Below are 53,526 nucleotides of genomic sequence, written 5' to 3'. Positions count from 1 at the left end.
AGCCGCGATGCCAGCGCGTTGGCAGCGTCCGCGCAGTCCGGCGTGTCAGGCCATTTGCTCAGGGCGTTGAGCGTGTTGGCCATGTGTTGCGGGGTGAGGGCGTTGCGTAACTCACGATTGTTGGCCAGTTGCGAGGCTAGTGCCTTGGCGGCGTCCGCGCAGTCCGGCGTGTCGGGCCATTTGCTCAGGGCGTTAAGCGCGTTGGCAACGCCTTGCGGGGCGAGGGCGTTACGCAAACCGCGCTCGTCGGCCAGCCGCGAGGCGAGTGCGTTAGCGGCGTCCGCGCAGTCCGGTGTGTCGGGCCATTTGCTCAGGGCGTTGAGCGCGTTGGCCACGCCTTGCGGGTCGAGGGCGTTGCGCAAACCGCGCTCGTCGGCCAGCCGCGAGGCCAGCGCCTTGACGGCGGCAGTGCAGTCCGGCGTGTCAGGCCATTTGCTCAGGGCGTTGAGCGTGTTGGCCATGTGTTGCGGGGTGAGGGCGTTGCGTAACTCGCGATTGTTGGCCAGTCGCGAGGCCAGTGCGCTGGCGGCGGCCGCGCAGTCCGGCGTGTCGGGCCATTTGCTCAGGGCGTTGAGGGCGTTGCCCAGTTCTTGCGGTTTGAGGGCATTACGCAAGCTGCGATCATTGGCCAGTTGCGAGGCCAGCGCCTTGACGGCGGCAGTGCAGTCCGGCGTGTCGGGCCATTTGCTCAGGGCGTTGAGCGTGTTGGCCATGTGTTGCGGGGTGAGGGCGTTGCGTAACTCGCGATTGTTGGCCAGTTGCGAGGCCAGTACCTTGACGGCGGCAGTGCAGTGGGGCGTGTCGGGCCATTTGCTCAGGGCGTTGAGCGTGTTGGCCATGTGTTGCGGGGTGAGGGCGTTGCACAACCTAGGGGCGTCGATCAGCCGCGATGCCAGCGCGTTGGCAGCGTCCGCGCAGTCCGGCGTGTCAGGCCATTTGCTCAGGGCGTTGAGCGTGTTGGCCATGTGTTGCGGGGTGAGGGCGTTGCGTAACTCACGATTGTTGGCCAGTTGCGAGGCTAGTGCCTTGGCGGCGTCCGCGCAGTCCGGTGTGTCGGGCCATTTGCTCAGGGCGTTAAGCGCGTTGGCAACGCCTTGCGGGGCGAGGGCGTTACGCAAACCGCGCTCGTCGGCCAGCCGCGAGGCGAGTGCGTTAGCGGCGTCCGCGCAGTCCGGTGTGTCGGGCCATTTGCTCAGGGCGTTGAGCGCGTTGGCCACGCCTTGCGGGTCGAGGGCGTTGCGCAAACCGCGCTCGTCGGCCAGCCGCGAGGCCAGCGCCTTGACGGCGGCAGTGCAGTCCGGCGTGTCAGGCCATTTGCTCAGGGCGTTGAGCGTGTTGGCCATGTGTTGCGGGGTGAGGGCGTTGCGTAACTCGCGATTGTTGGCCAGTTGCGAGGCCAGTACCTTGACGGCGGCAGTGCAGTCCGGCGTGTCAGGCCATTTGCTCAGGGCGTTGAGCGCGTTCGCGACGCTCTGCCCATCCATCGCATGACGCAAGCGGCTTTTGCTTGCGAGCATATCAGCAAGCAAGTACGCCATGGATTGGCAGTCCGGATTGTCGGGCCACTTGCTGAAGGCATTAAGTGCCAGGCCGATGTTCTGCGCGTCCAGCGACGACCGGGCAGGATGGTTACGTTGCAGGTGACGTGCCAGACGAGCCACCGCGCGTTCACACCTGCCGCTGTTGAAGTTCTTGGCGAAGGCGTTCAGGAGTAGGACTGAGTGGCGGCCATCCAGTCCCGATAAATCATCTGCCTGATTGAGCTGTCCGGCGATCCACGCGATTGCATCCATGCACGCTTGCTGGTTTGGGTGCTTGCTCAGCTTGTTGCCCACATGGGCCAGCTGCGTCAGAGATGCACCGTCAAACCACTTGGTCTTGCAGAGATACTGCGCCGCAACCTCCGTGCAACGATCGAGCTCGCTATGCGTTACGCCTGCCCCTGTGGCCCGCCTTGCATTGGCAATCATCAGAAGGTATTTGTCGAGCCACTGCGCATTGGTTTGCGCGTTGACGTTCTCATCCAGGAAAGGCAGCGCCAGCCCGCAACTGATGTGACGCGCCAGCGCGTTTTTCTTTGCCACCGACACGCACAAGCGAGCGTTGTGGTTCTGAGGTACTCGGCTGGGGGCACTCAGCCATTTCCGATACTGCTCTCGCTGTTCCTGCAGCTGCTCTTTTGCAGCTGGATCGAGCTGATGTTCGGCCTGGTGAAGATCCGCCGCCGTCCACTCCAAGTCATGCATTGGCCGCTTTGGCTGCCGATACGGCTCTCGCTCTTCCCGAGGTCGTTTTCCTGCCGCCCGGTCGAACGTGTGTTCGGCCAAGCGCGCCTCCCAGCCATGCGTTGTTCTTTGTGGCCTACGATGCGATGACGATGCACTGACGTCAGCGGGCGCTCTGTCATGGGGCCGCTCGGACTTGGTACGATGTCGGTCGGTGATATCGTTGCGCAAGTGCGCGTGAATGGCAGGCTGTTGCCGAGCGTCCCTGTCCCGTGCGCGGCCACCGGCTCCAGGTTCATCCTGCTCCACCCGTCGCCGTTTGGCCGGCTGCCGCTCATTGCAACTGGTGCCGGTACTGGCTTCCGGCTGATCCCCGGTCCGCTTGAGCTGGTCCTCTTCACTGAAAGACCGGTTTGTGCTCAATGCGTTTAGATTGACGTTGGGGATTTTCATGCCTGCAATTAGTCCATCCGAACGTAGTCGTTGTCACGGTTGAGTTGCACTGGGCCGTGGTTCTTGGCGGTCAAGGCGTTGTTTACTGACGCAATACGACCTTTAGCTCTTGCACCTGATCTTCGTACCGACGCTGATATTTGAGCGAGGATCCGCTCCTCCAACATGGCCACCTCAGTGGCGCGTCCAGCCAAGGTGCCGTTTGGCCGCTTCACGCCTCGCGTTCGAACTGCAGTGATGTCTCTGCGCGGCTGTGTAATGAGCGAGCCAGCCTCTTGCCGGGCCTGCTGAGCGGTTGGCTATTTTTGCAGCGTTGCCTTAAAGAAAGAGGGTTTTGACCGCTGACGCTGAAGTTATGTAGCCACCGAATTTTCATTAAAAGTGTCGCGTTGTGTGGCCTTTTGGACGGATTCGGTTCCTTGCGAACGTGGGCCAACGCCAAAGCTTTTAAACGTCGGTGGGTGGCATATCAGGGAGCAACGAAACATCAAACGCGCGACGCCCGGGAGACCGTGCGTGAAAACGAGGGTTCTTGCTACATTCGGACCTTAACTTTAGCCTGGTTCTGTGCCCAGACACGCTTTACCTGGCTGACACTGACCCCGGCCAGCCTTGCAGTTTCCGCAATGCTACATCCACCGCTTTTAAGAGCGATGACCCGTTCATGCATTTTGGTATCCGGTTTACGCCCAGCGTATCGACCGGCGCCCTTGGCCAAGTCGATGCCTTGGCGCTGTCGCTCTCGCCGGTCCTCGAAGTCGTCACGCGCTATTTGCAAGGCCACACGCAACAGCATGTCTTGTACGCCTTGCAACACCACCTTGGCGACACCACTGGACGCCTCGGTCAATTGCGATAGATCGACGATTCCAGGCACTGCCAGGCGTGCGCCCTTAGCCCTGATCGCGTCCACAAGTTTTTCTGCTTCGACCAGAGGAAGACGGCTGATTCGGTCGATCTTTTCCGCAATGACGACTTCACCCGGTTGCAGGTCCTCAATCATGCGCAACAGCTCGGGACGGTCGGATCGAGCGCCCGAGGCTTTCTCGCGATAGACCGCAGCTACGTAGTAGCCTGACTCTCGAGCATTGCCAATAATCGCTTCTTGGCGCTGCAAGTCCTGGTCTTCGGAACTGACACGCAGGTACACCCGCGCAACGTTGAGAGTCGTCATACTTTAATCCTTTAGATACGTTCCTGATTCAACACGACGTTTACGTTTCCCAGGGGTTAATGACGTTCAACCCGGCAGCCTCAAAAGGGCCAGTGTCACGGGTGGCGACGGTGAAGCCGTTGGCGAGGGCGATGGCTGCAATGAAGGCATCTGCCGTTTCGACCGCCAACCCGGCTGCGCGGGACTTGGCCAGCAGCTCGGCATAAGCCTTCGTACAAGTCATATCGAACGACAGCACCCTATTGGCGAACATCGGCAGCAGGTGCTTTTCCAGGTTTTCACGCAAGCTATCCTGGCGTTTTCCGACAGGCATCAGCGCGATACCTGCACGCAACTCGGCTACGGTGATGGTGGACAGATAAAGCGTTTCCAGCGCTTGTGCGTCGATCCAGTCAAGGACGTGGGCATTGGGCTCTCGGCGCTGCGGTTCTGAAATTACGTTCGTATCGAGCAGGATCATTCAAAGCTCACCGCACGGGCCGGAGACGTGATGCGCGTGTTCTCAAACAAGGTATGTTCTTTATCGGTCAGACCACCAACCTCACGGGCAATAGAAGCCAGGAACGAGCCAAGTTTCACACGTCCCTCGGGTCTCGCCGCCCGCTCCAAGATGTCGCGTATTTCGGCCTCGGTGCTGCGCCCGTGCAGGGCAGCTTGGATGCGGATGGCCCGATGCACTTCATCGGGTAGATTTCTTACGTTCACGTTTGCCACTTGGTAGTTACCAGTTTTTGCCATCAGTGCTATCACTATATGCTTTTGATACCATAAATCAAGAATGCTAGGAAGGTCCATTTAGGTACACCCAAAGGGACAGAGTCTATCAGGGGTGGCTCATTTCTCCAGAAAGCAATCCTAAAGAGCCATGTAGAAAAGAGCTACCCATTTGAGCCGTATCATTTTGCACCGCTACACCTTTGTGTCCTTTCGGCGCTAAGCACAGGAATAGGTCAGTTCGTGATTGTGCTAATTAGCTAATTAGCACAATCGCGACTCTGAGAAAGGCGTCTACTTGGTCGAGCCGGGCATGGCCTTGCGCCAGTTCCAAGGCCACAACATTAAGAGCCGTAGGAGCGTTACGTAGCGCTGGCGGCCGAGGCTGCAATGGAGCAACCAACCGACCATAAGATGAATGGCCAATTGCTGTTATCGGCATAGCTAGGTGGGTTAATGCCTTTAGCTATTTAGCTATTTAGCTAAATCAATAATCTGCTTGCACTCATCCAGATCATGGCTATACTTTGCTTAATCTTAGCTAATTAGCTAATTAGATAAAAAGGAAGCCCCGCAAATGCTACCCCCTCTTGCTATCGGCTGCATCTCTCAAAAAGGCGGCGCTTGGAAATCTACAATCGCGCGCGCACTTGCTACCACCTACACGGCAGCAGGTTGGGAAACTAAGATTATCGACCTCGACACAAAACAAGCTACAGCTACCAACTGGCAGCAGCGCCGTCTGCTGGCTAACATCGAACCCGCTATTCCGGTACAGCTCTTTGGCAATGTGGCCACCGCAGTCAGTCGCGCCGGAGATGCCGATCTATACATTTTCGACGGCCCGGCGAACGCCACCGAAGAAACTGTGAAGATCGCCAAGGCCAGCAACTTGCTGATACTGCCAACGGGCCTAACTTTAGACGACCTCGACCCACAAATTGCGCTTGCCAACACCTTGGCCGATCTGCACGGCGTGCCGGTAGACCGCATAGTGTTTGCCCTATGCAAGGCTACAAAGCGCGATGCGGCAACTGATGCCGCACGCGAGTACCTGGGAAAAACGCGCTTCGCCACACTCGCTGGTTCAATCCAGCACCAAGATTGCTATGCAGACGCAATGAACAAGGGCCGCTCTGTAACCGAAACCTCATTTCGGAGCCCACGCGCCAAGGCAATGGAAGTCATCCAATCAGCTGTCGATCACTTCAGCCGACTCACTAAATAGCATAAAAGCTAATTAGCTAAAGAGCGAATTAGCTAATAATGTGTTATTATGAGGTCACCGCTAATTTAGGACTCAACGCTATGTCTACCAAGACTTCCAAGCCCGGCGAAGCCCCTGTCGTCAAGGTGCCCAAACCACCACGTCGCGATTTGGGTGAGCCACCAAAATCAGCCGCCGACACGGCAGCAGTTGGCAACAATACTAAGGTAGCGGCAGACGACAAACTGGTGGACTTAGGCTTTAAGCTCGATCAAGCATTCAGGCGTGAGTTCCGCACATTCTGCGCGAGCAATGATATATCGCAGGTAGGTGCGTTCAAGGAGGCAATGAAGGACTACATGAAAAAGAAGGGCTGGCAATCCAGCGAGTAAGAAAGTCGAGTGCCAAGGGCTTCTACCACCTTGGCACTCGTGACAAACCGAAACCCCGCAAAAGGTGTACGAAATGTCAGGTCAAGAATATAACATTATTCGCCGCACGCCCGTAGTCGAGCTATGCAACATTCCAGCCCGGCAGTTGATCGAGTTTCTCAAGCAATGCCGCCCATTGGTTAGCGAAGCGATTTTGATAGCGCGCCTGAGTCGGTGAACTGCATAGACAGTTAGTGAAAATATCCCTGTATCGTCCACGCCCAGCCCAGCCCAGCCCAGCCCGTTCTGGGCTGCGGCATCTTTTTAGTGTCCATGAAAATGAAGACGCAACAGCATCAATTCAATGCTGTGGCTGTGGCTGTGGGCTGCCCAGCTCCGCGCTTGCTGCCGGTGCGCTCTAAGCGAGAATCAACATAATCTCACCCACAGCCATTCGTCGGGAAAAGTGGAATTTGGATCCTGTATTCCTTAGCCTTATTGTCAGACAACAGGACAAAAACATTATGCTCAGCTTCTCACGACCTCAATCCCTTGTTGAAGGTGTCGTGTCAACGATACGCAAAGAAATAGCGAGTGGGGGGCTCCCAGCCGACTCGAAGATGCCAACAGAACATGAGCTGGCTGATCAGTTCGGCGTCAGCCGCTCGGTAGTGCGCGAGGCCATTTCACAGCTGAAAGCCGATGGCGTGCTAGTTATTCGTCGGGGCAACGGCTCTTTTGTTTCTCAAAATCCCTCTGGAACGGTTTTTAGGCTGCCAAGCAGCGAGAGCCATACAGCGGATCTCGCTAAGCTGTTTGAATTGCGCTCGTGCATTGAAATACAAGCCGCGTCACTGGCTGCGCAACGGCACACGACGAAAGATTTGGAGCGGCTGTCTGACGCCATCTCACTGATGGAAGGTAATGCCGGGAATTTTGAAGCATCTTCAAAGGCGGATGTGGAATTTCATAGGGCCATCGTAGCTGCCTGCAAAAACGAATACCTGGTTGCATTCCATGACTTTCTAGAAAGCCAGCTCATCCGGGCTCGTTTCATGGCGTGGGAAAACTCGTCAAAGCTTGCGGTAGGTCCAAGCGGTGCCAATCGCGAGCACCGTGAAATTTACGATGCGATCAAAAGTCGCAACCCGGTTGAAGCCGCTAACTGCGCTCGCTTGCATCTGAATTCTGCCGCTCTACGCCTCATGATGGAGTAGCGGTGTCCGTGAGGGCACCAGTACCTGTCGCCGTTCATATTCGTTGTCAGACAACCAGACATAAAAAGGACTTTCATGATTTACGATTTTTGTGTGATTGGGTGTGGGATTGTGGGGCTGGCCACAGCCATGCAACTACTTAGGGCTCATCCCGGCGCTTCGTTGGTGCTCGTGGAAAAAGAGGCCGCGATAGCAAAGCACCAAACTGGCCACAACAGCGGGGTCATCCATGCAGGGGTCTATTACGAGCCTGGCAGTTTGAAGGCCCGACTGTGCAAGCGCGGGGCAGAACTGACCAAAGCCTTCTGTACCGAACACAAGATCCCGTTTGAAGTTTGCGGGAAAATGCTTGTTGCATCTAATCCTCGGCAGCTTGCCTTGCTCAGCAGTCTTGAAGAGCGAGCCAGACAGAATGGGCTCAACGTTGAACGACTAGACGCTCAGGCGCTAAGACAACGCGAACCCAATATTACAGGTCTGGGTGCACTGTTTGTAGACAGCACCGGTATTGTGGATTACCGAATCGTGTCAGATGTCATGGCTGATTTGATAACTAAAGCCGGTGGGGAAATAGCATTTGGTCAAACGATAGCCGCAATTCAGGAGCATGAGAGCCACGTATCGGTGTCATCAGAAGCGTTATCCTGGAAGTCCAAAAAAATCGTAGTTTGCGCGGGTTTACAGTCTGATCGTCTAGCTGCAATGGCTGGGCTAGATGTCGATTTTCAGATCATACCTTTTCGTGGTGAATACTTTCGTTTACCGTCAGAAAAAAACAATAGCATCAATCACCTGATCTACCCAGTGCCAGAAGCAGGGCTTCCATTTCTCGGGATTCATTTAACTCGCATGATTGATGGAGGGGTTACGGTTGGGCCTAATGCTGTGCTTGGGCTTTCGCGCGAAGGCTACAATAAACTTGCATTTAATGCTCGCGATGTTTTGGAATATAGTTTGTATCCAGGTTTTTGGAAGCTTCTTGGCAAAAACTTACGCTCGGGTGTCAGCGAAATTAGAAACTCGGCCTGCAAGAAAAGCTACCTGGAGCAATGCCGACAGTATTATCCCTCTTTGAACCTTGAAGACTTAAAACCTTCGGACGCAGGCATACGCGCACAGGCCGTCACAAACAAAGGAGGATTTGTACAAGATTTTCTGTTTGTACACACATCCAGAATGCTGCACGTGTGTAATGCGCCATCACCGGCAGCCACATCGGCGATTCCAATTGCAGAAATGATAGTGGCAAAACTAGAAGGCTCTGTAGTTTAAGCAGTGCAGTTAACATAAATTATAATAGTATGGATACAACCATGAGTGATAAAAATAGATTGATGCCAGATGAAACTAAAACCGAGCGCAAAATTCGTTTGCGGAAGGTTGCCGCTGCAACAATCGTTGGATCAATGCTGGAGTGGTATGATTTTTATCTGTATGCATTGATGGCTGCCACGGTTTTTTCTAAAGTTTTCTTTAATCCTGCTGATGCGCAAAATGCTACCTTACTGTCTTTCTCGACCTTCGCAATCGGCTTCATAGCCCGACCGTTTGGAGGGATTCTTTTCGGATACCTTGGAGATAAGTTTGGCCGCAAACGTATGTTGATGGTGACGTTTTGCCTAATGGGAGTTTGCACAACAATTATTGGACTCATCCCTGGTTATGCCACGTTGGGCATTTGGGCACCAGTAACGTTGGTGTTGATTCGAATCCTGCAAGGTCTAGGCGCTGGTGCGGAACTCGCTGCAGCAGCTGTCACAGCGTATGAGCATGCAGACGAGAACAAGCGCGGCAGCCAGGGCGCATGGCCCGCTCTGGGGTTGAACCTGGGTCTGCTTCTATCGTCGCTAACGGTCTATCTTTTGACGATGCAGGGTGAAGCATTCTTGCTTGCTGGAGGGTGGAGAATCCCATTTGTAGCCAGTATCGTTCTTGTGATGGTGGGATTGTGGGTGCGCAGAAGCATTCCAGAAACTATTGCGTTCCAGGAGATTAGTGAAGAAAAAGAGTCTCAGTTAACGTCGAACACAGGGATAGAAAAAGCGCCTTTGCTGACTTTGCTTAAGAAAGACTTAAAAGGTCTTGTTGTAGTGCTTCTTGTTGCAATTGGATACAACGCTCTAAGCTATATATTCAAAACATTTTCACTTGCATACCTCACCTTGTATAAGGGTGTCTCAGCAAACACCACGTCACTTTCTGTAACCATTGCCAGTCTAATAGCAATTTTCATGGTTCCTTGTTTTGGAGCTTTATGTGATCGCTGGAGCAGCAAAAGAGTATTGATGGCTGGAGGGACGCTGTCTGCAATATTTGCGTACACCTTCATGCAGCTTTTGGAGACAGGCCAGAGCTTGTGGATATTCATCGCTATAGGTTTTGCGACCGGCGTACTTGCGCCTATGATGTTCGCTCCTCAAGGCTCTTTCTTGAGTCGCCAGTTTCCTGCTAATACAAGATCATCAGGCGTTGGTACTGGTCGTGAAATTGGAACTGCTATAGCGGGTGGCCTAGCTCCACTTGGAGCGTTATCCTTGGTTTCAAGCTCTCCAACGCACTCAACAAATGGCGTTGTACTGATCTTGATTTTATCAGCAGTTTTGTTGGTCGTGGCTTGCGCATTTGATCAAGGTGCTAAGAGTTCTAGTTTCAAGAACTGATGAATAGGTCTGTCTCTTTTATCATAGATAATGCGTGTACAGTGTATGGAGAAAATAATGGAAATTGAAAAAGATGATGTGAGAGTTGAGTTAAAGAAATTGGTTGATGTGATGCGTTTAGAAGAAAGTTATACATCTTTATTATCTGGCGGTCTATTTTCAATAGATCAAGTTGCAAGTGATGTTTACGCTTTATTAGACGCTACTCAATCCTGTTGGGTTGGTGTGTGCTATTACTTTCAAAGGCGATCTTCTTCAAAAGAAGATCGCCTTGGTATGCAAGAAGAATTTAAGGAGCTTTTAGATCTTTTGGAGTTCGAGAAGCAATTTAGCACCGTTCGGGCTCATACTAGATTGATTCCTTTAGATGCCTGTTCGATATTGACCCACTTTTATAGAGTGCTACGTATTGAAGAAATTTTATGTAAGTATAAAAATATTTTAAATCGGTATCAACATGATTGATTTTACTTCTTTTTATCACGCAGGCTATCTGCAAGTTTTATTAGTTGTTCCAAGTCTTCAATAGTCTCTAGTTGAAGAGCTTTTTCAGTTAGGTTATGTCGGAGCATATGAATACGTTGAGCTGTAGAGTCTTGTGGTGGAAGTATCTCCATCGGAGATACTCCGAACAGGTCTGCCAACCTAAGCAGATCTTCGATGTTAGGCATAGTTTCAGCTCTTTCATACCGGCTAATGGTATTAGGCTCGCAGTCTATGAGTTCTGCCACTTCAGACTGCTTCAGCCCCTTACCTGTGCGTAGCAGCTTCAGGCGAGCGGCGACAAAATCGCGCATGATTTCTGATCCCTTTTTGGAGCCAGAGAGCATCAGCACTGACGCTCCAAAAAAAAACACCAGAAATAGATATTTTTATTCATTTCTGGTTGATTTTTTTTGTGTTTGCTCTATTTTGTTACCTACAAATCCATCACCTGCTGGCCATCCCGACCCAGATACAGATGGAGCTGGTTCTCATCAGCACACCACTCGCCCCTGCGCTCAGCGGTTTGGGAATTCGAAAGAGCGCCTGATCGGAAGGTTCTGAATATGAAAAATTGGCGTGTTTTGATGCACAATTCTGCCGTACATCAGTCACTTATCACGTTGATCGAACAGTTGGACGTAGAGGTGTATTCCCCCGAAAGCACTACCTACCGCAAACGTCCGGATCGCCCTTCATCGGTAGAGACGAAGGTGCGTTTGTTTCCTGGCTATCTGCTGCTGCGCTTCGATCCTGAGGTCACGCACACGACGACTATCACCGCGCTGAATGGCGCTCATGGGTTCGTTCAGTTTGGCGGTAGTGCCTGTGTTGTGCAGGACGCTACGGTCGAGCAATTAAAAGCCGCTACCTTGGTTCGTTCTAACCGTCAGCTTGACTGCATCGAGTTTCGTAATTTGCCGACTGAGCTGGAAAAGACGCTGCGTCTGATCATCGACATGAAATCTGAAGCTGCGCGCAGAGCGGCTTTCTTTGCTCTGCTGGCCCAGGACGCAGCGCTGGAACGCCTTGTCAGACGCTCCGGAACCCTTTGCTATTCGAGGGTACGTGCCGCTTAGGCATTACCACTTCCCACTATTTCCCATTTCACCGCCTGGTCTAGCCAGGCGGTGTTTTTTTGCGTTCTCACAACCTTCAGGAGTTCCCATGGCGTCATCCGAAGATGAAGCAACCACCAAGACATCAAGCGTTTATATCCGAGCGGTCAGGGTGGAGGCGCTGAACAAAGCCGCGATACGGGTGAGCTATGAAACCAAAAGCTCCAGGCAGATTTCGCCCTCGGAGCTCGCTCGCTATCTGATCGATAACTATTTGGAGCATGCCGTTCAGGAGCTCATTGCAGAGGCTGCAAGAAAGTAGTCGTTCCGTAACTCAGGAGTTCTTAACATGCTCACCACCAGTGCCTTTCTGGCCCTGGCTATGCAATGTGCTCCCTCGATACACCCAGCCACGCTTACCCCCATCGTCAAGACAGAATCCTCCTTCAATCCCTATGCCATTGGCGTGGTCGGCAAAGTGTTGCCGCGTCAACCGCAAAGCCTGGATGAAGCCGTATTGGCGGTGAAAAAGCTGGTGGCAGAGGGCGCTGATTTCAGCATCGGCCTGGGCCAGATCAACCGGCAGCATTTCGATGTCAACCGACCCGAACCCGTATTCGAGCCCTGCACCAACCTGCGCATGGCAGAGCGAGAGCTACAGGCCTGCTACGTAAAGGCCAGCAAAGCCGATCCGGATACGCAGGGAGCTTTGCGCAAAACCATTTCCTGCTACTACAGCGGCAACCTTAAACGCGGATTCAAGGCCGAGGCCGCTTTTGGCGGCAGCAGCCACGTGCAGCGTGTGTTGGCCAATGCAGGCGGTACTACCGTTACCGTCCCGGCTCTGGAAGGCGGCTCCGCTGAGCCAAGCCAGCTCCAGCGCGCTCAGGCCCCGGCGTCCTCCGTTGATCCGACCTACGAAAGCTGGGACGTGCTGCGCCAGTACCCGCGTTATCTGCCACCTGCGCCACCGCCTGTTTCTGCTCCATCCGCTGCACCTGCTGTTCCGGCTTCACCCCCAGAACAACCCTCAACTCTCCCTAAAGAGGATCAATGATGATCAAACGTACCCTTGTGCCCAACAAAGGCGAACTCTGCATTCTGCTGGTGGCCGTGGCCTGCCTGCCCGGCATCGCTTCCGCTGACTGGCTCAGCACGCTGAACCAGTGGGGCAGCAATATCCGTCTGGGCCTCTATACCCTGGCGGGCACCCTGGGCCTGGTTTGCCTGATCTGGTCAGGTGCCCAATGGCTGATTGCCCGCTCCACGGGTGACCGCTCGCACACTTTCATGGACTACCTGCAGCAAGTCGGAGTGATCCTGGTTGTCGGTGGGTCTGTGGCCTTGGCCACGGCGGCCTGGCAGGTGTTCGGCACCGGCGTGCCGGGTTGACCAGGAGCGCTTATGGCCGGTAATGAAGTACTCAAGAAACTGACCTTCGAAAGCTACAACGCGATGAGTCGGCCCGCGATGTTCTGGAACATCCCCATCATGCCGATGGTGGGGTTGCTGATGGGCGGCCTGGTCTTCGGTGTGGCCGCAACCTTCCTGCTGTCCTGGGTGTGGGGCCTGGTCGCTGCCGCCCCGTTCCTGATTGCCCTCATCGCCTTGAGGGTTGTGGGCCTGATTGATCCTCAATATTTGCGCCGCATCCGCTTTGGGCGGCGGCGTCTCTGGCTGAGCCTCAAGTACGGCAAACCGTTGTTGCTGACCCCCTTTAACCCGCAATGGAATGAATTCTATGGCGCACGATTTTCACAAAAGCGTTATGCCCCCGGAAAAGAAAGCGCCATTGATGCGCTATCCGGTCCACGAACACATGGTGACCCTGCCCGGCAATCGCCTGGTGAGCCTGATCCAGTTGAAGGGGGTTTCCAGCGAGACCCGCAGTGATGACGAACTGGTCCACCTGTTTCATAACCTCAACCGCTACTTCCTGGCCCTGGGCAAAAAGGAAGGCAAGCACCTGATGCTGCAAACCTACATCACCAAGACGGGCATCGAGCTGGACACGCCGTACACCTTGCCGTTGCCCGCGCTTCAGGACTTCGTGGACGCTTACACCGCACCGTTTCGCAACGGCACCTTCTATCAGGTCGGGTACAGCATTGCCCTGATCCTCAAGTACCGCGAGGTGGATGAAGGGATCGAGCGCATGAGCGACCTGTTGTCACTTTCCTCTACGTTGCTGGCCGAATATGACCCGGTCATCATGGGCCTGGAGGAGAACGAACACGGCGCGCTGTTCTCGCAGATCGGGCGCTACTACAGCCTGCTGATCAACGGGCACGAAAAAGACGTGCTGGTCAGCGACACCCGGCTGGGCGACGCGATCATAGATAGCGTCACCAACTTCGAAAACTACGATTTTGTCGAGAACCGTCCTAACCGAGGTGGCCAGCGTTTCGCGACGACCTTTGACCTGCGCGACTACCCCAGTGGCGGGACCTACCCCGGCATGTGGGACGAGGCCATCGAGCAGCAGTTCGAGTTCACCCTGGTGCAAACGTTTCTGTTCGAAGACCGCAACAAGGCCAAGGACAAATTCAAAAAGCACGTGGCGGACCTGGGCTCGGTCGAGCGCGATTCCAGGCAGACCGAGGAGCTTGAAAATGCCATCGAGGCCATCACCCTGGGCGACAAGGCGTTTGGTCGCTATCACGCCTCCCTGATCGTCTTCGGCAAGACCCCGGACCAGGCCATCGAGAACGGCACGAAAATGGCGTCGGTGTTTACGGTGCGTGACGCGACCTTTGTGCGTTCGACCATGAGCAACATCGACACCTGGTACACGCAGTTCCCCGGTGTGACCGAGGCCATGTACCCCATGATGAAATCGACCGAGAACCTGGCGTGCAGCTTTTCCCTGCACTCCACCCCCACGGGCAAGGTCAAGGGCAACCCCATCGGTGATGGCACGGGTGTGATGCCCGTGCTGACGGCCAACAAGGCGTTGTATGTCCTCAACGTGCATGACAGCCCGCCCGGCCAGAACAACCTCGGTGAAATGCTGCCAGGGCATGCGGTCTTCACGGGCCAGACGGGGGTCGGTAAAACCACCGCGGAGGCCACCCTGCTGACCTTTCTCAGCCGCTTCGATCCGCTGATTTTCGGCATCGACTACAACGAGTCGTTGCGACATTTGCTGTGTGCATTGGGGGCCGAGTATTACACCGTGCAGCTGGGGCACTTCACCGGCGTCAACCCGTTCCAGTTTCACGACAGTCCGGGGTTGCGGCAAATGCTGTTTGACCTGGTGCTGTGCTGCGCCGGTGGACCTGACAAGAGCAATGACGCTGACCAGAAAAGGATCAAGGACTCTATCGAGGCGGTCATGGCGCACACCAACGTGCGCAATCGCAGCATGTCATTGCTGCTGCGAAACATCCCCGAGCAAGGCGAAAACTGCTTGCGGACCCGGCTATCGAAATGGTGTCGCCTGGCCGGTGAAGGCCGTGTAGGGCAATACGCCTGGGTACTGGACTCGCCGGTCAACCAGTTCGATGCGCAGACCTACCGGCGTCTCGCCTTCGATTGCACGCAGTTACTCAAAAACAATTATGCCGAGAAACACCCCGAGGTCATGGAGGCGTTTCTGAACACGCTGTTCTACATGAAGCGCGAAATGCACGAAGCCCGCCCCGGCAACCTCCTGCTGAACGTGGTGGCCGAGTACTGGGCACCGTTGTCGTTCAAAAGCACGGCGGATGCCATCCAGGAGGTCTTGCAGAGCGGTCGTATGCGCGGGGAAATCCTGATCATGGACACCCAGTACCCCGAGCAAGCGCTGGCGACGAAGTATGCTCCGGCGGTCATTCAGCAGGTGACCACCCCCATGTGGTTGCCCAATGAAAGGGCCCTGCCGGAGAACTACGCGAAGTTTGGCGTCACGGGCAAGCTGTTCGACACCGTGCGTGCCATGGGGAAACTCAGCCGGGAAATGGTGGTGCAGCAGGGTCACCAGACGGTGAAGCTGAAGATGGAGCTGGGCGGCCCACTCAAGTACTGGTTGCCGTTGCTGTCGGCCACGGTAATGAACCTGGCAGTGGCCGAGCGTATCCGGCAACACCTGGGCACGACCGATCCCAAGGTGTGGGTCGATGCGTTCCTGGTGGCCGAGGCCGTGCGCCAATGGTTGAACACCGACGATCCCGCTGTATGGCTGCCCGCGTTCGACTACGCCGACAACCTGCGCCAGTCCATGAACACGCGAGATGCACAGCGCTGGCTTCCGGCCTTTCAGAAAGCCTGGAAGGCCCTTCAGGAACACAACGAAATGGAGAATGAGTCATGAAAAAGCAGATGCTGGTTTGCGCGCTGAGCGCGCTCATGTTGACCGCAGCCCTGCCTGCTGCCCACGCCGCAGTGCCAGGCGTTCCGGTCCTGGACCCGTCTACCCTGCTCACGCTGAGGGCGAATGCGTTGGCCCAGGCCAAGCAGGCAATGGATGCACTGACCACGGCCAAGGACGCCATCCGCGAGACCGCGCAGCAGTACAACCATTACAAGAGCATCATCACCGGCAACGACATGCTGGGTGGGTTCCTGAACGACCCGGCCTTGAACAAGGTGATGCCCATGGGGGACTGGGCCGATGTCTACGGCACGGCACGGGACATCGCCAGTTTGCGTGACCGCTACGGCTTAACCTCGGATAATGCCAGCGTGCAGGCGAAATTCGACCAGATGATGTCGGTTGCCGATGCGCTGGAACGCAATTACAACGCCAGCACCGAACGGGTCAAGAACGCCGAGTTCCTACGGGCACGGTTGAACGAGGTGACGACCCCACAGCAGAAGGAGGATTTACAGCTGCGCTACCAGCAGGAGCTGATCGAGCAGCAAAACCAGCAGATGCGGCTGGCCAACATGCAGATGCTTCAGCAGCAGCAAGAGAAAATGGAAAACGAAAAACGGGCCCAGGCGTTCCGTGATTACATGAACGGTAAAACGAGCGTGCGGCCCAGCTACGATTGATTAACCAATAAATTCAAAAGGGAAGATGACCCATGTTTAAAAGAATGACCGCTTTTTCTTGCTTGGTGTTGTTTGCACTGGCGCTGTCAGGTTGCTTTGATGGCAAAGGGCAAGGGTTCGTTGGGCGATGGACTGGCGAAGACAAAACAAGAATGTTCAAGCCAAGCTTTGTCATGGATATCTCAAAAGACGGAGAAGTGTTTCACGTAAACCGTGAAACCACACAAGACCTTATGGGGGATGGGAAAAGAGAAAAAAGCATGAAGCTGTTAGAAGCCAAGGCTGAGTCGGATACGGTACTGAGTATGCGTGGCGGCCTTGTAACCATGCGTTTGGAAGGCGACGTCATCTATTTCGACAACATCACCTACACCCGAGCAAAATAACGGAGGCGGCATGAACATCAAAAACATAGCCCAGACGTTGTTCAATTTCGTTGATGCTGCTCTGCAAAGCGCCCTGGTCACCGGGATGGCCAAGGTGATGCTGGGGCTTGGAGCGCTCTTCGGGACGATGTGGTTGATCCACTTCACGCTTCGCAACATGCAGTGGCTGTACCGGGGAATGAACGTTGCCTTCGAGGATGTGGCCAAAGAAATCATGAAAATGGCTGCCATCACCGCGTGTGCGTTCAGTGTGCAATGGTACGTACAGACGATTGTGCCCTTTATCACCGGCTTGCCCAACTGGATGGGGGGCATTTTGTCCGGCCAGGAGGGCACGCAAACCAACCAGATCGACAGTTTGATCGTTACTTACGGTGCCAACCTGAAAGCCCTGATAGGGGCTATGAAGTTCGATATCTTCGACGCCAGTTTTTCTGATATTTGGTTGGGCATTCAGGGGGTGGTGTTTTATGCGATTGGAGGTATCCCGTTCTTGCTCGCCGCCGTGGCCACGCTGTTTGTACTGAAAGTCTCGACAACCGCTATCGTGGCCGTAGGGCCTTTGTTTATTGCCTTTCTGCTGTTCGATCAGACCCGGCAGTATTTCTGGGGGTGGGTTGCAGCCATCGCAGGCTTTATGTTGGCTCAGGTGTTGATATCGGTCGTGCTGGCTATCGAGATTGGTTTTATCAACACCGTGATGATAAAAAATGGCGTCATAGACACCAGTCTGGAGGGGAATCTCACCATCCTGATTGTCTTCTGCACGTTCACAGCGCTTGTGATCGAACTGCCTCAGCAAGCAGCCTCCATCATGGGCGGTGGCCCCTCCGGAGGCGGAATGATCAGCAAAATTTCAGGATTTGGAGCAGCAAGAAGCATGACCAGCGGTGCCGCCGCCGGCATTTCAAGACTGCGGAGGGGACGCAACAACATCAAATAGCACCTCGCTGTACCGGCTACATCCTCTCCCTACTCGCATCACCCTCGCTTCTCTCAGGTACTCCACTATGAATGTCAAACTTGCTTTGAGCGGGCTGCTTTCGGCTGCCTTGCTGTCAGGGTGTGGCTCTGCGCCCAAACTGTCCGAACCGGAAGGGCAGTGGGAAGACATGCCCTTCACCCATGCCCCAGCACCTCGCGCTGCCCCCGTGACCACGCCCGCTCCCGTGCCTGGCCGGGTAATGCCAGCAGCGAGTCCCGCGCCCCAGGCGCAGTCGCTCAAGACAATCAGCCCAAAGCGCCCGGCAACCGCCTCCACGGCAAAGCCCGCCGAGGCCCCGCCCAACGACTCCAAATGCTCCGCGAACTGATCCGCGCAGCGCGTGTTTGTCCCGTTTAGGTGATCTATGAAAAAGTTTCGAAAATCCAAACAGGACGTGATCGATCAGGAGCGGCAACTGGCCGCCCGTACCAGCATCGACGCGGCCACCGCACAAGACATCAGCCTGGCCGAACAGGCCTTCATCCATGCAGCGCGGTATTTCGAGAAGAACATCGCCGCCGACGAGAAGGCCAAGACCAAAAACGCCCGTCGCCTGGCGGGCTTCTTCGGTGTGCTGACCTTTATGTCCATCGCCGCCGTGATGGGCCTGACCCCGCTCAAGACCGTGCAACTGGGCCTGGTACGGGTAGACAACAACTCCGGCTACACGGACGTGGTGTGGGCCGACGACAAGGGCAAGCCACCGGAGCAGATCGATGACGAGTTTTGGCTCTCGGCCTATGTACGGTTTCGCGAGAGCTACAACTTCTCAAGCCACGACGCAGAGTTCGGCATGGTGGAGCTGATGTCCTACGGTGAAACGTTTACCGAATACCGCAACTTCCAGTTGTCCTCCAAGGGCTATCTGGAAGTGCTGGGGACCAACCGGCAAATCCGCACGGATATCAACAATATCAACTTCCTGGAACGCAAAGACCGGGAAGGCACCGCCCAGGTGCGGATCACCAAAACCGTGCTGGACCGCAACGGCACGCCTGATCCTCAGTTGGCCCCGGTGACCTGGGTGGCGACGGTGACCTACGACTACAAGAACCCTGCCAAAAAAGCCGGTGACCAATGGCTGAACCCCCGTGGTTTCGGGGTCAAGGCCTACACGATGACCCAGGAAGTGGGGGTGTCCAATGGGAAATAAAGCAGTTTCCAGTTTCGCCACCTTGTTACTCCTGACGTCCGGCCTGCCGGTCTTTGCCGAGAGCCTGGGCACCGGCTCGACGCTGGACCGTCGCGTGCAGACCGCTGTTTACAGCCCGGACAACGTGTACCGCATCCAGGCCTCGGTGGGTCGTACCTCGCTGGTTCAGCTTCCGGCCAACGAGACGATCAATGAGGCGTCAGGCCTGATGGTGTCCGGCGATCCGAAAGCCTGGTCCATCGGCCCGAACAAGGCCGGTAACCTGGTGGCCATCAAGCCCATCACCGACCGGGAGCCCAATACTAACCTGGTGATCAACACCAACCGGCACACCTACCTGCTGGAACTGAAACTGGTGACTCGGGCTGCGGACATGACCTACGCGCTGCGCTTCACCTACCCGGAACCGCCGAAAAAGTCCGGCGCGGTACGCCGTGACCCCGGCAACCCGTGCGACGGCCCGGTGCAAAACGGCCCCTATCAGAAGCGCTCCAGTGCAGAGAGCCGGTCCATAGCGCCGTATGAGGGCTGGGACAACGGCATGCTGACCTGCTTCCGCTTCACCGGCAACGGGCCTCGCCCGGTGCTGTACCAGGTACTCCCCGATGGCACCGAAACCCTGGCCGACGCGCACAACGAACAGAACGTGGTCGTGGTGCATGGGGTCAGCCGGCTGTTTCGGTTCCGCCTAAACGGCTTGGTTGTAGAGGCCCGGCCTACCGTTCAGGTGAACACGGGGTACAACTTCAACGGGACCACCACCGGCGAGATTCGGGAGCTCAAGCATGCAGAACAATGACAATGACCAGGCTCCTGAGAACACTCAAGGGACCACCGCCCAGCCAGATAGCATCGGGCCGCCCGAATCCGCAGCGGCTCCAGCAGCGGCCACGGAGCAAGGAGCGGCACCGAAACACGCCCCGGCCTCGGAGCCCGCCAGCACCCAGGCCCGTGGGGCCTTTGACGTGCGGACCAAACGCACAGGCGATGCCCAAAACAAGAAGTCGCTTTACCTGAGCCTGGCCGCGCTGGGGTTGGTGGGGCTGCTGGGTATTGTCGTGCTTTGCTACGCCACCATTTCCCGGATGAAAACCACCGGCTCCGAGGTTGACGAAACCCACGTCAAGAAGGACGCAACCCTGGACGTGAATCTGGGCAGCGACGACAGCATGAAAAAGGCGCGAGAGGCCAAGCTGGCCGCTGACAAAGCCGAAGAGGACAGGAGAGCCCGCGCTGAACGAGACCGATTGGCGAAGGAGGAAAAGGATAAAAGGGACGCCAATCGTGGATCGACCGATCAGGGACATGCCGCCAGTGTGCCGCCACCGCCCGGCCAGAACACACCGGTCGTGGAGACCCCCCGGCAACGCAAACTGGGGGCTGCAATGTTCGTCACTTCGGAAGATGCGATGGGCACCGGCGCTGCGGATACTCAGCCGCAACCGCCGACCAACGATCAGCCTTCACTGCCGCCTTCATTACTGGCTGACGTTCAGGGTGGATCGAGCAGCGGTTTGGGGGGTGAATCGCCCTCCAGAAAACGCAGCAGTCTGAGTGACCTGGGCGGCACCACCTTTGCGCCGGCCAAAGCGTACCTGGCACCGAACCGCAAGTATCTGGTCAGCCACAACACCTACACGCGCTGCGCGCTGTACACCGAAATCATCAGCACCCACCCAGGGCTGGTGGATTGTCGTCTGACCGATCCGCTGTATTCAGCCGATGGCTCCACGGTGATTGCGGCGGCCGGGGACAAGCTGACCGGCGAGCAGACCGTTCAGGTAGGGCCAGGTGAAACCAGCGTGTTCACCACCTGGACCGAAATCGAAACCCAATCGGGTGTGCGGGCCAAGATTGACAGCTTGGGTGCAGGCCCCATGGGAGCCAGCGGGACCGAAGCCTGGATCAATCGCCACTACATGCAGCGCTTTGGCGGTGCGGTGATGTTGTCGTTCATCCAGGACGCGCTTCAGGCCGCGTCCAACACGACGCAGAAAAGCTCGGGATCTGGAGGCTACACGGTGAACAACAGCGAGCAGAACGTGGAGAGCATGGCCAACAAGGCGCTGGACAGCACCATCAACATTCCGGACACCGCGCATCTGCTGCCGGGCACCGTGATCACCGTGATCGTGGCCCGCGACATCGACTTTTCATCGGTTTTCGAGAACCGCTAAGGAGTATTCATGACGCAAGAACCAGATCACTCGCAAGACCCAGAGGAACAAGGACTGACCGAAGACACGCTGGTCCTGGACTTTCTCGACCAGGCAGGCGTCACCGAACGCCTGAATCGCCCCGGCACCCAGGACGTGGCCATTAACCGGCCCTTTGAAATCTGGGTAGACGGTCCAGACGGCTGGGTGCGCGAGGACGCGCCCTGGCTCACCTACAGCCTGTGTTGGCGGCTGGCCAACGCGCTCTGTGCGCTGAACTACCGCGTGCTGGCTCCTCATTCACCGATTCACACCGTGAAATTGCCTGGCGGGGAGCGGGGGCAGATCGTCATGGCTCCGGCATGCGAGGAAGGCACCCTGTCGATGACGTTTCGCAAACCCTCCTTGCTGCGCTTCACCCACAAGGATTACGTCAACAGTGGCCGCTATGACCGGGCCCAGGCCATCGCTTCACCGGTGCTGACCCTCAAGCCCTGGCAGTGCGACATGAAGGACGCTCACGCTGCCGGGGACTTTGACCCGTTCATGGAAATGGCCGTTGCCCATCGTCAGAACATCATCGTGTTTGGCGGGCCCGGGTCGGGCAAAACCACTTACGGCAAGTCACTGATCGACCTGTTTCCGGCTCACCGGCGCATGGTCACGATCCAGGAAATGCTGGAAGACCCCCTGCCGTTTCATCCCAACCATGTGCATCTGTTCTACGGGCATGTGGTGGGACCCAAAGCCCTGGTGGCCAGCTCGCTGCGGATGAAGCCCGACCACCTGTTCCTGACCGAGCTGACGGGTGACGAGGTGTGGCACTTCATCGAGATTCTGAACACCGGCACCAAGGGCACCGTGACCACGGCGCACGCCAACGACAGTGAAGCGGGCTATGCCCGTGTGTGCGGCCTGGTGAAGCAGTCGGAAGTCGGCAAGGGCCTGGACTACGCTTACATCGAGCGCCTGGTACGGACCTCATTCGACGTGGTGGTGTACATGGAAAAGCAGGACATCCTGGAAGTGCATTACGAACCCGAATACAAGCTGGCCTTGCTCAATGGTCAGCGTCAACGAGCTAAATAGGAGTGGGTCATGTGGTTGAAACGGATTTTTACTCGGAAGTTTGCAACACGCGGTAGCGGTAAGCGCGTAGCAGAAAGGCCCAAGCCACCCACGCAGCCATACGTTCTGCTGCTCAATTACTCACAGTTCTACGCAGTGGCCGAAGCCATCCAGATGGATTACGTCACCTTGCACAACAGCATTATGCGCAACCCTGCACACGGCCTGGAGAAAGCCCTTGTAGAACGCGAGCGGCACAACCGTGATGCATTGGGGCAAGTGTTCACGATGATCGAAGCGCTCCAGCCTTATCCGAGGACGTTTGCAGCATTCGAGGCGGCACGTGCTCACGTTCAGGAGGCCGAGCACACGCTCGTAAGGCAGGGTGATAGGAGACGTTTATGTGGTGGAGACTGACATTACTGGTCATCGCATTGATGCTGGTGTTCTTCGTGGCAGGTCTTTATGCAGGGGGTGCGATGTTTCTGCACCTGACTCAGGGTCACTTCGCAGGCTTGGCGTGGGACACACTGTGGGAGGCCCGCAAGCTGCCCTGGAACGACCGGCGCATGCTTTACGTGCCCTGGTCGTGGTGTGTGACGGCAGCCCTGACGTTCCTGCCGGTCGGCGTTACGTTGATGGCCGTTTTCGTGCGCTTGAAGCCCAAGACTTCGCTGCACGGTGATGCCCGCTTTGCCAACGACCGCGAGCTGCGCCAGTTCGAGTACCAGGGCGAGTACAAGAACACCAGTAAGGCCCGCAAGTAGGCTTTACGCTCACTGCATGCATTCAGACAACAGACGAGGCATTACGATGACCACCGAAAAAGTGTTCGCAAAAAGTGACGCAAAAGACGTACTGGCGCTCTCTAAGGCATCAGCAGAAGCCATGTTGGCGAACTTCACCATAACCATCGTGTTGGCGGGTACGAAAACCGATGATGAGGTCACGCCGTTTATCGAAAGGCTGAATACCGGCCACAAGGGGAGCTGGACCACGCTCGCCAATAGTGAGTCAGGCTATGAGCGTGTGTGCCGTTTGGCGAAGCCATCACAGGGCACCAGTAAGACCCGCAAGTAGGCATTACGCTTGATACACCCGCATTTTCAGACCATCCCATGCAACGCCACACAGTCAGCTACCAGCCGCCTGGCGTTTGGCTGTGCCTACTCAAAGGAAATATGACCATGAATGTACGTACCGCACTGACCCTGTCCGCAGTATTCATGCTGTCCCTGACTGGCTGCGCCACCCAGTCCCAGGTGGATCGACAGACGAACCAGCTCGAAGTCATCAGCGCCTCGCTCAAGCAGATTCAGGCCAACCAGCAGCAGTCCATCGAGCTGCAAAAACTCCAGGCTGATCTTCAGCAGCAAAGCAACAACGAACAGGCGCTTCAGCGTCAAGCGAGGAGCCGCTGATGGCCAGAGCTAAATCCAAACCCATAAGCCCAAGCAATCCCCAAGAACGGATCGAGGAGCACCCCGCGTTCCTGCTCGGCAAGCACCCCACGGAGGATTCGTTTCTGGTGGCTGCTCCGCCAGGTTCCGGCAAGCCCGTAGGGGTGGTGATTCCTAATTTGCTCCGTTATCCCGATTCGGTTGTCGTCCACGATCCCATCAAGGATTCCATACAGCGTATGTGATTAAGCATGCTTAGAGGAAACAAGAGAATACGATTATGACAATCATCAAGCACGCGACTAACCCAGCAATTTTTGTTGGAACCTCCGACGAATTCGACACTGCTCAAGATGGAGAATTTTCGGCGTCTGGACTCTGGTTTTTTTATGTTTGCGGCAAAGAAGGGGGACTAGCCTGCTTATCGGCAGAGGATGCGATGCAGGCAGGCGAAAAGGAATTTTTCAGAAGAACCGAAAACGAAATTCGAGATTTCTTACACAGCGAGGTCTACGCATTAAAGCAGCGCTTGGCGTGTCAGATCGTCCCAGTGGCAGCGCCCGAACATGATGATGCGTTGGGTGATTGGATGGTAGAGGGGGTCTTTGAGACGAATGAACCGTATTCTGGACCGTTAAGCGGGCTAGGGTTAAGTCTGACCTGTTTCGCTGAGTTCGAAGGCGCTCCTTTAGGCTATCGCTTCGATGCCCTGCCAGGTTATCGACCGTTGATGGATGAAGCGTATGAAGCGCTGGCCCATCTCAAAGCAGCGCAGCCTGTGAGCGAGGTGTGTCAACCCTGGACGCGATGGATCATCAATGCCTTAAAAAGGGACCACGATATCGTAACGCTGGAAAGCGCCAATGATTCGTGGCTGGAACTCGCTTTTGGCGACCACATTGGGGAAGCCATACACATCGAGCAATCCTGTTGTCAGCGTCTCCCTAAGAGGAAATATTAAGATGACCACCGAAAAAGTGTTAGCAAAAAGTGACGCCACCGGAAGCGATGAACAGGAGATACGCAGCGAATGGGAATGCCGGTTCGCAGAGCCTGAAGATATTCCAGCCGCAGCGCTGGAGTATTTGCTGACAACCGGCGGCGACGCGCAGGAGATGCGCAGCGAAGACCAGGCCAATCTGGAGCAACTGGCTGCGGACCAGGCAGATGATCCACGCCGTAAGTTAGCTAAGGAAAGCCACGGTATGGATGCCGATCAATTGCTACTCGGATTATTGCGGGGACTGCGCAAATAAATAGCCACATCGCCCCCTGATACACCCGCATTTTCAGACCCTCCCCATGCAACGCCACACAGTCAGCTACCAGCCGCCTGGCGTTTGGCTGTGCCTACTCAAAGGAAATATGACGATGAATGTACGTACCGCACTGACCCTGTCCGCAGTATTCATGCTGTCCCTGACTGGCTGCGCGACTCAGTCACAGCTTGATCGACAGACGAACCAGCTCGAAGTCATCAGCGCCTCGCTCAAGCAGATACAGGCCAACCAGCAGCAGTCCATCGAGCTGCAAAAACTCCAGGCTGATCTTCAGCAGCAAAGCAACAACGAACAGACGCTTCAGCGTCAAGCAGGGGGCCGCTGATGGGCAAGGCTAAATCGAAACCCATCAGCCCGGACAATCCCCAAGAACGGATCGAGGAGCACCCCGCGATCCTCATTGGCAAACACCCCACCAAGGACACCTTCTTAGCCAGCTATGGCCAGACGTTCGTCATGCTGGCCGCGCCCCCTGGCACCGGCAAAACGGTGGGGGTCGTTACCCCCAATCTACTGAGCTACCCCGATTCGGTGGTGGTGAACGACCCCAAATTCGAAAACTGGAGGGACACGGCAGGTTTTCGGGCCGCAGCCGGACACAAGGTCTACCGCTTTTCGCCGGAGCTTTTGGAGACGCACCGCTGGAACCCGCTAAGCGCACTCAGCCGCGACCCGCTGTACCGCTTGGGGCAGATACGCACGCTGGCGGGTGTGCTGTTCGTGTCGGACAACCCCAAGAACCAGGAGTGGTACAACAAGGCTGCCAACGTGTTTGCGGCCATCTTGCTGTACCTGATGGAAATGGAGGGCATGAAGCTCAATGGTATGAAGCTGACCTTGCCCCAGGCCTATGAGGTGGCGTCACTGGGCACCGGGCTCGGTGTGTGGGCGCAGCAAGCCATCGAGCAACACAGCACTGGCCCCAACGCGCTGTCAGTGGAAACCCTTCGTGAACTCAATGGCGTGTTCGAGGCCTCGAAGAACAAGAGCAGCGGATGGTCCACCACCGTCGATATCTTGCGCGGTGCCTTGTCCATGTATGCCGAGAAAACGGTGGCCTGGGCAGTCTCAGACACCGACATTGACTTCACCAAGCTGCGCAAGGAGAAGATCAGCATCTACTTTTGCGTGACCGGTAACGCGATCAAGAAATACGGCCCGCTGATGAACCTGTTCTTCACTCAGGCCATTCAGCAGAACACGGATGTGATGCCCGAGCAGGGTGGTCATTGCGCAGACGGCACGTTGATACTCAAGTATCAGGTGTTGTTCGTGATCGACGAAATCGCGGTCATGGGCCGTATCGAGATCATGGAAATGGCCCCGGCGCTGACACGCGGTGCAGGCCTTCGCTACATCATCATTTTCCAGGGCAAGGACCAGCTGCGCAGCGAGCGCACGTATGGCCGGGAGGCAGGCAACGGCATCATGCAGGCCTTTCACATCGAAATCGTCTACGGCACCGGCAATGTCGAGCTGGCCAAGGAGTACAGCACGCGCCTGGGCAACACCACGGTGCGCGTCCATAACCAGTCGTTGAACAGACAGAAGCATGAAATCGGTGCTCGAGGTCAAACAGACAGTTACAGCGAACAGCCCCGACCGTTGCTGTTGCCGCAGGAGGTCAGCGCCCTGCCTTACGGCGAAGAGCTGATTTTTGTGGAAGCCACAAAGACCACCCCCGCTGCCAACATCCGAGCCCGGAAAATCTTCTGGTACGAAGAACCCGTGTTCAAAGAGCGAGCCGGTATGCCGACGCCCGATGTGCCGATTGGCGATGCTTCCAAAATCGACGCACTCACCGTGCCGGTGCGCACCGTCGAAGCCAAGGTGGCGGTGGCCGACACCAAGCCCATGCAGGCCGAACAGCGGCAGCGCTGGAATCCCAGAGACAGCAAAGCCTCAGCAACCGAAGTGGCTCAGGCCGAAGCGGTCAAGGCTCAGCCCCCCGAGGTCGAGCCGGATCCCGAGCCTGCGCAGGCTGACGATACCCCCGAAACGATGTAGTCCCCCCACTGGCACATCCAAACGCTTGCAGGAGCAACACATGAATACCTTCAGCAAAACGGCTGACCGCCAGGGTCATGCCGCTGGCAACGCCGTGCCTGGTCGCGGCAAAGCGCGGGTCTGCGCGCTGTTCGCAGTGTGTCTGCTGGGCAGCGGCTCGGCCTTCGCCGGTGACCCGTGCAAGTCCGTGCTGTGCCTCTACGGCAAATTCACCGGCAACAGCGGTGGCAGCGAATGCCGCAGCGCCGAACAGGACTACTTCAGCATCCTGGTCAAGAAGCACGGAAACATCAGATGGAGCCAGACCGCTACGGCGCGCCAGGACTACCTCAACAGCTGTCCCGGTGCTGATCGCGGATACACCAAAAAAATCAACGACAAGTTCGGCAAGGTCCGGGGTTGATTCTGCACTCTATGAGATAGGTGATTATCATGATTTTTAAGAAAAACCAGCTAAGTGAAGATGTAAGAAAGAATCTGATTCTTCAAGGTGTATTGAAATACAACGAGGCAATGGAAGTACTGGAGTGGTGTTCCGGTATTCAGTGGCCGACCACGGAAGAAGGATTTTGTGAAACGTCAACGTACTTGCTCACCGAGCTCTTTATGAGGGCAAGGTATTAGCGTATTTCGAGGGGATGGACTCTGCCATCAGGGAAGACTTGGAGAAGAACCCTGCCACCCTGTTGGAAATAAAAGAAATCCTAAGCCATCCCCTTCGTGATGTTTTGTCAGTTCAGCGCGTTGTGAACAAATTTTCTCAAACGCTCCCGCTTTCTGATGTCGTTCAGGAAACGGACTTTGTCCAAGAAGATAGTATCAAAGTGTAATGATTATGATGCCAGCGCTTGATTGATAAATGACGCTAATAACTGAATTTCATTAGGGTGGTTAACACCCTGTTGAGGATAAAGCAATTGAAAATCGAACCGTTTATTTCACGTATTGAAAACGCCCTGAGCCAGAACGAAAAGTGCACGGGTGGCCTTATGGCCGCCACTCGGGTGTTTGGTATCCCTCTTGGTGCATCAGGTGCTCCCGAAGTCTTGACGCTCATCTACGCAGATGGTGTGTTCGCCAATAGCTTCTGGTACGGCCATGTGGTTCAGCACCCAATGAAATCCGGCGTATTTGTGGCTCTTTTGACATGGACCAACCGGTTTGTGAATGCCCAAACAGTGCCTTTGCTGTTTGAGCGTTTTGATCATTGGACGCGGGTGGCACTGGAGTACCACCCGTGCACGGTGCAATCTGAGGATGATGCCTATGCAGAGTGTCCGAGCTTTGACGAAGCGGTGGGTGCCCTGGAAACCATGATCAGTCGATTCGATCATGATATGAGAAGCGGTTACGAGGGGAGTGAATACGCCAGTTGCCCATCGGACTTACGCATCATTGACATCTACGGCGTCTCCAATTTGCGCGATCCCAATGGCGTCTTACCGGCCATCCCCAACTCAAGGAAGTAAGCCTTGCAACTTCACCCATGAAGGATTACCTGCCATCAAGGTCAGTGCGTTTTTAGACACACTAAAGGGATTTCCAAGTTTGGCGTATTGACGCCATATAGATGAACGATTTCATGGCAAGCGTCGCAGTAAGGAAGAACCTGAAGCGCTCTGTAGTTCGCAGGAGCACGTGAAACAAATTCGACAGGGTCAACCAGGTCGCCGTGGGGGGTTTGCGAATCGAGCTTTTCTCATCAATAGCCTCGGCATAAGTGGGGCGCGTTATTTGTAATCGGCTCCTCTGTTGGAGCACTTCCCTTATTAAATGCACACATTCATACACCATTGTCATCATAGAGAGATCATGATCGATGAGACTTTTTATTGCAGAAAAACCCGCTCTGAGCCAGGTCATTGCCGAGGCGTTGGGCACCGTCATACGCAAGGACGGCTATTTCGAGTGTGGCAGCCACGATATCGTCACCTGGTGCGTGGGCCACCTGCTCGAACTGGCCCCGCCCGAGGTGCACAACCCCGATTATAAAAACTGGGTTCAGGCCGATTTGCCCCTGAAGCTGCGCCCGGCCAAGTACCAGCCCATTGCCCGTACTCGCGACCAGCTCAAAGTGGTCCAGCAGCTGATCGGTCGCGCCTCGGAAATCGTCCACGCCGGTGATCCGGACGACGAAGGCCAGTTGCTGGTCGACGAGGTCCTGGTGCATTTCGGCAACACCGCGCCGGTCAAACGCATCCTGATCAACGACATGAACGCCAATGCCGCCCGCAAAGCGTTGGACGGTTTGCGCGACAACAGCGAGTTTTACGGTCTGTTCCAGAAGGCACTGGCCCGCAGCATCGGTGATCAGCTGTACGGGTTCAACATGACCCGCGCCTGCACCCTGGCCGGTAGGGCCAAGGGCGTCAAAGGCGTGTTGTCGGTAGGTCGCGTACAAACCCCGATTCTGGGGCTGATCGTGAATCGCTACCTGGCCAACAAGAGTCACGCCAGCGCGTTTTACTACACGGTTGCGGCCAGCCTGGCCGTTGGCAGCAGTCGTCCCCAGGCACGTCTCGTGGTGGCCGCTGATGCCCCGCTCGATGACAAGAACCGCATCATCGACGAGGCGTATGCCACCCAGGTGGCCGATGCGTGCCGAATGAAACCCGCAGACGTGATCGAGGCGCGTGTGGAGGAGAAGCAAACCCCGGCCCCCTTGCCGTTCGCGTTGCTCGACCTTCAGGTGTACATGAGCAAGACCCACAGCATCGATGCCGAGAAAACCCTGGCCCTGACCCAGGCGCTGCGCGAGAAGTACAAGGCCATCACCTACAACCGGTCCGATTGCAGCTACCTGTCCGACGAACAATTTGCCGAGGCTCCAGAGACTTTGAGCCTGCTAAGCCAGGCCCTGCCCGACCTGGCCGGGATGTTCACCGAAGTGAATTCGGAACGCAAAAGCCGGGCTTTCGACGACAGCAAGGTCTCGGCGCACACCGCGATCATCCCAACGGCAGTGAAGATCGACATTACTCAGCTCAGTGACGATGAGCGCGCCGTGTACCTGGCCATTGTCAAACGCTACGTCGCGCTGTTCTTGCCCGAAAAACGCTACCTCAGTGCCAAAGTGTGTTTTGGCGTGAACGGCCACACTTTCGTTGCGCGCTCCACCAAAGTGACGCACCCCGGTTGGACTGCCCAGGTGGCCGAGGACACCGAGGAGGAGGAAGACAACCAGGAAGATGGCGACCCCCTGTTTTTCGATGCCCTGGCGGCCTTGAAAGTCGGTGACGCCGGGGTATGCGACGGCATTACGGTCGCGAAGGAGAAAACCAAGCCCCTGCCGCTCTACACCGAAGCTGAGTTGCTCAAGGATCTACGGCGTGTCGCCAAGTATGTGCAAGATCCACGCATCAAGCAGCTGCTGATCGCCCGCGATCAGGGCAAGGATGGCGAAAACGGCGGCATCGGCACCCCGGCCACCCGTGGTGCGGTACTGGCCAAGTTGCAGGAGCGTGGTTTCTACGCGGTAGAGAAGAAAAAACTGATCCCCACCCCGTTGGGGCTGGAGTTCATCGCCGCGTTGCCAGCGATTGCGACCACGCCGGACATGACCGCGCTCTGGCATGAACAGCAACAGATGATCGAGGCCGGTGAACTGACCGTGGAGGCGTTCCTGGACGAACTGGAGGGCTTCATCGCAGACCAGGTGGAGAACATCGACCTGGGCAACGTGCAAGGCGATGGTAAGCCGGTATTGGACAGCCTGAACGCTCAGTGCCCCATGTGCGGCGGTGAACTGGCCGTCACCCCGCGAGTGATCGGCTGTCGCGCCTGCGCCTTCAAGTTCCATCCGGAAGTCAGCGGCAAGATGCTGTCGCCCGGCCAGATCGAGGCGCTGCTGACGAATGGCAAGACCGGCGTACTGAAGGGGTTTCACAGCAAGAAAACCGGCAAGTCCTTTGAAGCGGCCCTGAAGCTCAATCACGAAGCCAAGCTGGAATTCGTATTCAGCCGCAAACCCACGCGCGCGTAACCCTCTCTCCTAAGGAGGCTTTGGCTATGCCAGAGGAACAACAGCCCAAGGCAGCGCAGTGGCCAGACGGCGAAACAATGACGGCGCACTGCCCCAACTGCGAAACCCCTGCGACCGTGGATATCGTCAACGTCAGAAGGTGGCAAATGACCTGGCGTCCAGTGGATTGCGACAACTGCTTTGCGGAGTTTGAGTTGTCGGCAGACGGTTCAACGGCATTGATGCTGGGCCCTGCCGAGGAGACCACAACCCGTGGCCTAGAGCTTCTGAACACGATATTCGTGTTTGACCCAAACGAAGACACCCCTTAACGAACTCATTGAAGAAGGAGCGCAATCATGGCGCGTGGTGAACCGCCCCGGGTTTCTCGGAGACCCTTTTGTTTGAGTCATGCCACCTGGGCAGACTCGGTGAGTTGCTGATAATAGATTGCTTCTGCTTCGACCGGTGGAATATGACCGATTGGCTCCAGCAGGCGGCGGTGATTGAACCAGTCCACCCATTTCAGGGTTTCCAGCTCCACCGCCCCCCGTGTGGGCCAAGAGCGTCGATGAATCACTTCAGCCTTGTAAAGACCATTGATGGTCTCAGCCAAAGCATTGTCGTAAGAGTCACCGACACTCCCGACCGATGGCTCAATACCGGCTTCGACAAGACGCTCGGTATAGCGAATGGACACGTACTGCACGCCACGGTCACTGTGGTGAATGAGTCCACCCTGCTTGACTGGGCGACGGGCGTAAAGGGCTTGCTCCAGTGCATCGAGTACAAAATCGGTACGCGCTGAACTGGACACCTTCCAACCGACGATGAATCGGGCAAAGACATCAATGATGAAGGCCACGTAAACAAAACCCTGCCAGGTACTGACGTAGGTAAAGTCCGATACCCATAGGGCGTTCGGGCACTCAGCCACAAACTGACGGTTGACATGATCCTGCGGGCACGGCCTGGCTTGGTCGCTGACCGTCGTCTTGACGGGCTTGCCGCGTACCACGCCTTGCAGGCCCAGCTCTCCCATCAGACGTTGCACCGTACAGCGGGCGACTTGCAGTCCGTCACGCAGCAATTGTCGCCAGACCTTGCGCACGCCATATACCTGGAAGTGCTCATCCCAGACTCGCTGGATGTGCTCACCCAGTTCCTGGTCACGCTGCGCACGCGCTGACTGCTGGCTGGGGTCAGCCTGCTGAGCAGCGTACCGGTAGTACGTCGACGGGGCGATTGGCAACACCTTGCAAATCGGCTCGACCCCGTAAGACTGGCGGTTTTCATCAATAAACGTCTTCATCGTTTGAATGGGCGGTCGAGCTCCGCCTGGGCAAAATAGGCTGAGGCCTTACGCAAGATCTCGTTAGCTTGACGCAACTGACGGTTCTCACGCTCCAAGAGCTTGACTCGCTCACGTTCGACTGTGCTCAGCCCATCACGCTGGCCGCTGTTGCGCTCAGATTGGCGAACCCACAGCCGTAATGTCTCGGGCGTGCAGCCGATCTTGGGGGCAATGGCACTGATGGTGGCCCACTGCGACTCGTACTCAGGAAGGTGTTCGAAAACCATCCTGATGGCCCGCTCACGGACCTCTGGGGAATACTTCGGTAGTTTTTTCATCGCTCCATCCTCTCAAAGGTTGGAGTCTCCGAGAAACCCGGGGCGGTTCAGTGGCATCAATAAAGTGATCCTGGTAGGCACCTGCGGACAGGATCCTGACGTGCGTTACCTGCCCAACGGCACTGCGGTAACCAACCTGAGCCTGGCCACGAGCGAGCAATGGACCGACAAGCAGAGCGGGCAGAAGGTAGAGAAGACCGAATGGCACCGCGTGTCGCTGTTTGGCAAGGTCGCTGAAATCGCCGGTGAATACCTGCGTAAGGGCTCGCAGGTCTACATCGAGGGCAAGCTGCAAACCCGCGAATGGGAAAAGGACGGTATCAAGCGCTACACCACGGAAATCGTCGTGGACATGCAGGGCACGATGCAGTTGCTGGGTGGCCGTCCACAGGGAGACTCCCCACATGGGCAGAACGGCCACAGCAGCGGTGGCAGTGATCACAACGAACCCCCTCGGCAGCAAGCTCCCCAGCAGGCGGCACCGGAAAAATCGTCCGGCAAGGGCAAAGCCGCACCAAAACCGCCACGTGCATCAGGCAAGCAGACTCAGGCCAAAGCGCCTGCACCGCAACCCGCCGGGGATTTTGGAGCCGGAGATGACGATATCCCCTTCATGGACCCCTACCGGTTCAACTGGATGCTGGTCTGACCCCACCCATACAGCGATCTTGGCCACGTCAGGTGCCGCGCTCCCGGCTCGTCGTGACGCGCTCTATCGTCGCGGCGAACGGAAGCACGGGCGCAGCGCACACTTGACGCTACCTCGTTCAGACAAGGCTCACCTTGGGAGTGTGGGGTAGCTTCACCACCCCGCGCTCCCGAGGTCAACGCGGCCGTTGCGGGATGACAAGGGCAGCGCCCTTGGTGTTCAAGTCCAACGGCTTACTCAATTTTAAGGAACAAATCATGCTCAATACCGTACATCTCATCCTGCAAGGTAAAGGCGGGATTGGTAAATCATTGGCTGCCGTTTTGCTGGCACAGTACTTCTTGAGTAAAGGTGAAACGCTCAGGGCTTTTGATACTGATCAGGAGAATACGACTTTCTCCCACTACAAAGCTCTCAATGCGGTACATATTCCTGTGATGAACGAATCACGCACTATCAATGCAAAGATGTTCGATTCTCTTATCGAGAAAATATTAGAGCAGGAAGGTGTGTTCGTTATTGATAACGGCGCTAACACCTTCTCGCCACTGTTGGCCTACATGGTAGAGAACGATTTGGTCAATTTTTTGCAGGAAAACGGCAGGAAGGTTTATGTGCATACCGTTGTTGGCGGTGGTGATACGCTTCAAGATACCGCTAATGGCTTTAACTCAATCGCTCAAGGGTTGCCCGAAGCTTCGCTTGTTTTGTGGATGAACGAACATTTCGGAGCGTTGATTTCTGCCGATGGGAAGCCATTTATAGAGACAAAACTTTACCAAAAACAAAGTGATCGCCTACATGGAACAGTGAGCTTGCCTGCTCGAAATCATCATACCTATGGAGATGATATTCGCCGTATTTTCTCAGTTGAATCAAATCCAGTTCTGAGGTGTCTATGAGTGATGAACTTGAGCGGCGGATATCGCAAAAGGTTTTCGAGGAAGTGGGCATAACTATTGGGTCTAAAGATCCAATCTATGCTCTGGCAGTAATTTGCAAAGAAATAGTCAAGGAGGATAAGGAAGGATATATTGATCTTCAAGAACATATCATTCGAGAGATTAGAGATATTCCAATTGAAATTGGCAAGACTGTAGAGCGAATCAGTTTGGCAGTTGAGGAGGCCGAAAATACTGCGGCAACGCTTTGTAAATCTTCCCGTGATTTACTGAAAGGCAATTCAGCAGCCATTATTGAGGAAACGAAAAAATCGCTGGACCTGATAACCAGGGATCAGGTAGCGATAGCTTTGTCACAGATTAACCTCTCTTTCAGTACTTTAGAGGCCAGAGCCAAATCGCTCGGAGCTGACACACCGCGACGTATACCCAGGTGGTTGTCTACCGGTGCATTGTCTTTGTCGCTGTTGGTTTGCATTCTCCTATTTCCGCCTGTTGTATTTTTTCAGGTGATGAAGAATGCTGAGCTTGATCATCAGGTTAATTACTTTGCGAGAGAGCTTGTTATTTTAGAACGCTCCGTAGCAAACCAGCCAAAACCGGTGCAGGAAAACATCAAGCGAACTGCTGAGAAAGAGAAAAAAGATCTCTGACATCGTTGCGCATTAATCCAGCAGGTTTTCAGGAGGCGTGGGGTTGTGTGTGAAGCGCCTCACCCCTGGAGCGGTTTGGGGGGCTGTTTGAGGCTGGGTATTAGCCACAGCAGGTTGCAGTGCTGGAGCTACGAGCAGCGCTTTCACGTACCGATTGAATTGCGACTGGCTCATTGAAAGGCTTTCGGATGCAACCAACTGATCGTATATCGCTTTAAAGGTGTACCCGCTTTCGAGTTTTGCTTGAATAGCCTCCCGGTGCTCTAGAAATGCAGCTTTGCCGTTCCTAGGGGCGCTTCGCCAGTCTTTCATACCTACACCTCCACATGATTTTGCCTGCAAGCTATCACTTAGTGCGTTTCAGTGCAATTTAGTGATTTTCTGTGCGTCTTAATGCGCTGATATCGGCTTTAAACGCCTTATAGTGCGTATTTGTGCTCTTCAGTGCGTAGGAGTGCGTTTTTGTGCGTGCACACCCTCTTCGATTTGGAAAAACAGGCACGTTACCGATTGTCTACAAAAAAGAGCTTCGCCTTTTTCGTAGCCAATCGACGTGCCAAAGGGGATACCCCTTTGAAACCCCGCAGAGCGGGAAAGCGTTGTCGTTGTCGTTGTTGGTTGTCGTCATTCAGGTGCCCTCAGGAGGTGATCTTGTGGCCAAAAAAGTGACCAAATCATGCCCCGTGTCATGCCGTTTCACGGATGAACAGTTCGCCCGGTTTGCCGAGCCCATCGCGCAATCCGGCCTCAAGCCAGCCCGCTTCTTTCATGACCTGGTGATGAGCCGTTCGCCTACCTTCGAGCAGTCCGCAATCGACAAGAAGCGGATGCAGCAGGTATTCGAAAAGTCCGGACATGCTCTAAACCGAGTTGCCTACTCCGCAAACTCGGCACCTTACAACGGCACGCTTTATCAAAAGCAGTATCTCCACTGGCTTAATAAGCTGAACGCTATTCAACAACTATTGCTCACGGTATTGCCCGATACTGACCCGCCAAAACCGTCGAGGCCATTCCATAATGGCAACCGTGGCTCACCTAACGAATCCGGCAATAAAGTTCATATTATTCGGTTCCGACTCACCCAAGACGAAATGGCGCAGTTTGATCAAATGATCAAGCGGGCGGGCTGTTCTGTATCGGCCTTTTTCAGGGAGCTGATCTTAAATCAAACACCGGTGTTTAGAGAGTTTACCGGGTTTAGGAAACGAATTGTATTTATCGTCAATAAAGCCGGTAACAACATTTCTCAGTTGGCTTATATCGCTAAATCAGCCAGTGATAGGGGCCTTATTGCTGACAGTGTGAGAGACAAATGGTATGAATCGCTTGTGGTCATCGAAACGATTTTATTAGCAGGTATAGAATATGCTGATTAGAGTCAGTGGCTATAATACCGGGGCGCAGGAGTATTTAGAGAAAGGCAATAAGTCAGGTCGGGAGTTTACCCGTGATGAACTGGACCATCGCTTGATCATTGAAGGTCAACTCAGTTTGACCAGAGCCATCTACGAGAGCATTCCTGATCATGGTCAGGATCGTTACCTCACCTTTACGCTCAGCTTCAAAGAAGACACGGTTTCACCTGAACTCCTCAAAGCGGTGACGGCCGACTTTAAAGCGTTCTTTATGCATGCGTACAAGCCCGAAGAATTCAATTTTTATGCCGAAGCGCATTTGCCCAAAATGAAGACGATCACTGACAGGAAAACCGGCGAGGTCATTGATCGCAAGCCTCACATTCACATCATTATCCCACGTATCAACCTGTTGAGTGGCAATGAGGCCAATCCGGTCGATGTTTATAAGAATCATGAGAAGTACTTTGAAGCTATTCAGGAGCACATCAACCAGAAGTATGGCCTGTCTTCGCCGCGTGAGAATGTCCGTGCGGACATCACCGACGCGGCCAGTGTCCTGTCCCGTTACAAGGGCGATGACTTCTATGGCAAGAACCGACAGTTCAAGCAGGAGCTGGTCAAGCAGGTTATTGAACGTGGCGTGACTTCGCGCGCCGATTTTTATGCCTTGGTGGCTGAACACGGTGAAACACGCATCCGTAATGAAGGTAAGGACACTGAATACATTTCGGTCAAGTTGCCGGGTGACGCAAAGGGCACGAATCTGAAAGACACCATCTTTCAGGATGACTTCATTGTCAGGCGTGAACTGAAGAAACCACCGCTTGAAGCCAGTGTGATTCAGGAACGCTTGCTCGCCTGGCCGCAGCGCGCGAGGGAAATCAAGTACGTCAACAAGGCCACCCCCAAGTTTCGCAAAGCCTATTCCGAAGCCTCCCCTGAAGATCGTGTTCGGCTGCTGGCCGAGCGCGAAGCCAGGTTCTATCAAACTTATGGAGAATCCCATGACTCAGTACACACCGGGCAACGACAGAGAGATCACCAGCGAAGTCCTGCTGAAACTGCGGGGCGACGCACTGCCGCACCTGCCGATGGCCTGCAAGACCTGTCCGTCAGCGATGTGGCAGATCACCGGCAAGCCGGATCGGCCCGAAGCCGTGACGGTGCGCTGTTACTGCCCAGTGATGCACACGTTCACCTGGGACAGTCGCAACCAGGAGGAGATTCTGGATTGCGACCATCTGTACCAGGAGGAGGACGAGGAAGAGGGGGCAGGTCCACAGCTGAGCGAGGAAGAGGAGGAAGCGGGCCTGCCGCCGTTTCTCAGGAAGCAACGGGAACAGCAACGCCAGCAGGCGTTACAGGCCGACGCAGGGCCGGAGCTGGAAAATCCCGAAACGCCCGAGTACGAGCTGGACGCGTAGTCCCGCCGTATGCCAAGAACCCGCACCGCGTCGCGACCATCGCTGACATCGAGGAGCGAGGCCGACGCCTTTTTGATCCGCTCAAGAAGCCTTCTGACAACGCGCTGGTGTTCTACAGAGCACCTTCCGTCACGTCGATGCCCAAGGCAGCGACTGCGACAGCAACGCCTGGACGATCCACTGCCGGGCGTAGGCCCAGGGCTCCAGGCAAGCCCCGCCCTCCCCGTCAATGGCGGCCTGGGTCTGTCGTCCCGCCCTACGCCAAGAACCCGCATCGGGTCGCGACGGTGGCCGACATCGAGCAGCGCGCCCGGATGCTGTTCGATCCACTCAAGCGGCCCGCAGACAAGGCACTGGTGTTCAAGCGGGCTTCGATCAAGGCCCTGACCGTTAACAGGCAGGCCTCGACGGTGGCCGCATATTTCACGCGGCAGGCGCAGCACAACCAGATCGCTCCGGCGCATCGACGGGCCATCCGCCGGATCGACCAACAGTATTACGCGCTCAGGCGCGCCGTGTTCTCCGATCAACGCTTAACCCGCCAGGACAAGGCGCAGCTGGTTTCCGTGCTGACCTTCGAACGGCTCAAAGCACGTGAACAGTTCCACAAACCCCAACCCAGCATCGAGGTAAATCTCATGGGCAGTGCAGCCATACGCAATCTCCTGGACGATGAAAAAGAAGACCCAGGTTTCAGCATCAGCGGCGCGAGGGGCCCAGGCCCTGAAGGCGTGCGTGAACGGGTGAAGCGGGTCATGGATCGCTTTGCCAAACAGATTGATCCAGCCGCCGCCAGTCAGCGCGCGCGTGACCTTAGCGCCAAGGACCTTTACACACGCAAGGCCAAGTTCAGCCAGAACATGCATTACCTGGACAAGCAGACCGACAAGACCCTGTTTGTGGACACGGGCAAAACAATCTCTATGCGTCGCACGGGGATTACCGAATCCGGGGTGTCGGTGGCCCTTCAGCTGGCCCGGGAGCGGTTCGGCAGCACACTGACCATCACCGGCACCGCCGAATTCAAAAAGCTGGTGATCGAGGCCGTGGCCAAGAATGGCCTGGACGTGCATTTCACCGACAAGGCCATGAATCAAAGCCTGGCGGACCGCCGTGCAGAGCTGGACATCGAACGTGAGGGCCAGAGCATTGGTCCTGCCACCGACTTGCCTCGGCACGTTGATGACGCCACACGGGACGTGCGGGACCAGGCGGACCGCCTGAGTGTTACGGTGCCGATCGAGGCGCTGTATGGAGAGGGCAAAACGGCTGAGCAGGTTAGCCTGGCGCTGGCCACTCAGCTGGACACCGTGCCGGAACCAGAACGCATTGCGTTCGTCGAGCTGGTGGCGATCACCCTGGGCATTCCAGAACGCGGCGAGCCCAAGGGCGACCAGGCGTTTGCACAGTGGCAGGCGCAGCGTGCGCAACCGGCTGCGGATTCCACTGCAACAGCAACGTCTGAAGCGCAGGCCAACGTGCCGACGGCTTCAGACACTGCACCCGAGGCGGTGACCCCGACAGCGGCCACCAGCCCAGCGTCGTCGGCCAGCCCAGACGCCGCGAAGCCTGCGCGGCTCAACGACCCGGACCTGCAGAGCCCCAGCGAGCTGGTCAGGCTTGAAGCGCAATGGCGTCGTGATTTCCCGATGTCCGAAGCGGATGTCAGGGCCTCGGATACGGTCATGGGCTTGCGAGGTGAAGACCATGCCGTCTGGATCATTGCGACGAATGACAAGACCCCTGAAGCCGCTGCCCTGCTGACGGCTTACATGGAAAACGACAGCTACCGCGAAGCGTTCAAAGCCAGCATCGTGGCCGCTTACAAGCAAGTCGAAAACTCGCCTAAGTTGGTCGATGACCTGGACCACCTCACGGCGATGGCTGCGCAGATAGTCAATGAAGTGGAAGACCGTTTGTACCCGGAACCTCAATCCGCATCCGCGCAGGCCACCCCGCCCAGGAGCAAGGTTATCGAGGGCACGCTGATCGAGCACGGGGAAGCGCCGTATCAGCATAAGGACACCAATCAGTTGAGCTACTTCGTGACGCTCAAGCCCGAGGGCGGCAAGCCCCGCACGGTGTGGGGTGTAGGGCTGGAAGAGGCCATGACCGATGCAAATCTGAAACAAGGCGACCAGGTGCGTCTAGAAGACCTGGGCACCTGGCCTGTCGTGGTGCAGGTCATAGCTGAGGACGGCACCACTTCAGACAAAAAGGTCAACCGCCGCGCATGGTCAGCGCAGCCGGTCGCGCCTGAACGGGAAGTGGCCGAGACCACGCCCAAGGGACAGGCCGCCGCAGCAGGCACACCGGAGCTGTCATCCCCGGATGAAGAGGACGGCATGAGCATGGACTGAGCCGTCTGGGTAAACCACCTCCTTGCCTGGAGGTGGTTTTGAGGACTGCATTCGCTTGCGCAGGGTGTTCATGTCCACGCATTCATGGGATATTTAACTAAATTAGGTGAACTTTAAATTGAGGTTCGCGGTGGCTGAAAAACACAAATTGGTTCCTGGAGAAGTAGACCCTGAGCATTTGGCGGCGTTACTTCGCTTTACCGGAATTCGCGGTGAAGCAATCATCGCTGCGCTACGGGGTCACTTTATCGAGGGTCGCAAGCAGGTAGAGCTATGCTGCGCATTCAACATCAAGCCATCACTTCTATCCAGAAAGGTGGGCGACTTGAACAAGGTCAGCAACCTTGCCGAGGATGCATCAAAATTTTACCGATAGTGGTTAATTAATCTTGATTTATTAACTGATATTAGTTAACTTTCCCTCATCGAATCTAATTCTTGAGGGCAACCCAATGACATTTCTGGTCATTCTTCACACGGCACAGGGCGATGTTCGCACTCGCTACCCACGCCATAAGCAGGCACAGGCTATCGCGCATTGGCAGGACTATGCGGCCACCGGCAAGAAAGCCAGCCTGATCATCGACTGATCGACCCGCCCCGCTCTTCGGGGCTCTCAAGCGGTTCCTGATACGCATCACAATCCCTCAATCATGTGCAGCGCTGAGCCCAGCGCTAAAGCGCAGGGACCAGCTCGCATTCGTTTAAGAGGTAAGGAAATGATTAACCACAGAACGCAAAAACTGCACGCTCAGCAGGTGCTTGAACACTTGGCCCACGGTCTGGCACAGCCGATAGCGCTGCCCCGCGAGACCATTGAAGAAGCGCTGCGCGCAGCCATCATGGCCGGACGACTTGAACCGGGTGAACGGCTCACGCAGCAAGCCATTGCGGATGCCTTCCAGGTCAGCCGGATGCCGGTGCGTGAAGCCCTGCGTTCGCTGGAGACGCAGGGCTACATCGCGACGGCGTATCACAAAGGCTATCGGGTCACGAACGGCCAGGAGTTGCCCCGGCACGGTCACCTGCCTGGCTTGCTGAGGTGCGTGGCAGAACGGCATACGCAGCTGGGCGACCTCGAAGCAAAAGTCGCCTTTGAAAACGAAATCCTGCGCGTGCTGGGCCGACTGCGCCCGACCCCTTGCTAATGCTCCCGTTGGGAGAAACGCACTGTGACAAACGTGCCTGTCCGCCTCTTCAAGACCCAAAAGGCTGCATATGACAACACTGACTGATACTCGCACTAGATATCAAAAGCTATTAGACGCCCATGGATTAACCCTGGCAGATAGCGCGGCATTGATCTGCCAACACACTCAAAGACCTTGCTCTGTTCGTGCTGTGCGTTCATGGCTGAATGACCCCGCCAAGCCCAGCTCTCGATCTTGTCCTGAGTGGGCTGTAAACGCGTTATCCAGCGCTTTGTCCGGTTGAGCTACGCCTCATCCGTTCACAGCCATCGAACCAGAAGGCGTCACCGCATATGGCGTAAAGGAACCCCATGAGCACTTCACTGAGTCGCCTTTTAACCCTGCAAGCTGTTCGTAATCTCACCTCGCTCAAGCGCGACGCCAAGCGCCTCCAGAAGAAATCACAGCAGGTCTTTGGCACAGAGCACTCGCTCGCTGTGTGCCAGCAGGCTATGGCAGTTTCGCGAGGCTTCACCTCCCTTGCCAGTCTTGATGCCCTCTCAGATCGGCTGGGCATGAACCGGCGCAATCCGTTCTGGACACTCACAGGGCGGAGCGACGCTCACCAGGCCGTACTGGATACCCTTTTTCGCCTGGACCTGGATTTTGCTGATGTCGGTCCACTGGTGTTCATCGGGCAGCAGCAACACGCACTGCGGCCTGCACTGATTCTGCTCCTGGAGCGAATGAGCGCAATGGCACGGCCTGGCTTGATCCTGATAGAAAGCACCGCAGCAGCGATTCAGGACACGGCGTTATTCAAGGCTACACGAGACACTGATGGGGTTTCGCGCCCTGGACCTACGTGAACATAACCTTCCGGTGGACCTGGCTGACTGCGAACACGAAAGCCGCTGGCGTCCCTGGGTTGTCCTCTTCTCACGTGACGATCTCGTCAGCGAACAGCGCGCCGGTATCGTTCACTCGCACTTTGCGGCCCGTGCAACGGATCATGGCCGACTTCCCATCCTGTACGTTTCCGAGAATGTCGGCGCTTATGTTCCTAATGCATTCAGGCTGGAGGGTCACACCGCTATCGTCAACGGCTTGGCCGACTTCCCAGGCGGGGACGTTTTCGCTGCGAACGACAGCTACATCCACGCAGTGAAGGTTTTGAGCACCGAAGCGGACCTTCAGTTTATGGGCTCAAAAGTACCCTTTGCGCGGGATGGCCATGTACCTGCACTGAAACGCTAACTGAGGAAAGACCACCATGACAAACCACCTTTCTAAATTCATCTGCAACGACGATGGGCGCAACGATGAAGCGTATCAGCTGATCAGCCAGGGTCGGCTCGACGGTGCGTGTCGGGACGCGTGGGAGGCCAGTGCCCCCTGGCTTGACGCGGCTGATTTTCAGCGGTTCCGGCGCGGGCTTTATCCACGGCTGTTGAACAAATCGAGCGATGAAAGGCCGGTGGTGGCCAGGAAAGCGTCCTAGCTCGTTGAAAGCAGCGGATTTTGTAGGGCGAAAAGCGGAGGTCCCATGCTACTATCCGGCACAGTTTTATTTGCAGGAAAGCGACGATGTAGATTCACGAATCGCAGAAACCAAAAAGCCCCGCTTGCCGGCGGGGCTTTTTGGAAAATCTTGAACAGGCCGTTAACGAGCGGATTACCTGTTCAACACACATAACGTGAGCTGATTATGGCGTTCACTGCGGCTTTGTGCAAGCTGTCTAAAGTGAAGCCTTCAGTTCACCGCTGAACGGTGGACTTATGGAAAAGATTCTTCAGCAGGCTGTGCCCCTTCTAAAGGCAGACCTGGACCCCCAGCATCATCAAAACCTGACACGTTTTACCGTAGCCCAAGGCCTTCATGGCCAAGGCGGTGAAGCATGAGGCACCTCAAGGCTGTCAGGCTCCCCCCTTCTGACCCTCACTCCGCTTTACGTCGCCCCGGTCGGGCAATGCCTGCCCGTTACGCGGCTCCCCGTCATCTCTCTGAACAACAGCTTAAAAATCCCCTGATCCGCTCGGCCTACGAGCGCCTGAGCAACATGGACAGCTACCGGGGCCAATACCTGCGCCGCCTGGATGGCGTTCATGGCGATCGGCGTACCCGGCGGGAGAAGTTTCTGGCCATCGAGCGCGTGGCCGAGCAGCTGCTGGTGCGCCTGGACCTGGCCACCAGCGTGCTGGGCTACATCGACCCCGACAATGGCCGTTATGTGCTGAATACTCAGTGTGGCATTGCCGAGGATGCGGGTATCTCTGCACCGGCGCTGTGTCGCCTGATGAAAACCCTGGATGATGCGGGGTATGTGTACCGCCGTATCGAGCGCATTCGCCTGGACGAGAAGGACGATAACGGTCTGCACCTGGTGCGCACCCGCGTCCTGATCCGCTTCACCAAGCTTTTCTGGAAAGACCTTGGCCTGGCCTATGTTCATGAACGCGTGCAGAAGTCGGCCAAGAAGCGTCGCGATGCTCAGCTGCGCGACATAGGGCAACAGCGCTTGGCGGACATGGAGAAGCACTCTCTGGAACTCCAGCGCCGTGAAACGTCGCGTCAGCGTTGGCAGGCAAAGGAAAATCGGGAGGCGGGCGTAGCCGGAACACAAGGTGCAGCGAGCCCCAGCACATCGCCGCCAGTGAGCAACACCGTGTCCAGTGCGCTGGATAGGCTCCTAGCGTCGAGGAGCAAAAAAGCCTAACAGGCCCCCACTTTGTCCGAAAACTGCATCCGCTCACGCGGAGGCATTGTCACGCCTGCGTTTTAAGGGCGGTTGGTGACCCTATGGCCAGGCACCACCAGGACCGCTCGACGGCGCTGGTTGTGCCGCTTTTTAGCGTTACCAACGGCTCTTTTTGGCCATTTTGCAGGTGTCGTTCTGAAGGCTTTGAAATAAATGAAATTTTATCCCCCCTTCAGTTTCCCCTTTCAGGAAAAACAGGGATTTACGCGGTGGAAACCCACCTCATAAAGCAGTAATGCACGCGCAAGTCGTGCCTTCGGCACGGCGCGTATGTCTGCGCCTATACGTCAGTGAAACAGCCTGTCTAAGCGGCCCAGGGCGATGAAGCTGCCCTGCCCTGGCCTGCGGCCACCCTGCGGGCGCTAAGACCCGGATAAATCGGCCTGGAACGGCAAGCCGCCCCAGTCCTCAACCGGGCGCGTGTGCGCGCAGGCTGCTCAGATAATTATGTGCATGGTCAATCGCTCTTTGCCTTCAATGAAGGCATGCGTTTGGCGCAGTTGGTCGGTTCGACCGAACTCGTACGATTATTCAGAATGTCAATAGAAATGTGATATATTTAATACTCACAAAGGAGTTCCATCTTGAACAAGCTTGCATCACCGAAGTCTGCCCAGCCAAAAAAGGGTAATAAAGACACCGTTATCATTCATGGTAGGGACGGTAAAATCACCGCGTTCCTGTCCAATGCTAATGACGTGGTAGAGCGGTATGTCACCAAAGCCTTCACAGGGCAACGTCAGAGTAGCGTTAAGCCACGTGTTTTACGTGCGCCTCATCTATCCAACGTCGAAAGAGAGCTCAACGAGCTGAGGAAGATAGTGGATGCACTTGCGGTTCGATCTGTCGCTCAGGATCACGCTGAGGCCTCCATTGATATGGAAGGTATGACCGTGCTCGATGCAGACCTCGCGTATCAGATGCTCGAAAATCCAACCGAGCCTAACGAGGTGCTCCGCAATATTCTTGCCTTGCGCTAAGGGCTTTTGATGGATTTCATCACCGTCGACTTTGACAAGTTGATCGACCGATCTGCGTTCGATTGCAAAGTGCATCCTGCCTTGAATACCTACATTGCCCAGCACGCCGGACAAGATGAGAAGCGCAACACATCCCGTACTTTCATGTACCTGAAAGACGGTGTGTTGATCGGTTACTACACGCTTGCGAATGCGTCTGTTACGCTCGATCAGCTCAGTGAAGAGCAACAGAGGAGAATGCCCCGCTACCCTATGCCGGCAGTGATCTTGAGCCGCCTGGCTGTCGATAAGAGCGTGCAAAAGCAGGGGCTTGGCCAGCGGCTGATGGCGGATTTCTTCCGCCGCGTTTATGCAATATCCAAGCACTCAGGCGTGGCTTTTATCCTCGTAGACGCCAAGGATGAAGATGCTGCCGAGTACTACGAGAGTTTGCTTTTCGTTCGATCGAAGCACAACCCTTTACGCTTGGTACTCTCGACCGCAACAATCATTCAGGAAATGCGGGCCCAGGAACAAGCTTTCGCCAAGCCGATTTAATCGGCTGTGATAGGCTCTTGCTCAGGTAGTCGATGCTGCAATCTCATCCCTGATCCGCATCACCACAGTCGTCGAATACCTTGCGACAGCCTGAATGCCCAGGCCAGCAGTGAGCAATTCGCGTATACGATTGCGCTGCTAGTGGTCCTGCGATCTTCCCTATGGGGAGACGCCGGAACCGCCGAAATACCGGTCTGTCAATTGTAGTGTTCTTTCGGTACCTGAATGACGCCATCAGCAATACCTTGGGCCAGCAACTCCATCATCTGCGCGAAGCGAAAGAATCCCGGATATTGTAGACAAATGTAGTCCATCTGGATTTTTGATGAGCTGTCGAGCACCTGTTTGAAAGCATTCATGTAGTCATAGCAGCCCTGTAGTAGCTGACTATCGCCACTTTCTGTCGATGGAAATCGGCTGGCATAATCGTGGACTGTCTTCGCCAGTTGGTGTAGCTCTGCGGATAAATCGAGCATTGTTCTACCTAATGAAAAGGGGTCGATCCTGTTGACCAGGAGACTGAAAATGCTTCAGCCAGGTCACAGACGGGTACTGGTCCAAGCAGCATTTCAGACATTGGGCTTAGCCGCCAGGTGCTGCGCCCAAACACGTTTTACCTGGCTGACGCTGACCCCCGCCAGCCGAGCAGTCTCTGCAATGCTACACCCGCCGCCTTTAAGAGCAATGATCTGTTCATGCACTTTAGCATTCGGCTTGATGCATAGGAATTTCAAAATGCCTATGCATGAACCTGACGCTGTGAAGGAGGCGTCATGCCTTCATAGCGATGCGTAGGAAGACGCTGATGCGTTACTTATGCAGTGAAAATCCCTATCAATCCGAATTTGTGCAGGTTATTTTACCGCTGAGCCTAGGTGCGGACGCACCTTCCCCCTGTCAGGGCTTCACGTACCTCATCTGCGCGATTGCCTGAGCGTTGAGGACCAGTCCCTGCACCGTCAGCCCGCTGATTGCCGCCGTGTAGACCATCCGCGCGCCACACAGCACGCAGCGGAACGGATCGACGTTTAGAAAGGCTTTGGCCATCTGCACAAAATACAGCTTCGGTGTCGGTCCTGGCGTCGCCATCTTCAATGCTTCATAGACCTTCGGCAGGTATTTCCCACACACCCGATTGGCCAGAAAACCAAAATACCGGATCATCCGGAAATGCTTTTCCGGGATGTGCTGCACCACCCGGCGCAGCATGTCGGCCTGGCTCAGCGTTTCCTGCTGATAGGTCTGCGTGCGGTGATCCAGGTAGGTAAAGCTCAACGTGGCCCCGCAGGTGTAATGCGCCAGACGACTGCCCGAGATCGGCGGTTTTTTCAGGTAGCGGCCCAGGTAATTGACGGTCTTTCGGCCGTTTTCCGTCTTCTTCGACAAGTGGATGTGCCAGTGCTGGCCGCCAGCGGTCAGTATCAGACGGCGCCAGTCGCTTTCACAGAGGATGTGGGCCAGCTGCGGCGGCATCGTCAATTGCGAAAGCGGCTGTCCCAGCAGGTAATCGCGCACCAGCCACATCCAGCGCCGCCGCAGGGCCTCTTTGTGGAACGACAGATTTTTCCAGACGCCCTGCTCATCCAGGCCGCCCGCGGTCACCGACAGGTGGACGTGGGGATGCCAGTTGAGCCGCCGGCCATAGGTGTGCAGCGCACCGAAAATCCCGACGCGCAAACCGCGCCGCTTGGCGGTGTAGATCAGGTTATCGGCCGCCAGACGAAACAGCGCATCGAGCAGCCAGCGGTTGTAGAAGAACAGGGACCACAGCGTGTCGGGCAGCGTGAACACCAGATGCTGCCAGGGGCAGTCGGGCAGACGGTTGTTTTGCACGGCGATCCACTGGTCGGTGGCCTTTTTGCCGCAGGAGGGACAGGCCCGGCAATGGCAGGTGTTGCACAGGTATTTGACGTGCGGGCAATGCTCATTGCCACAGGTGTAGTGTTTGACGCCCAGTATCGAGGTGCCGCAGGCGAGCATTTTGCTGATCGACTCCACTTCGATGTGGCGCAGACCGCCGGCCTCCAGCAAATCTGCCCAGCAGCCGTTGGCCGTGAAGAGGTTTTTGAGCGGTCGAGGTTTGTAAGCAGGCGGTGCAGAGGCCACGTCAGCAGGATGGCTCCTCATCGTGGTGAATGACGGCGGTGATGGCAAATCCGCCTGGCCCTTCTCTCATCGAAACGCTTACGCAAGAAGCGTCGGGAAACCTGTCGTTCAGATACGCTGTCTGGCAGCAACTACAAAGATCGACATCGAAGGAAAAGTCGGTATCGGGCACGAAGGTAGTATGCCCGGCGCGTTGGAGACGGGCCTGCTTTGCCTTGGCTTTTGCCCGGTTCGCCCGTTTACGTTTTTTGGTTTCTGACGCCATGTGTAAGCCTGTACTGAGGAGGTATCGACTCAATTTCGGCTATGATAACCGATTTCGAAATCCCACAATTTGCAGCCGCAGGCTGCCCAGTTCTCTATATAGACCAGCGCTCTTGGCTAAGTCGATGCCCTGCCGCTGTCGCTCTCGCCGGTCCTCGAAGTCGTCACGCGCTATTTGCAGTGCCACACGCAACAGCATGTCTTGTACGCCTTGCAACACCACCTTGGCGACGCCACTGGATGCCTCGGCCAATTCCGATAGATCGACGATGCCGGGAACCGCCAAGCGTGCGCCCTTAGCCTTGATCGCGTCCACAAGCTTTTCTGCTTCGACCAAGGGAAGGGGTCGCCTCAGAAAACGGATTTTAAAGTACGCTAAGCGATTTCACTCGTCGTAATGGTCAGAATTTCCCCGCGCTGTTGCCGCTAAAGCTGGATTTCTCCATCAGTGAAAGCTCTGCGCGCAGATTAATGTTGCTTCAGCGGCTATGGCATAGATTAGGGAACTTGCTTGGGGGGAACTGACCCGGCCAAATGACGACATAGCTAGCATGATTGCAGGACTGAACAAGGGCGAAGCGCGCAATGCGCTGGCCAGGGCTGTCTTCTTTAACCGGCTGGGCGAAATCCGAGACCGTAGCTTCGAACAGCAACGCTACCGTGCCAGCGGCCTCAACTTGGTGACTGCTGCAATAGTGCTGTGGAACACGGTTTACCTGGAGCGGTCCGCAAACGCATTACGCGGACATGGCACCGCTGTCGATGAATCGCTGCTGCAGTACCTGTCGCCGCTGGGCTGGGAGCACATCAACCTAACTGGTGATTACCTGTGACGCAGCACCGTCAAGGTGGGTGGAGGAAGATTCCGGCCATTACGACGACTGAAATCGCTTAGCGTACTTTAAAATCCGTTTTCTGAGGCGACCCCTATGAAGCTCGCCGCGCATCTAAAAGTTGATGCATAGGCATTTTGAAATTCCTATACATAGACGGCTGATTCGGTCGATCTTCATCAGCGATAATGACTTCACTTGGTTGCAGGTCCTCGATCATGCGCAACGGCTCGGGGCGGTCGGATTGAGCGCCCGAGGCTTTTTCGCGATAGACCGCAGCCACGTATGTAGTAGCCCGTTGCTCGCGTGGCGCTGTGAGTCCTAATCTGAGCCTTGTATGGACCTTATGAGCGACCATCCAGGCTCTCGACGCGAGCAGGCTTGTTCACTGCCGTCATGATCTCGCGCATTGCGTTTGTGTACTTTGCTAGATCGTTGGTCAGTTTTGCCTGCCTATCGAGGTTGGGTGGATTTTTCTGCTGCTCCTTTTCAAGCATGTCTGCTCACGCCTGCACGGAATTTTGCAGCGTCTTTGCGATTGCTTGGTTTGGATTTGAACGCCGCAGCTTTCATTGCCAAGGCCGGGACGTTCTCCTCCTCCCAATCGTCGATCTCGTTGCACTCTGGCGGCGAAGGCACAAGTCTGAAGGCGTCTTGCGCGGGCGCCTGCACTTCTCGCTGATCAGTCAGTGGGGCGCCCTGAAACTGCAGCGCATGGCTGTGCTTGTAAAGATCATGGAATTGCTTCTTGAGCCTGAAGGTGTCGGGCGTGTGGAACTGGATCTCCCAGAGCGCGCCTTCGGGACTGCGCATCGTGACATTGACCGCTTTGAAGGCCGGCTTGTGCTTGGCAAACAGGTTGTTCAGCTTGACGCGCACATGGCCCTGATCGTCCAGCGAGGCCAGCACACCGCGCAAGCCTGCGGTGAAATCCGGCGGTTCCAGTACCACGCTGTACCGCAGCGCGTCGTTCACGCCGGCCACGGCATCTTCCAGGGTCTTGTTTTTCAAAGCCATCTGCTGCTTTAGCTTTTCCTTCAACGAGCCGACCGACTTCAGTTGATGGTCCATGCCCGCCAGTTGCCCAGCATGGGACTCGGCGACGCGCCTCAGCATGCGAGTTACCTTAGGTTCCATCTCGCGAGCACGCGTCAGTAAGCTCTGCGCCTCAAGCGCAATGTCCTCTGGCTGCACGGCGCGCAGGCGCTCGGCGGGCGGTGGCGGTGGGTCGATCAGGCCTGCTTGCTGCAGCGAGTGTAGCGCGTCTTGCATGACGCCCGCAGCCATCGTCGGCATGTTCTGCAGGTCCACCTGGGTCTGCTCGGCGTCGAAGCGACCATCATGCATGGCCCGAGCAGTCACCTTGCCATACGGTACGCTGCGAACCCGATCAGCGAACCCTCGCTCGGATCGTTCGCACGACTCCACGATCTTGGCGAACAGCGCCGTGCCGGTGTCAGACTTCAGCGCATCGGTGCCCACCTTGATCGCGATGGTGAAGAGGTTGCGCATGCTCAGTTCCGGCTCGCCGGGGATGAGCCCCGGTTGCCCGGCCGGGAACTGCGCGTGCGAGAGCCTGCACACCGGGTAGTTGTCGATGATGGCGTGAATCCGTGCCTCAGTATCAGGCGCAGCAAGGTACGCCTGGGCGAGGCGTGGGAAGGCCTCGCCCAGCGCATCCGGCACTTCGGCACGCGATGATGCCCCCGGCTCCAGTCGAAGCAGTTGTGCATGCAGGAGCTCGGCGGCTTCACGTGCCTCGGGCAGGTGGGCGCGCCCGATGGCGTTGTATGCCTGGTTGCGCAGTTCCGTCAACACCTGAGGATCTCTGGCTTTGCCGTCGAGTGCTACACGTAGACCGTTACGCAGGTCGCGCTCAATGCCGTCATAAGTGCCGAACATCATATTGCGCGCCATTGCCTCACGCAGGTGGTCAGGCTGCGCCATGAAGCGCGCTGCCAAGGTGCTGGCCGCCCCCATGATCTGGCCTCCACGTTGCAGAGACATGATCTCGGACAGCCGCCCCGCCTGGTAATGGCCGTTGTCAGGATCAATGGCCGGCGTGGCCGTTTTCGGCGGCTTGAAGGAACGTGGCTGGCCGCGGCGTACCTCGCGATCAGCCATCTCGCGCGAAATCAGCGCGGCCAGCTTGGGGTAGCCCGCGTACACGAACGCGTCGTCGCCGTCGGTGTCCATGTTGCGCTTGCGCAGTTCCGGGATAGGCAGTGCGCCCATGCGTCCGGGCTCCACGATGTCCTTGAGCCGCAGGCTGCCGGTGCTGAGCATGTCCTGCGGCACGGCACTGCGGTCGCGACCGGTCGTCCAGCGCGATAAGGTCTTGAGGTCCTCCTTCGAGCAGGCCAGATCCATGTCCGCAAAATTGGCTGGCCAGTTCTTTGATGGCACCACGATGAGCATGCCCTTGCTGTGCAGCATCTCGGCATCGCTGCCCGATCTGTCGTCGAAGCCTGTGTAGCTGTACTGGATACCAAAGGACTGCGAGAGGAATTCGGCGGTGGCGTCGCTCTGCGCCACTGTCGCGACGCGTTCTTCCGGCACGGGCAGCAGGTTCTCCTTGTCGTAGGGCGGCTTGCCGATCAGCAAGGCGCCGCCTGCGGCGTCGAAGGCCTGGCTGCGCTCGCTCGGTAGGTGCACCTTGTCGTCGGCAGCAGGCACCGCCCTGACTCTTTGGCCCTGGTAGCCGCCGCTGGTGGCCAGTTCGTACAACGTGAGTTGACTCAACTCCGACGGCAGCGCCTGCAACCGGCTCTGCATCGCCTCGCGCGCCTCCTGCAGTGCCGCCTCGTCACGTGGGAAGTGCTGCAGCGCCTGCGGTGCCAGCCGCGTGGGTCCCTTATCCTTGGCAATCAGGTCACGCTGCTTCTGGCTGGCCTCACCGGCCTGCACTGCTTGCCAGGCAGAGAAGTACTCACGGAAGGCCGGTATGCGTAGTGCCACCTCCAGCTTCAGGAAGCCGCAACCATCGTTGGGGCACAGCGCCAATGCATGCCCGTCCGGTGCTGTTGGCTTGAACGGGTGCGCAGGGCCGCTGACGTCTTCAAAAAATCCCAGACGCAGTGTGCCCTCAATGACGTGATCGGTCGGCACCATCTCTAGTAGCGAGCGCTGCATCCGCGACCAGTCTTCGCGCTGCGGGGCAAGCTTGGCGATGAGCTGCATCAGGCTACTGCCCGGCGCGGTGTCTGTATAGCGCATTGCCGGCAGCAGCGACGGTGCTCCGGATGTGCCGGACAGCAACTGGGCGGGGCGACTCGTGTTGCCTCGCGTGGCGCGGCTGCCGCCGAACATGTCAAAGCGCCAGGGTTCGTCCTGGTAGGTGAGCGTACGCGCGAGCATGAACGTCGAAATCGCCCCAGGCAGTTGGACCTCCACCAGCGGCAAGCCCGTCAGCCGTGTAAACAGCGAGTACGGCTTGTTCGTTTCGGTCGCATTGGTCGACACTTCCTTGCCACGCAGATCGACCACGATGTGGGTCGTGCTGCCGTTGCCGGGTGCCGGCGTGACGGGTTCGCCGGGTTCCGACCGCATGCTCAGGCGCCCGGTGTCAAGGTCGAACTGGCTCGGTGGATGGGCCTGCGTAATCTTCTTCGCTTCCTTCGCGAGGCGCAGGTCCAAGGCGTCAAATACGATGTCACCGGCCTCGATCTGCGCGATCAAGTTCCAGCTCATCTCGCCGAGGTCCTCCTCGATGGCCTCGCGTGTCCGCTCCAGCGTCCTGTCAACCCATTTCCCCAACTCTTCGCGACGTTGGCGAATTTCCTGGCGCGAGCCTTCGATGTGGCGCGGCTTGCATTGCCGGCTCACCATGCTGTAAGCCTTGAGCACCTGGAAGAAGGTCAGCGCCGGGCATCGAGTGGCGTACTGTTCGAGGTCGGTCGAAGACGGCGGGACACCGCCGGTAAGGTACAAGTCGATCTTGCGCTCGATGATGGGCTGCAACGTATTGAACACGCGCAATGCGTGCCCCCGATGGCGAGAGGTCAACTCTGGGCTGCGGATCAACGGCAAAAATCCCATGCACAGGCTGCCGAGACCCTCAAGGTTGGTTTCCCGTAATCCGTCGTCCTGCGCGAGCACCGCAACCCGCTCCAGGGCCGACCGCGCCAGCGGACGCATCTGGCGATGGAGTTGCGCCGATGAAAGGGCCTTGAAGAGCATACCAATGTCTTGCGCGGAGGCAGACTCAAAACGCTCACGGTGCAGCTCCAGGTGCCCGGCCATTGCCAGCAGTTTGGCGCGTCCCAAAATCTGGAACTGTTCCTCATCCAGGTGCAGCAGACGGGACATCGCGTTGGCCACCATGGCGAGCTCACCCATCTCGAACTGCTGCCACGGCAACTCTGCCGAGCCGGCGCGTTCGGCGAGCAGCAACACTGCCGGATGACACGCCGGCCTTCCGAGGCATTTGCTCAGTGCATTGAGCAACACAGCCACGTGGTGCCCATCCATGGCTTGTCGCAGATCGTTGTCCTCCGCCAGCCAGCCTGCCAAGACATCGGTGGCCTTCTCGCAGTTCGCACGTTCGGGCCATTTGCTCAAGGCGTTGAGTGCTTGAGTCACGCCGATAGGGCTGAGGGCGTTGCACAAACCGCGCTCGTCGGCCAGCCGCCAGGCCAGCGCGTTGGCAGCGTCCGCGCAGTCCGGCGTGTCGGGCCATTTGCACAGGGCGTTGAGCGCGTTAGCCAGTTCTTGCGGGTTGAGGGCGTTGCGCAAGTTGCGATCATTGGCCAGTTGCGAGGCCAGCGCCTTGACGGCGGCAGTGCAGTCCGGCGTGTCGGGCCATTTGCTCAGGGCGTTGAGCGTGTTGGCCATGTGTTGCGGGGTGAGGGCGTTGCGTAACTCGCGATTGTTGGCCAGTTGCGAGGCCAGTACCTTGACGGCGGCAGTGCAGTGGGGCGTGTCGGGCCATTTGCTCAGGGCGTTGAGCGCGTTGGCCACACCTTGCGGGTCGAGGGCGTTGCACAACCTAGGGGCGTCGAT

The 53,526-nt window shown here is 56.5% G+C and carries 59 protein-coding genes, 7 pseudogenes and 1 other annotated feature; of the genes and pseudogenes, 49 read left to right on the top strand and 17 right to left on the bottom strand.

What is annotated here, in order from left to right; translation table 11 throughout:
• From AC4ANE_RS28500 to AC4ANE_RS28485, 4 genes and pseudogenes are all read right to left on the bottom strand, one after another.
• A pseudogene (locus tag AC4ANE_RS28500) lies at positions 1–2,678 on the bottom strand (XopAD/skwp family type III secretion system effector); the annotation flags it as partial.
• Between the two features lie 535 nt (positions 2,679–3,213).
• Positions 3,214–3,852 (bottom strand): recombinase family protein, encoded by a 639-nt coding sequence (locus AC4ANE_RS28495; RefSeq protein ID WP_031597920.1) that lies wholly within the window; start codon positions 3,850–3,852, stop codon positions 3,214–3,216.
• 40 nt (positions 3,853–3,892) lie between these two features.
• The gene (locus AC4ANE_RS28490) at positions 3,893–4,312 is read right to left on the bottom strand and encodes a type II toxin-antitoxin system VapC family toxin (protein WP_002556053.1); all 420 of its coding nucleotides are present in this window, start codon (positions 4,310–4,312) and stop codon (positions 3,893–3,895) included.
• On the bottom strand, positions 4,309–4,566 hold the full coding sequence (locus tag AC4ANE_RS28485; RefSeq protein WP_003381346.1) for a FitA-like ribbon-helix-helix domain-containing protein: 258 nt from the start codon (positions 4,564–4,566) through the stop codon (positions 4,309–4,311). The genes AC4ANE_RS28490 and AC4ANE_RS28485 overlap by 4 nt, the downstream gene beginning before the upstream one ends.
• Before the next feature lie 577 nt (positions 4,567–5,143).
• On the opposite strand from AC4ANE_RS28485, the gene AC4ANE_RS28480 reads away from it, so the two are divergent.
• The 7 genes from AC4ANE_RS28480 to AC4ANE_RS28450 all read left to right on the top strand — a co-directional run bounded on the left by AC4ANE_RS28480 (position 5,144) and on the right by AC4ANE_RS28450 (position 10,486).
• A complete protein-coding gene (locus AC4ANE_RS28480; RefSeq protein WP_003344252.1) occupies positions 5,144–5,794 on the top strand; it encodes a ParA family protein in 651 nt (216 codons plus the stop codon).
• Positions 5,795–5,874: 80 nt separating this feature from the next.
• Positions 5,875–6,165 carry a hypothetical protein gene (locus tag AC4ANE_RS28475; RefSeq protein WP_003344250.1) on the top strand — a complete coding sequence of 97 codons (291 nt, stop codon included), beginning with the start codon at positions 5,875–5,877 and terminating at the stop codon, positions 6,163–6,165.
• A gap of 73 nt (positions 6,166–6,238) precedes the next feature.
• Positions 6,239–6,382 (top strand): hypothetical protein, encoded by a 144-nt coding sequence (locus tag AC4ANE_RS28470; protein ID WP_155511877.1) that lies wholly within the window; start codon positions 6,239–6,241, stop codon positions 6,380–6,382.
• A gap of 286 nt (positions 6,383–6,668) precedes the next feature.
• Positions 6,669–7,361 (top strand): FadR/GntR family transcriptional regulator, encoded by a 693-nt coding sequence (locus AC4ANE_RS28465; RefSeq protein WP_460409130.1) that lies wholly within the window; start codon positions 6,669–6,671, stop codon positions 7,359–7,361.
• Between the two features lie 75 nt (positions 7,362–7,436).
• The gene (lhgO, locus tag AC4ANE_RS28460) at positions 7,437–8,633 is read left to right on the top strand and encodes an L-2-hydroxyglutarate oxidase (RefSeq protein ID WP_460409106.1); all 1,197 of its coding nucleotides are present in this window, start codon (positions 7,437–7,439) and stop codon (positions 8,631–8,633) included.
• Positions 8,634–8,674: 41 nt separating this feature from the next.
• Positions 8,675–10,021 (top strand): MFS transporter, encoded by a 1,347-nt coding sequence (locus AC4ANE_RS28455; RefSeq protein WP_460409105.1) that lies wholly within the window; start codon positions 8,675–8,677, stop codon positions 10,019–10,021.
• A gap of 57 nt (positions 10,022–10,078) precedes the next feature.
• Positions 10,079–10,486 carry a hypothetical protein gene (locus AC4ANE_RS28450; RefSeq protein ID WP_170947358.1) on the top strand — a complete coding sequence of 136 codons (408 nt, stop codon included), beginning with the start codon at positions 10,079–10,081 and terminating at the stop codon, positions 10,484–10,486.
• Between the two features lie 2 nt (positions 10,487–10,488).
• Here AC4ANE_RS28450 and AC4ANE_RS28445 read toward each other — a convergent pair whose 3' ends face one another.
• On the bottom strand, positions 10,489–10,851 hold the full coding sequence (locus AC4ANE_RS28445; protein ID WP_238598969.1) for a helix-turn-helix domain-containing protein: 363 nt from the start codon (positions 10,849–10,851) through the stop codon (positions 10,489–10,491).
• 219 nt (positions 10,852–11,070) lie between these two features.
• On the opposite strand from AC4ANE_RS28445, the gene AC4ANE_RS28440 reads away from it, so the two are divergent.
• From AC4ANE_RS28440 to AC4ANE_RS28315, 26 genes and pseudogenes are all read left to right on the top strand, one after another.
• Positions 11,071–11,583, top strand: a complete 513-nt coding sequence (locus AC4ANE_RS28440; RefSeq protein ID WP_460409103.1) for a transcription termination/antitermination NusG family protein — start codon at positions 11,071–11,073, stop codon at positions 11,581–11,583.
• A gap of 88 nt (positions 11,584–11,671) precedes the next feature.
• Positions 11,672–11,884, top strand: a complete 213-nt coding sequence (locus AC4ANE_RS28435) for a hypothetical protein (RefSeq protein WP_460409101.1) — start codon at positions 11,672–11,674, stop codon at positions 11,882–11,884.
• A gap of 27 nt (positions 11,885–11,911) precedes the next feature.
• Positions 11,912–12,619: a lytic transglycosylase domain-containing protein gene (locus tag AC4ANE_RS28430; protein WP_460409100.1), complete on the top strand. Its 708-nt coding sequence runs from the start codon at positions 11,912–11,914 to the stop codon at positions 12,617–12,619.
• Entirely contained in the window at positions 12,619–12,954 is a 336-nt protein-coding gene (locus AC4ANE_RS28425) for a hypothetical protein (protein ID WP_020325459.1), read from the top strand. Before AC4ANE_RS28430 ends, AC4ANE_RS28425 begins: the two co-directional genes overlap by 1 nt.
• A gap of 12 nt (positions 12,955–12,966) precedes the next feature.
• Entirely contained in the window at positions 12,967–13,455 is a 489-nt protein-coding gene (locus AC4ANE_RS28420) for a conjugal transfer protein (protein WP_460409099.1), read from the top strand.
• Positions 13,358–15,856 carry a VirB4 family type IV secretion system protein gene (locus tag AC4ANE_RS28415; protein WP_460409097.1) on the top strand — a complete coding sequence of 833 codons (2,499 nt, stop codon included), beginning with the start codon at positions 13,358–13,360 and terminating at the stop codon, positions 15,854–15,856. Before AC4ANE_RS28420 ends, AC4ANE_RS28415 begins: the two co-directional genes overlap by 98 nt.
• Positions 15,853–16,539 carry a P-type DNA transfer protein VirB5 gene (gene virB5 / locus AC4ANE_RS28410; protein ID WP_460409096.1) on the top strand — a complete coding sequence of 229 codons (687 nt, stop codon included), beginning with the start codon at positions 15,853–15,855 and terminating at the stop codon, positions 16,537–16,539. Before AC4ANE_RS28415 ends, virB5 begins: the two co-directional genes overlap by 4 nt.
• A gap of 32 nt (positions 16,540–16,571) precedes the next feature.
• Positions 16,572–16,925 (top strand): hypothetical protein, encoded by a 354-nt coding sequence (locus AC4ANE_RS28405; protein WP_460409094.1) that lies wholly within the window; start codon positions 16,572–16,574, stop codon positions 16,923–16,925.
• 10 nt (positions 16,926–16,935) lie between these two features.
• On the top strand, positions 16,936–17,868 hold the full coding sequence (locus tag AC4ANE_RS28400) for a TrbL/VirB6 family protein (protein WP_460409093.1): 933 nt from the start codon (positions 16,936–16,938) through the stop codon (positions 17,866–17,868).
• A gap of 406 nt (positions 17,869–18,274) precedes the next feature.
• Positions 18,275–19,063 carry a VirB8 family type IV secretion system protein gene (locus tag AC4ANE_RS28395; RefSeq protein WP_460222189.1) on the top strand — a complete coding sequence of 263 codons (789 nt, stop codon included), beginning with the start codon at positions 18,275–18,277 and terminating at the stop codon, positions 19,061–19,063.
• Positions 19,053–19,862: a TrbG/VirB9 family P-type conjugative transfer protein gene (locus AC4ANE_RS28390; protein WP_460409092.1), complete on the top strand. Its 810-nt coding sequence runs from the start codon at positions 19,053–19,055 to the stop codon at positions 19,860–19,862. The genes AC4ANE_RS28395 and AC4ANE_RS28390 overlap by 11 nt, the downstream gene beginning before the upstream one ends.
• A complete protein-coding gene (locus AC4ANE_RS28385; protein WP_460409090.1) occupies positions 19,849–21,240 on the top strand; it encodes a TrbI/VirB10 family protein in 1,392 nt (463 codons plus the stop codon). Before AC4ANE_RS28390 ends, AC4ANE_RS28385 begins: the two co-directional genes overlap by 14 nt.
• A 9-nt stretch (positions 21,241–21,249) precedes the next feature.
• A complete protein-coding gene (gene virB11, locus AC4ANE_RS28380) occupies positions 21,250–22,308 on the top strand; it encodes a P-type DNA transfer ATPase VirB11 (protein ID WP_057443015.1) in 1,059 nt (352 codons plus the stop codon).
• 9 nt (positions 22,309–22,317) lie between these two features.
• On the top strand, positions 22,318–22,704 hold the full coding sequence (locus tag AC4ANE_RS28375; RefSeq protein WP_057443016.1) for a hypothetical protein: 387 nt from the start codon (positions 22,318–22,320) through the stop codon (positions 22,702–22,704).
• Positions 22,689–23,054, top strand: a complete 366-nt coding sequence (locus tag AC4ANE_RS28370) for a hypothetical protein (RefSeq protein WP_460409088.1) — start codon at positions 22,689–22,691, stop codon at positions 23,052–23,054. The genes AC4ANE_RS28375 and AC4ANE_RS28370 overlap by 16 nt, the downstream gene beginning before the upstream one ends.
• Before the next feature lie 46 nt (positions 23,055–23,100).
• Positions 23,101–23,367: a hypothetical protein gene (locus AC4ANE_RS28365; RefSeq protein ID WP_460409087.1), complete on the top strand. Its 267-nt coding sequence runs from the start codon at positions 23,101–23,103 to the stop codon at positions 23,365–23,367.
• 107 nt (positions 23,368–23,474) lie between these two features.
• Positions 23,475–23,708, top strand: a complete 234-nt coding sequence (locus tag AC4ANE_RS28360; RefSeq protein WP_460409086.1) for a hypothetical protein — start codon at positions 23,475–23,477, stop codon at positions 23,706–23,708.
• Positions 23,708–23,905: pseudogene (locus tag AC4ANE_RS28355) on the top strand (type IV secretory system conjugative DNA transfer family protein); the annotation flags it as partial. The gene AC4ANE_RS28360 and the pseudogene AC4ANE_RS28355, both read left to right, overlap by 1 nt.
• A 62-nt stretch (positions 23,906–23,967) precedes the next feature.
• On the top strand, positions 23,968–24,648 hold the full coding sequence (locus AC4ANE_RS28350) for a hypothetical protein (RefSeq protein ID WP_460409085.1): 681 nt from the start codon (positions 23,968–23,970) through the stop codon (positions 24,646–24,648).
• Position 24,649: 1 nt separating this feature from the next.
• Complete coding sequence (locus AC4ANE_RS28345; protein WP_460409083.1) at positions 24,650–24,943, top strand: hypothetical protein; 294 nt, start codon at positions 24,650–24,652, stop codon at positions 24,941–24,943.
• Positions 24,944–25,058: 115 nt separating this feature from the next.
• Positions 25,059–25,292 carry a hypothetical protein gene (locus AC4ANE_RS28340; protein ID WP_460409082.1) on the top strand — a complete coding sequence of 78 codons (234 nt, stop codon included), beginning with the start codon at positions 25,059–25,061 and terminating at the stop codon, positions 25,290–25,292.
• Positions 25,292–26,974, top strand: coding sequence for a type IV secretory system conjugative DNA transfer family protein (locus AC4ANE_RS28335; protein WP_460409128.1), 1,683 nt, complete (start codon positions 25,292–25,294; stop codon positions 26,972–26,974). The genes AC4ANE_RS28340 and AC4ANE_RS28335 overlap by 1 nt, the downstream gene beginning before the upstream one ends.
• A 40-nt stretch (positions 26,975–27,014) precedes the next feature.
• Positions 27,015–27,377, top strand: a complete 363-nt coding sequence (locus tag AC4ANE_RS28330) for a TrbM/KikA/MpfK family conjugal transfer protein (protein WP_460409126.1) — start codon at positions 27,015–27,017, stop codon at positions 27,375–27,377.
• A 514-nt stretch (positions 27,378–27,891) separates the two neighbouring features.
• Positions 27,892–28,443, top strand: a complete 552-nt coding sequence (locus AC4ANE_RS28325) for a hypothetical protein (RefSeq protein ID WP_095205442.1) — start codon at positions 27,892–27,894, stop codon at positions 28,441–28,443.
• A 350-nt stretch (positions 28,444–28,793) separates the two neighbouring features.
• Complete coding sequence (locus tag AC4ANE_RS28320; protein WP_460409124.1) at positions 28,794–30,956, top strand: type IA DNA topoisomerase; 2,163 nt, start codon at positions 28,794–28,796, stop codon at positions 30,954–30,956.
• Between the two features lie 26 nt (positions 30,957–30,982).
• Complete coding sequence (locus AC4ANE_RS28315; protein ID WP_054097452.1) at positions 30,983–31,267, top strand: hypothetical protein; 285 nt, start codon at positions 30,983–30,985, stop codon at positions 31,265–31,267.
• Between the two features lie 77 nt (positions 31,268–31,344).
• Here the strand turns inward: AC4ANE_RS28315 and AC4ANE_RS28310 are convergent.
• Positions 31,345–32,567, bottom strand: a protein-coding gene (locus AC4ANE_RS28310) for an IS3-like element IS51 family transposase (protein ID WP_095178853.1) whose coding sequence is annotated in 2 segments (ribosomal slippage) — positions 31,345–32,282 and positions 32,282–32,567 — 1,224 coding nt in all. Because the reading frame shifts where the segments join, the coding sequence is not laid out codon by codon here.
• Positions 32,173–32,289, bottom strand: a sequence feature (AL1L pseudoknot). Its footprint overlaps the gene before it by 117 nt.
• A 19-nt stretch (positions 32,568–32,586) precedes the next feature.
• Between AC4ANE_RS28310 and AC4ANE_RS28305 the strand changes: the two genes are divergently transcribed.
• The 3 genes from AC4ANE_RS28305 to AC4ANE_RS28295 all read left to right on the top strand — a co-directional run bounded on the left by AC4ANE_RS28305 (position 32,587) and on the right by AC4ANE_RS28295 (position 34,771).
• Positions 32,587–33,216, top strand: a complete 630-nt coding sequence (locus AC4ANE_RS28305; RefSeq protein ID WP_460409122.1) for a single-stranded DNA-binding protein — start codon at positions 32,587–32,589, stop codon at positions 33,214–33,216.
• A gap of 257 nt (positions 33,217–33,473) precedes the next feature.
• Entirely contained in the window at positions 33,474–34,118 is a 645-nt protein-coding gene (locus tag AC4ANE_RS28300) for a P-loop NTPase family protein (RefSeq protein WP_460409121.1), read from the top strand.
• Positions 34,115–34,771 (top strand): hypothetical protein, encoded by a 657-nt coding sequence (locus AC4ANE_RS28295; protein WP_460409120.1) that lies wholly within the window; start codon positions 34,115–34,117, stop codon positions 34,769–34,771. The genes AC4ANE_RS28300 and AC4ANE_RS28295 overlap by 4 nt, the downstream gene beginning before the upstream one ends.
• A 12-nt stretch (positions 34,772–34,783) precedes the next feature.
• Here AC4ANE_RS28295 and AC4ANE_RS28290 read toward each other — a convergent pair whose 3' ends face one another.
• Positions 34,784–35,083 carry a TraK family protein gene (locus AC4ANE_RS28290; RefSeq protein ID WP_032074567.1) on the bottom strand — a complete coding sequence of 100 codons (300 nt, stop codon included), beginning with the start codon at positions 35,081–35,083 and terminating at the stop codon, positions 34,784–34,786.
• A gap of 341 nt (positions 35,084–35,424) precedes the next feature.
• On the opposite strand from AC4ANE_RS28290, the gene AC4ANE_RS28285 reads away from it, so the two are divergent.
• On the top strand, positions 35,425–36,150 hold the full coding sequence (locus AC4ANE_RS28285) for a ribbon-helix-helix domain-containing protein (protein ID WP_460409129.1): 726 nt from the start codon (positions 35,425–35,427) through the stop codon (positions 36,148–36,150).
• Positions 36,151–36,352: 202 nt separating this feature from the next.
• Here AC4ANE_RS28285 and AC4ANE_RS28280 read toward each other — a convergent pair whose 3' ends face one another.
• Entirely contained in the window at positions 36,353–37,138 is a 786-nt protein-coding gene (locus AC4ANE_RS28280) for a hypothetical protein (RefSeq protein ID WP_460409118.1), read from the bottom strand.
• Between AC4ANE_RS28280 and AC4ANE_RS28275 the strand changes: the two genes are divergently transcribed.
• The 11 genes from AC4ANE_RS28275 (at position 37,137) to AC4ANE_RS28225 (ending at position 45,322) form a co-directional block, all read left to right on the top strand.
• Positions 37,137–37,556 carry a hypothetical protein gene (locus AC4ANE_RS28275; RefSeq protein WP_095205514.1) on the top strand — a complete coding sequence of 140 codons (420 nt, stop codon included), beginning with the start codon at positions 37,137–37,139 and terminating at the stop codon, positions 37,554–37,556. The two genes, AC4ANE_RS28280 and AC4ANE_RS28275, sit on opposite strands and share 2 nt — an antisense overlap.
• A 287-nt stretch (positions 37,557–37,843) precedes the next feature.
• Positions 37,844–39,916, top strand: coding sequence for an LPD7 domain-containing protein (locus AC4ANE_RS28270; RefSeq protein WP_460409117.1), 2,073 nt, complete (start codon positions 37,844–37,846; stop codon positions 39,914–39,916).
• A gap of 130 nt (positions 39,917–40,046) precedes the next feature.
• Positions 40,047–40,292 carry a PapB/FocB family fimbrial expression transcriptional regulator gene (locus AC4ANE_RS28265; protein ID WP_015060694.1) on the top strand — a complete coding sequence of 82 codons (246 nt, stop codon included), beginning with the start codon at positions 40,047–40,049 and terminating at the stop codon, positions 40,290–40,292.
• A 76-nt stretch (positions 40,293–40,368) separates the two neighbouring features.
• Positions 40,369–40,506 (top strand): hypothetical protein, encoded by a 138-nt coding sequence (locus AC4ANE_RS28260; protein ID WP_002556112.1) that lies wholly within the window; start codon positions 40,369–40,371, stop codon positions 40,504–40,506.
• A gap of 129 nt (positions 40,507–40,635) precedes the next feature.
• Positions 40,636–41,064, top strand: a complete 429-nt coding sequence (locus tag AC4ANE_RS28255; RefSeq protein WP_057424388.1) for a GntR family transcriptional regulator — start codon at positions 40,636–40,638, stop codon at positions 41,062–41,064.
• A 353-nt stretch (positions 41,065–41,417) separates the two neighbouring features.
• Entirely contained in the window at positions 41,418–41,915 is a 498-nt protein-coding gene (locus AC4ANE_RS28250; protein WP_460409115.1) for a hypothetical protein, read from the top strand.
• On the top strand, positions 41,887–42,303 hold the full coding sequence (locus AC4ANE_RS28245; protein ID WP_460409114.1) for a hypothetical protein: 417 nt from the start codon (positions 41,887–41,889) through the stop codon (positions 42,301–42,303). Before AC4ANE_RS28250 ends, AC4ANE_RS28245 begins: the two co-directional genes overlap by 29 nt.
• Positions 42,304–42,319: 16 nt before the next feature.
• Positions 42,320–42,547 carry a hypothetical protein gene (locus AC4ANE_RS28240; protein ID WP_024647939.1) on the top strand — a complete coding sequence of 76 codons (228 nt, stop codon included), beginning with the start codon at positions 42,320–42,322 and terminating at the stop codon, positions 42,545–42,547.
• 469 nt (positions 42,548–43,016) lie between these two features.
• Positions 43,017–43,763: a hypothetical protein gene (locus AC4ANE_RS28235; RefSeq protein WP_122260149.1), complete on the top strand. Its 747-nt coding sequence runs from the start codon at positions 43,017–43,019 to the stop codon at positions 43,761–43,763.
• A gap of 626 nt (positions 43,764–44,389) precedes the next feature.
• Positions 44,390–44,785, top strand: a complete 396-nt coding sequence (locus AC4ANE_RS28230; RefSeq protein ID WP_054082514.1) for a hypothetical protein — start codon at positions 44,390–44,392, stop codon at positions 44,783–44,785.
• Positions 44,786–44,794: 9 nt separating this feature from the next.
• Positions 44,795–45,322 (top strand): GNAT family N-acetyltransferase, encoded by a 528-nt coding sequence (locus AC4ANE_RS28225; RefSeq protein WP_002555999.1) that lies wholly within the window; start codon positions 44,795–44,797, stop codon positions 45,320–45,322.
• A 21-nt stretch (positions 45,323–45,343) separates the two neighbouring features.
• Here AC4ANE_RS28225 and AC4ANE_RS28220 read toward each other — a convergent pair.
• From AC4ANE_RS28220 to AC4ANE_RS28195, 6 genes and pseudogenes are all read right to left on the bottom strand, one after another.
• A pseudogene (locus AC4ANE_RS28220) lies at positions 45,344–45,451 on the bottom strand (recombinase family protein); the annotation flags it as partial.
• Positions 45,452–45,519: 68 nt separating this feature from the next.
• A complete protein-coding gene (locus AC4ANE_RS28215) occupies positions 45,520–45,798 on the bottom strand; it encodes a hypothetical protein (protein WP_015060875.1) in 279 nt (92 codons plus the stop codon).
• A 93-nt stretch (positions 45,799–45,891) separates the two neighbouring features.
• A pseudogene (locus tag AC4ANE_RS28210) lies at positions 45,892–46,038 on the bottom strand (helix-turn-helix domain-containing protein); the annotation flags it as partial.
• A gap of 181 nt (positions 46,039–46,219) precedes the next feature.
• Positions 46,220–47,449 carry an IS91 family transposase gene (locus AC4ANE_RS28205; RefSeq protein ID WP_460409113.1) on the bottom strand — a complete coding sequence of 410 codons (1,230 nt, stop codon included), beginning with the start codon at positions 47,447–47,449 and terminating at the stop codon, positions 46,220–46,222.
• A complete protein-coding gene (locus AC4ANE_RS28200) occupies positions 47,430–47,693 on the bottom strand; it encodes a hypothetical protein (protein ID WP_460409111.1) in 264 nt (87 codons plus the stop codon). Before AC4ANE_RS28200 ends, AC4ANE_RS28205 begins: the two co-directional genes overlap by 20 nt.
• Before the next feature lie 51 nt (positions 47,694–47,744).
• Positions 47,745–48,035, bottom strand: a pseudogene (locus AC4ANE_RS28195) (recombinase family protein); the annotation flags it as partial.
• A gap of 214 nt (positions 48,036–48,249) precedes the next feature.
• Between AC4ANE_RS28195 and AC4ANE_RS28190 the strand changes: the two are divergent.
• Positions 48,250–48,522, top strand: a pseudogene (locus tag AC4ANE_RS28190) (Tn3 family transposase); the annotation flags it as partial.
• 156 nt (positions 48,523–48,678) lie between these two features.
• Here the strand turns inward: AC4ANE_RS28190 and AC4ANE_RS28185 are convergent.
• From AC4ANE_RS28185 to xopAD, 3 genes and pseudogenes are all read right to left on the bottom strand, one after another.
• Positions 48,679–48,811: pseudogene (locus AC4ANE_RS28185) on the bottom strand (recombinase family protein); the annotation flags it as partial.
• Positions 48,812–48,869: 58 nt separating this feature from the next.
• Positions 48,870–49,022, bottom strand: coding sequence for a hypothetical protein (locus AC4ANE_RS28180; RefSeq protein ID WP_460409109.1), 153 nt, complete (start codon positions 49,020–49,022; stop codon positions 48,870–48,872).
• Positions 49,015–53,526: XopAD/skwp family type III secretion system effector (gene xopAD / locus AC4ANE_RS28175; RefSeq protein ID WP_489988096.1), on the bottom strand; the 4,512-nt coding region annotated here is incomplete at its 5' end. The genes AC4ANE_RS28180 and xopAD, both read right to left, overlap by 8 nt.

Source organism: Pseudomonas sp. Pme6b, assembly GCF_058129925.1.
The sequence above is the reverse complement of the archived record's forward strand: the minus strand, read 5'-3'. Positions and strand labels throughout refer to the sequence as shown.

Excerpts from the sequence above, each read along its gene's own strand:
- AC4ANE_RS28420 (WP_460409099.1), top strand. The coding sequence starts at position 12,967 with ATGGCCGGTAATGAAGTACTCAAGAAACTGACCTTCGAAAGCTACAAC.
- AC4ANE_RS28290 (WP_032074567.1), bottom strand. The coding sequence starts at position 35,083 with ATGAAAGACTGGCGAAGCGCCCCTAGGAACGGCAAAGCTGCATTTCTA.
- AC4ANE_RS28370 (WP_460409088.1), top strand. The coding sequence starts at position 22,689 with ATGTGGTGGAGACTGACATTACTGGTCATCGCATTGATGCTGGTGTTC.
- AC4ANE_RS28275 (WP_095205514.1), top strand. The coding sequence starts at position 37,137 with ATGACTCAGTACACACCGGGCAACGACAGAGAGATCACCAGCGAAGTC.
- AC4ANE_RS28435 (WP_460409101.1), top strand. The coding sequence starts at position 11,672 with ATGGCGTCATCCGAAGATGAAGCAACCACCAAGACATCAAGCGTTTAT.
- AC4ANE_RS28385 (WP_460409090.1), top strand. The coding sequence starts at position 19,849 with ATGCAGAACAATGACAATGACCAGGCTCCTGAGAACACTCAAGGGACC.
- AC4ANE_RS28340 (WP_460409082.1), top strand. The coding sequence starts at position 25,059 with ATGAATGTACGTACCGCACTGACCCTGTCCGCAGTATTCATGCTGTCC.
- lhgO (WP_460409106.1), top strand. The coding sequence starts at position 7,437 with ATGATTTACGATTTTTGTGTGATTGGGTGTGGGATTGTGGGGCTGGCC.
- AC4ANE_RS28335 (WP_460409128.1), top strand. The coding sequence starts at position 25,292 with ATGGGCAAGGCTAAATCGAAACCCATCAGCCCGGACAATCCCCAAGAA.
- AC4ANE_RS28440 (WP_460409103.1), top strand. The coding sequence starts at position 11,071 with ATGAAAAATTGGCGTGTTTTGATGCACAATTCTGCCGTACATCAGTCA.
- virB5 (WP_460409096.1), top strand. The coding sequence starts at position 15,853 with ATGAAAAAGCAGATGCTGGTTTGCGCGCTGAGCGCGCTCATGTTGACC.
- virB11 (WP_057443015.1), top strand. The coding sequence starts at position 21,250 with ATGACGCAAGAACCAGATCACTCGCAAGACCCAGAGGAACAAGGACTG.
- AC4ANE_RS28480 (WP_003344252.1), top strand. The coding sequence starts at position 5,144 with ATGCTACCCCCTCTTGCTATCGGCTGCATCTCTCAAAAAGGCGGCGCT.
- AC4ANE_RS28250 (WP_460409115.1), top strand. The coding sequence starts at position 41,418 with ATGAGCACTTCACTGAGTCGCCTTTTAACCCTGCAAGCTGTTCGTAAT.
- AC4ANE_RS28180 (WP_460409109.1), bottom strand. The coding sequence starts at position 49,022 with ATGCTTGAAAAGGAGCAGCAGAAAAATCCACCCAACCTCGATAGGCAG.
- AC4ANE_RS28320 (WP_460409124.1), top strand. The coding sequence starts at position 28,794 with ATGAGACTTTTTATTGCAGAAAAACCCGCTCTGAGCCAGGTCATTGCC.
- AC4ANE_RS28450 (WP_170947358.1), top strand. The coding sequence starts at position 10,079 with ATGGAAATTGAAAAAGATGATGTGAGAGTTGAGTTAAAGAAATTGGTT.
- AC4ANE_RS28345 (WP_460409083.1), top strand. The coding sequence starts at position 24,650 with ATGACCACCGAAAAAGTGTTAGCAAAAAGTGACGCCACCGGAAGCGAT.
- AC4ANE_RS28390 (WP_460409092.1), top strand. The coding sequence starts at position 19,053 with ATGGGAAATAAAGCAGTTTCCAGTTTCGCCACCTTGTTACTCCTGACG.
- AC4ANE_RS28490 (WP_002556053.1), bottom strand. The coding sequence starts at position 4,312 with ATGATCCTGCTCGATACGAACGTAATTTCAGAACCGCAGCGCCGAGAG.
- AC4ANE_RS28455 (WP_460409105.1), top strand. The coding sequence starts at position 8,675 with ATGAGTGATAAAAATAGATTGATGCCAGATGAAACTAAAACCGAGCGC.
- AC4ANE_RS28400 (WP_460409093.1), top strand. The coding sequence starts at position 16,936 with ATGAACATCAAAAACATAGCCCAGACGTTGTTCAATTTCGTTGATGCT.
- AC4ANE_RS28240 (WP_024647939.1), top strand. The coding sequence starts at position 42,320 with ATGACAAACCACCTTTCTAAATTCATCTGCAACGACGATGGGCGCAAC.
- AC4ANE_RS28330 (WP_460409126.1), top strand. The coding sequence starts at position 27,015 with ATGAATACCTTCAGCAAAACGGCTGACCGCCAGGGTCATGCCGCTGGC.
- AC4ANE_RS28200 (WP_460409111.1), bottom strand. The coding sequence starts at position 47,693 with ATGGCGTCAGAAACCAAAAAACGTAAACGGGCGAACCGGGCAAAAGCC.
- AC4ANE_RS28300 (WP_460409121.1), top strand. The coding sequence starts at position 33,474 with ATGCTCAATACCGTACATCTCATCCTGCAAGGTAAAGGCGGGATTGGT.
- AC4ANE_RS28205 (WP_460409113.1), bottom strand. The coding sequence starts at position 47,449 with ATGAGGAGCCATCCTGCTGACGTGGCCTCTGCACCGCCTGCTTACAAA.
- AC4ANE_RS28260 (WP_002556112.1), top strand. The coding sequence starts at position 40,369 with ATGACATTTCTGGTCATTCTTCACACGGCACAGGGCGATGTTCGCACT.
- AC4ANE_RS28430 (WP_460409100.1), top strand. The coding sequence starts at position 11,912 with ATGCTCACCACCAGTGCCTTTCTGGCCCTGGCTATGCAATGTGCTCCC.
- AC4ANE_RS28465 (WP_460409130.1), top strand. The coding sequence starts at position 6,669 with ATGCTCAGCTTCTCACGACCTCAATCCCTTGTTGAAGGTGTCGTGTCA.
- AC4ANE_RS28475 (WP_003344250.1), top strand. The coding sequence starts at position 5,875 with ATGTCTACCAAGACTTCCAAGCCCGGCGAAGCCCCTGTCGTCAAGGTG.
- AC4ANE_RS28445 (WP_238598969.1), bottom strand. The coding sequence starts at position 10,851 with ATGCTCTCTGGCTCCAAAAAGGGATCAGAAATCATGCGCGATTTTGTC.
- AC4ANE_RS28415 (WP_460409097.1), top strand. The coding sequence starts at position 13,358 with ATGCGCTATCCGGTCCACGAACACATGGTGACCCTGCCCGGCAATCGC.
- AC4ANE_RS28315 (WP_054097452.1), top strand. The coding sequence starts at position 30,983 with ATGCCAGAGGAACAACAGCCCAAGGCAGCGCAGTGGCCAGACGGCGAA.
- AC4ANE_RS28280 (WP_460409118.1), bottom strand. The coding sequence starts at position 37,138 with ATGGGATTCTCCATAAGTTTGATAGAACCTGGCTTCGCGCTCGGCCAG.
- AC4ANE_RS28425 (WP_020325459.1), top strand. The coding sequence starts at position 12,619 with ATGATCAAACGTACCCTTGTGCCCAACAAAGGCGAACTCTGCATTCTG.
- AC4ANE_RS28365 (WP_460409087.1), top strand. The coding sequence starts at position 23,101 with ATGACCACCGAAAAAGTGTTCGCAAAAAGTGACGCAAAAGACGTACTG.
- AC4ANE_RS28405 (WP_460409094.1), top strand. The coding sequence starts at position 16,572 with ATGTTTAAAAGAATGACCGCTTTTTCTTGCTTGGTGTTGTTTGCACTG.
- AC4ANE_RS28295 (WP_460409120.1), top strand. The coding sequence starts at position 34,115 with ATGAGTGATGAACTTGAGCGGCGGATATCGCAAAAGGTTTTCGAGGAA.
- AC4ANE_RS28255 (WP_057424388.1), top strand. The coding sequence starts at position 40,636 with ATGATTAACCACAGAACGCAAAAACTGCACGCTCAGCAGGTGCTTGAA.
- AC4ANE_RS28350 (WP_460409085.1), top strand. The coding sequence starts at position 23,968 with ATGACAATCATCAAGCACGCGACTAACCCAGCAATTTTTGTTGGAACC.
- AC4ANE_RS28495 (WP_031597920.1), bottom strand. The coding sequence starts at position 3,852 with ATGACGACTCTCAACGTTGCGCGGGTGTACCTGCGTGTCAGTTCCGAA.
- AC4ANE_RS28215 (WP_015060875.1), bottom strand. The coding sequence starts at position 45,798 with ATGCTCGATTTATCCGCAGAGCTACACCAACTGGCGAAGACAGTCCAC.
- AC4ANE_RS28225 (WP_002555999.1), top strand. The coding sequence starts at position 44,795 with ATGGATTTCATCACCGTCGACTTTGACAAGTTGATCGACCGATCTGCG.
- AC4ANE_RS28470 (WP_155511877.1), top strand. The coding sequence starts at position 6,239 with ATGTCAGGTCAAGAATATAACATTATTCGCCGCACGCCCGTAGTCGAG.
- AC4ANE_RS28395 (WP_460222189.1), top strand. The coding sequence starts at position 18,275 with ATGAAAAAGTTTCGAAAATCCAAACAGGACGTGATCGATCAGGAGCGG.
- AC4ANE_RS28235 (WP_122260149.1), top strand. The coding sequence starts at position 43,017 with ATGCCTGCCCGTTACGCGGCTCCCCGTCATCTCTCTGAACAACAGCTT.
- AC4ANE_RS28245 (WP_460409114.1), top strand. The coding sequence starts at position 41,887 with ATGGGGTTTCGCGCCCTGGACCTACGTGAACATAACCTTCCGGTGGAC.
- AC4ANE_RS28375 (WP_057443016.1), top strand. The coding sequence starts at position 22,318 with ATGTGGTTGAAACGGATTTTTACTCGGAAGTTTGCAACACGCGGTAGC.
- AC4ANE_RS28360 (WP_460409086.1), top strand. The coding sequence starts at position 23,475 with ATGAATGTACGTACCGCACTGACCCTGTCCGCAGTATTCATGCTGTCC.